The 57,671-nt window shown below is 71.1% G+C and carries 29 protein-coding genes and 5 pseudogenes (2 of these 34 only partly in view); 31 read left to right on the forward strand and 3 right to left on the reverse strand.

Annotation, left to right across the window (positions count from 1 at the left end):
- The 6 genes from LOZ83_RS19550 to LOZ83_RS19575 form a co-directional block, all read left to right on the forward strand.
- Positions 1–266: the 3' end of an ABC transporter substrate-binding protein gene (locus LOZ83_RS19550; protein WP_236792289.1), read on the forward strand. It extends 1,003 nt beyond the left edge of the window; only the last 266 of its 1,269 coding nucleotides appear in the window; its start codon lies off the left edge, out of view; it ends in the stop codon at positions 264–266.
- Between the two features lie 32 nt (positions 267–298).
- Positions 299–3,118: a branched-chain amino acid ABC transporter permease/ATP-binding protein gene (locus LOZ83_RS19555; protein ID WP_236792290.1), complete on the forward strand. Its 2,820-nt coding sequence runs from the start codon at positions 299–301 to the stop codon at positions 3,116–3,118.
- On the forward strand, positions 3,115–3,858 hold the full coding sequence (locus LOZ83_RS19560) for an ABC transporter ATP-binding protein (RefSeq protein WP_236792291.1): 744 nt from the start codon (positions 3,115–3,117) through the stop codon (positions 3,856–3,858). The genes LOZ83_RS19555 and LOZ83_RS19560 overlap by 4 nt, the downstream gene beginning before the upstream one ends.
- Positions 3,859–4,097: 239 nt before the next feature.
- Entirely contained in the window at positions 4,098–4,511 is a 414-nt protein-coding gene (locus tag LOZ83_RS19565) for a nuclear transport factor 2 family protein (RefSeq protein ID WP_236792292.1), read from the forward strand.
- A gap of 23 nt (positions 4,512–4,534) precedes the next feature.
- Positions 4,535–5,392, forward strand: coding sequence for an alpha/beta hydrolase (locus LOZ83_RS19570; RefSeq protein ID WP_236792293.1), 858 nt, complete (start codon positions 4,535–4,537; stop codon positions 5,390–5,392).
- A gap of 41 nt (positions 5,393–5,433) precedes the next feature.
- Positions 5,434–6,585: an LLM class flavin-dependent oxidoreductase gene (locus tag LOZ83_RS19575; RefSeq protein WP_236792294.1), complete on the forward strand. Its 1,152-nt coding sequence runs from the start codon at positions 5,434–5,436 to the stop codon at positions 6,583–6,585.
- Here LOZ83_RS19575 and LOZ83_RS19580 read toward each other — a convergent pair.
- Positions 6,582–7,415, reverse strand: a complete 834-nt coding sequence (locus LOZ83_RS19580; RefSeq protein WP_236792295.1) for a helix-turn-helix domain-containing protein — start codon at positions 7,413–7,415, stop codon at positions 6,582–6,584. The genes LOZ83_RS19575 and LOZ83_RS19580 overlap by 4 nt on opposite strands.
- 103 nt (positions 7,416–7,518) lie before the next feature.
- Between LOZ83_RS19580 and LOZ83_RS19585 the strand changes: the two genes are divergently transcribed.
- Entirely contained in the window at positions 7,519–8,280 is a 762-nt protein-coding gene (locus tag LOZ83_RS19585) for an SDR family oxidoreductase (RefSeq protein WP_236792296.1), read from the forward strand.
- Between the two features lie 56 nt (positions 8,281–8,336).
- Here LOZ83_RS19585 and LOZ83_RS19590 read toward each other — a convergent pair whose 3' ends face one another.
- Positions 8,337–9,290, reverse strand: a complete 954-nt coding sequence (locus LOZ83_RS19590) for a ketopantoate reductase family protein (protein ID WP_236792297.1) — start codon at positions 9,288–9,290, stop codon at positions 8,337–8,339.
- An 89-nt stretch (positions 9,291–9,379) separates the two neighbouring features.
- Between LOZ83_RS19590 and LOZ83_RS19595 the strand changes: the two genes are divergently transcribed.
- Positions 9,380–9,967: a TetR/AcrR family transcriptional regulator gene (locus LOZ83_RS19595; protein ID WP_236792298.1), complete on the forward strand. Its 588-nt coding sequence runs from the start codon at positions 9,380–9,382 to the stop codon at positions 9,965–9,967.
- Positions 9,968–10,015: 48 nt separating this feature from the next.
- Here the strand turns inward: LOZ83_RS19595 and LOZ83_RS19600 are convergent, their stop codons facing one another.
- A complete protein-coding gene (locus LOZ83_RS19600) occupies positions 10,016–10,570 on the reverse strand; it encodes a hypothetical protein (protein WP_236792299.1) in 555 nt (184 codons plus the stop codon).
- 130 nt (positions 10,571–10,700) lie between these two features.
- Between LOZ83_RS19600 and LOZ83_RS19605 the strand changes: the two genes are divergently transcribed.
- From LOZ83_RS19605 to LOZ83_RS19695, 23 genes and pseudogenes are all read left to right on the forward strand, one after another.
- A complete protein-coding gene (locus LOZ83_RS19605) occupies positions 10,701–11,495 on the forward strand; it encodes a hypothetical protein (RefSeq protein ID WP_236793554.1) in 795 nt (264 codons plus the stop codon).
- A complete protein-coding gene (locus LOZ83_RS19610) occupies positions 11,416–11,838 on the forward strand; it encodes an ester cyclase (protein WP_236793487.1) in 423 nt (140 codons plus the stop codon). The genes LOZ83_RS19605 and LOZ83_RS19610 overlap by 80 nt, the downstream gene beginning before the upstream one ends.
- Before the next feature lie 42 nt (positions 11,839–11,880).
- Positions 11,881–12,924 carry a 3-oxoacyl-ACP synthase III family protein gene (locus LOZ83_RS19615; RefSeq protein ID WP_236792300.1) on the forward strand — a complete coding sequence of 348 codons (1,044 nt, stop codon included), beginning with the start codon at positions 11,881–11,883 and terminating at the stop codon, positions 12,922–12,924.
- A complete protein-coding gene (locus LOZ83_RS19620) occupies positions 12,921–13,142 on the forward strand; it encodes an acyl carrier protein (RefSeq protein WP_236792301.1) in 222 nt (73 codons plus the stop codon). The genes LOZ83_RS19615 and LOZ83_RS19620 overlap by 4 nt, the downstream gene beginning before the upstream one ends.
- Positions 13,139–13,894, forward strand: a complete 756-nt coding sequence (locus LOZ83_RS19625; protein WP_236792302.1) for a 2-oxo acid dehydrogenase subunit E2 — start codon at positions 13,139–13,141, stop codon at positions 13,892–13,894. Before LOZ83_RS19620 ends, LOZ83_RS19625 begins: the two co-directional genes overlap by 4 nt.
- Positions 13,891–14,970 carry an alpha/beta fold hydrolase gene (locus tag LOZ83_RS19630; RefSeq protein ID WP_236792303.1) on the forward strand — a complete coding sequence of 360 codons (1,080 nt, stop codon included), beginning with the start codon at positions 13,891–13,893 and terminating at the stop codon, positions 14,968–14,970. The genes LOZ83_RS19625 and LOZ83_RS19630 overlap by 4 nt, the downstream gene beginning before the upstream one ends.
- Positions 14,970–15,701 carry a thioesterase II family protein gene (locus LOZ83_RS19635; RefSeq protein WP_236792304.1) on the forward strand — a complete coding sequence of 244 codons (732 nt, stop codon included), beginning with the start codon at positions 14,970–14,972 and terminating at the stop codon, positions 15,699–15,701. Before LOZ83_RS19630 ends, LOZ83_RS19635 begins: the two co-directional genes overlap by 1 nt.
- Before the next feature lie 48 nt (positions 15,702–15,749).
- Positions 15,750–21,665: pseudogene (locus tag LOZ83_RS40765) on the forward strand (type I polyketide synthase); the annotation flags it as partial.
- Positions 21,666–21,758: 93 nt separating this feature from the next.
- Positions 21,759–22,175 (forward strand): annotated as a pseudogene (locus LOZ83_RS40770) (polyketide synthase dehydratase domain-containing protein); the annotation flags it as partial.
- Between the two features lie 141 nt (positions 22,176–22,316).
- Positions 22,317–23,261 (forward strand): annotated as a pseudogene (locus LOZ83_RS40775) (beta-ketoacyl reductase); the annotation flags it as partial.
- A 228-nt stretch (positions 23,262–23,489) separates the two neighbouring features.
- On the forward strand, positions 23,490–34,142 hold the full coding sequence (locus tag LOZ83_RS40780) for an SDR family NAD(P)-dependent oxidoreductase (RefSeq protein WP_374202691.1): 10,653 nt from the start codon (positions 23,490–23,492) through the stop codon (positions 34,140–34,142).
- A 25-nt stretch (positions 34,143–34,167) separates the two neighbouring features.
- The gene (locus LOZ83_RS19645; RefSeq protein WP_236792306.1) at positions 34,168–44,241 is read left to right on the forward strand and encodes a type I polyketide synthase; all 10,074 of its coding nucleotides are present in this window, start codon (positions 34,168–34,170) and stop codon (positions 44,239–44,241) included.
- A gap of 6 nt (positions 44,242–44,247) precedes the next feature.
- Positions 44,248–45,822: pseudogene (locus LOZ83_RS40785) on the forward strand (type I polyketide synthase); the annotation flags it as partial.
- 69 nt (positions 45,823–45,891) lie between these two features.
- Positions 45,892–47,283: pseudogene (locus LOZ83_RS40790) on the forward strand (acyltransferase domain-containing protein); the annotation flags it as partial.
- Positions 47,280–49,181: an HAD family hydrolase gene (locus LOZ83_RS19655; RefSeq protein ID WP_236792308.1), complete on the forward strand. Its 1,902-nt coding sequence runs from the start codon at positions 47,280–47,282 to the stop codon at positions 49,179–49,181. The pseudogene LOZ83_RS40790 and the gene LOZ83_RS19655, both read left to right, overlap by 4 nt.
- Positions 49,172–50,221 carry an LLM class flavin-dependent oxidoreductase gene (locus LOZ83_RS19660; protein WP_236792309.1) on the forward strand — a complete coding sequence of 350 codons (1,050 nt, stop codon included), beginning with the start codon at positions 49,172–49,174 and terminating at the stop codon, positions 50,219–50,221. Before LOZ83_RS19655 ends, LOZ83_RS19660 begins: the two co-directional genes overlap by 10 nt.
- The gene (locus tag LOZ83_RS19665) at positions 50,218–51,129 is read left to right on the forward strand and encodes a TIGR03621 family F420-dependent LLM class oxidoreductase (RefSeq protein ID WP_308190246.1); all 912 of its coding nucleotides are present in this window, start codon (positions 50,218–50,220) and stop codon (positions 51,127–51,129) included. Before LOZ83_RS19660 ends, LOZ83_RS19665 begins: the two co-directional genes overlap by 4 nt.
- A gap of 94 nt (positions 51,130–51,223) precedes the next feature.
- On the forward strand, positions 51,224–52,225 hold the full coding sequence (locus LOZ83_RS19670) for an MsnO8 family LLM class oxidoreductase (RefSeq protein WP_236792311.1): 1,002 nt from the start codon (positions 51,224–51,226) through the stop codon (positions 52,223–52,225).
- 86 nt (positions 52,226–52,311) lie between these two features.
- Entirely contained in the window at positions 52,312–53,934 is a 1,623-nt protein-coding gene (locus LOZ83_RS19675; protein ID WP_236792312.1) for an ABC transporter substrate-binding protein, read from the forward strand.
- Positions 53,919–54,887 carry an ABC transporter permease gene (locus LOZ83_RS19680; RefSeq protein ID WP_236792313.1) on the forward strand — a complete coding sequence of 323 codons (969 nt, stop codon included), beginning with the start codon at positions 53,919–53,921 and terminating at the stop codon, positions 54,885–54,887. The genes LOZ83_RS19675 and LOZ83_RS19680 overlap by 16 nt, the downstream gene beginning before the upstream one ends.
- 3 nt (positions 54,888–54,890) lie before the next feature.
- The gene (locus LOZ83_RS19685) at positions 54,891–55,736 is read left to right on the forward strand and encodes an ABC transporter permease (RefSeq protein ID WP_236792314.1); all 846 of its coding nucleotides are present in this window, start codon (positions 54,891–54,893) and stop codon (positions 55,734–55,736) included.
- Entirely contained in the window at positions 55,733–57,352 is a 1,620-nt protein-coding gene (locus LOZ83_RS19690) for an ABC transporter ATP-binding protein (protein WP_236792315.1), read from the forward strand. The genes LOZ83_RS19685 and LOZ83_RS19690 overlap by 4 nt, the downstream gene beginning before the upstream one ends.
- Positions 57,353–57,442: 90 nt before the next feature.
- Positions 57,443–57,671 carry the beginning of a cytochrome P450 gene (locus LOZ83_RS19695; RefSeq protein ID WP_236792316.1) on the forward strand. It continues 959 nt past the right edge of the window, so only the first 229 of its 1,188 coding nucleotides appear in the window; its start codon is at positions 57,443–57,445; its stop codon lies beyond the right edge, outside the window.

Consider the following 57,671-nt stretch of genomic DNA (forward strand, 5'->3'; position numbering starts at 1 on the left):
GCTTCTACGTCGCGGTGCAGGCCGCCGACATGCTGCGCCAGATCAAGACCGACCCGCTGACCGCGAAGGCCGTGCACGACGGGATGGGCGCGACCAAGGGCGGCGAGATCTTCCGCACCACCGGCTACGACTGCTCGAAGCCGACGTGGCCGAACTCCACCGCCTGCGCCAGCGGACTCCTCTTCGCGAAGGTCAACGGCGACAAGAAACTCGAGACCCTGCCCGACCAGCCGGTGGACGTCACCGCCGTGCGCCCGGCGTCCTGACGCACTGCCCGCGAACGAAGGGAACGACGATCTTGAGTCAGTATCTGTTGTTCTTGGTGCTCGGCCTCGGCGTCGGGGCGGTGTATGCCGCCCTGACGCTGGGGATCGTCGTGACGTACCAGGGCACCGGCGTGATCAACTTCGCCGCCGCGGCGATGGCCGCGGTGCCGCTGTACGTCTACGACGACCTCCGGCACGGAAAGCTGACCCTGCCGGTTCCCTGGCTGCCGTCGTTCGAGGTCGGGGTGCCTCCGGTGTGGGCCTCGGTGATCATCGCCGTCGCCGTCGGAGCCCTGCTCGGCGCGCTCGTCGAGGTGGCCGTCTCGCATCCGCTGCGCAAGGCCCCGCCGCTGGCGAAGGTCGTCGCCGCGGTCGGGATCATGCTGACCCTGCAGGCGGCGGTCGCGCTCACGTACAGCACCGACGCGCGGCTCCGCACGGTGTTGCTGCCCGCGGGCACGGTCAAGATCGCCGGCGCGACCGTCGCCACCGACCGGCTCTGGCTGATCGCGATCGTCGTCGTCCTCGGTTCCGCGCTGGCGGTGTGGTTCCGCTGGTCGCGCACCGGTCTCGCGGTGCGTGCGGCGGCGGAGAACGAGCGGGCCGCGGCGTTCGCCCGGCTCTCCCCGCGCACGCTCGGCATGGTCACGTGGGTACTGGCATCCACGTTCAGCAGCCTCGTCCTGGTGCTGGCCGGCCCGGCCACCGGCGTGCTGTCGCCGTCGACGATGACGCTGCTGGTGGTGCCCGCGCTGGCGGGCGCGCTGCTGGCCCGGCTGAGTTCGCTGTGGGTCGGCCTCGCCGGCGCGCTCCTGCTCGGTGTGGTGCAGTCGGAACTGCAGTTCGTTTCCCTGGCGAAGTCGTGGTGGCCGGAGTGGGCGAAGCAGGGGCTGACCGACGCCATCCCGTTCGTCGTCATCGTCATCGCGCTGTACCTGCTCGGGCGGACGATCCCGACCCGCGGGGACGACACGACCACCAGGCTGCCGCCGGTGATCCTGCCGCGCAACCGGCCACTCGTGATCGGGCTGCTGGTGGCCGGCGGTGTCGCGGTGCTGGCGGCCACCAGCGGCACCTACCGGTTCGGTGTCATCACCAGCCTCGCAATCGCGCTCATCGCGCTCTCGCTCGTCGTGCTGACCGGCTTCGTCGGCCAGATTTCGTTGGCACAGGCCGCTTTCGCCGGGGTCGCGGGCCTCGTCCTGTCCAAGTTCGGGACGGGCGTGCCGTTCCCGTTCTCGATGATCCTGGCCGCGCTCATCGCCGGTGCGGCCGGTGTCGTCGTCGGTCTTCCCGCGCTGCGAATACGTGGCGCGCAACTGGCCGTCGTCACCCTCGCCGCCGCGCTCACCCTCCAGCGTTTCGTGTTCGCCAACCCGGCGATCGTGTCGGCGACGACGGACGTCATCCCCAGCCCGAGCCTGTTCGGCTGGAACCTCTCGGTCCGCGACGGCCAGGACGTCGCCCGGCTGCCTTTCGGGCTGCTGGTCCTTGCCGTGGTCGCGATCGCGTTCGTCCTGGTCACCAACCTCCTGCGGGCCGGCACCGGGCGCAAGATGCTCGCGGTCCGCTCGAACGAACGAGCCGCGGCCGCCATGGGCATCGGGGTGTCCTCGGTGAAGCTGATGGCGTTCGCGCTGTCCTCGTTCCTCGCCGGGCTGGGCGGCACGCTGATCGGCTACAGCCGCGGCCAGCTGTCGGCCGACTCCTTCGGTGTGTTCGTCGGCCTCGCCTTCCTGGCCACCGCGTATGTCGCCGGGATCACCAGCGCGAGCGGCGCGCTGATCGCGGGGGCGGGAGCCGTGCTCGGCATCGTTTACGTCTTCCTCGACAGCAATCTCGACCTCGGCCAGTACTACGCGCTGATCACCGGTCTGTCGCTGATCCTGACGGTGCTGTTCAACCCGATGGGGATCGCCGGCAAGACGCGCGCCGACTTCGATCGCCTTGCCGGCCGGTTCCGGCGCCGCAAGCCCGCGACCGCCCCGGCCGTCACGATCGCACCGGTCCCGGCCGCGCCGCCCGCGCGCGCGGTGGGCGACGTCCTGCTGCGGACTCACGGCATCACGGTCTCCTACGGTGGCGTGACCGCGGTGGACGATCTCGGCATCGAGGTGCGCGCCGGCGAGATCGTCGGGCTGATCGGTCCCAACGGCGCGGGCAAGACGAGTTTCATCGATGCCATCACCGGGTTCACCCCGTGCGCCGGTGAGGTGACGCTCGGCGGGCGGGTGCTGAGCAAGGCGCCGCCGCACCGCCGCGCGCGGGCGGGGCTGGTCCGCACCTGGCAGGCCGCCGAACTGTTCGACGACCTGTCGGTCGAGAACAACCTGCGCGTCGCCGACGACGTCGGCCGCGACGGCGTGAAGTTGTTGCGCGACACGGTAATGCCGAACCCGGCACCGTCCCCGGCGATCCGGAACGCACTCGAGCTGATGTCACTGACCGATGTCGTGGACAGCAGACCGGGTGAGCTCTCCCTCGGCCGGCAGAAGGCGCTCGGTGTGGCCAGGGCATTGGCGCTGCGACCCGAGGTGCTGCTGCTGGACGAGCCGGCCGCGGGCCTGGACACGGCGGAGAGCCTCGCGTTCGGTGTCCATCTCCGGCAGATCGCCGCCACCGGTGTGGGATGCCTGCTCATCGATCACGACATGCATCTCGTGCTCGGGGTGTGCGATCGCGTCTACGTGATCGAGTTCGGCAAGCTCATCGCCGTGGGACCGCCCGACGTGGTGCGGCGCGATCCACGGGTGCTCGCCTCCTATCTCGGTGCGGACAGCGTCGGCGAGGACGGCTACGAACCCGATCTGGACGACGATGTGGAAGCGGCGTTCCCGGGCGGGCGATCATGAGCACACTCATCGAGACGAACGAGCTGACCTGCGGTTATGGCCGGCTGCCGGTCGTGCGTGGGCTCGACCTGACGGTCGGCGCCGGCGAGGTGGTGTGCCTGCTCGGTGCCAACGGCGCGGGCAAGACGACCTCGCTGCTCACGATCGCCGGGGCGCTGCCGAAGCTCGGCGGGACGGTGCACGTCGCCGGTCGGAAGGTGACGGCGGCGCGCCCGCACGAGGTCGCCCGCCGCGGGGTGAGCATCGTGCCGGAGGGCCGCGGCCTGTTCTACAAGCTGACCGTCGCGGAAAACCTGCGGCTGCGGCGGCATCGCAGGTCGACCGTCTCGGTGGCCGAAGTCCTCGGCCACTTCCCGGCGCTGTCGAAGCTGATGTCGCGGCGAGCGGGCCTGCTCTCCGGCGGCGAGCAGCAGATGCTGGCCCTCGCGGGCGCGCTGGTCGCGGACCCGCGGGTGATCATGCTCGACGAGATGAGCCTCGGGCTGGCACCGAGCATCGTCGAGCAGCTCCTGCCGATGGTGCGGGAGATCGCGGACAGCCGGGGGATGGGTGTCCTGCTCGTCGAGCAGCACGTGCTGGCCGCGCTGAAGATCGCCGACCGTGGATACGTTCTCGCGCAAGGCAATGTCGTCGCGGAAGGGACCGCGGCCGAACTGCGCCGGGACGCCGAACTGATCGAGGCGAGCTACCTCGGCGACGGCAAGGCGGTCACCGAAGCCGAAGCGATCGGTCTGATCTGACCATGCTGGGGGATCAGGTCGGGTTCCTCGGATGCCCCGCTCCGCCGAGGTGGGGTGGCTTGTCCGTGACCGCACGCCGTGATATTTTCAAACACGTATTGAAAATTGGCTGGTCGGGCCGGTTTTTTCCGGCAGGCGGAACCGGAATCGAGGCGCGGTGGCGCGGCTCGGTTAGGGTTGGTGATCACCAGGCCGCACGAGTTTCAAGCCGGACTCGAATACTTCGAAGGAGGTGTGAATTGCCGGATGCCATCGACGGGGCCGATACCTTGCTCGCGAGTGTCCCGGCGATGAGCGAGGGCGAGATCGACGAGCTCTTCCAGGCTTTCGTTCATGCCTTCGGCCAACGTGACCTGGCGGTCCTGGCCTCGCTCTGGACGCCGGACATCCGCGCTTGGCACAGCGTCGACTGCCACGCCAAGGATCGCGACGAGTATCTGGCGTTCATCGCCAACCTGCCGAAACGCGAGACTCGATTCGTGGATCCCCGCCGGACCTATTTCCACAACGGTTTCGTCCAGCAGCACATCGTGGAGATCATCCCGCCGGACGGTCCGGTCGACCGGAACTACATTTGCCTGGTGATGAGGATGGAGAATGGTCTTATCTCGCGCATTGACGAATATATCACTTTCGGCCCGGTCATGCCCTGAACTTCGAGGTTCGGTGGCCGCCCGTGGCTGAGCACGCCGTCGTGAGCCCAGCTCTGCGAAAACGGCGCGCGGCCGCGGAAGCTTTCGTCGAGCTGGCCAGCGAACCGGAAGGGGTGCGCTGGACCGAGGTGAACGCCGGTGGCATCACAGGGTTGTGGGCGGAAGCCATTGATGGCAGCGCGGACCGGGTGGTGCAGTACCTGCACGGCGGTGGTTATCTGAGCGGCTCGGCGGCCTCGCATCGCCGGCTCGGCGGCCACCTGGCCAAGGCGGTCGGTGGTCGCGTGTTCCTGCTGGATTACGGGCGGGCGCCCGAAAATCCGCACCCCGGCCCGGTCAACGACAGTGTGGCGGCCTATCGCTGGTTGCTCGATGACGGTGTGCGCCCGGATCGGCTGGCCGTGGCCGGGGATTCGTCCGGCGGCGGGCTCGCGCTGGCCACGTTGCTGAAGCTGCGCGACGACGGGTTGCCCCAGCCCGCGGCCGCCGTGGCCCTCTCGCCGTGGACCGATCTCGAGGTCACCGGCGAGACCGTGACGAGCAACGCCGATCAGGATCTCATCGTCACCCCCGGCAGATTACGGGAGCTGGCCGAGGTTTTCCTGGCGGGCGGGGACGTTCGCGATCCGCTGGCCGCACCGCTGCACGGGGACTATCGCGGGGTGTGCCCGATCTACCTTCAGGTCGGGGGCGCCGAGATTCTCCTCGACGACAGCAACCGGGTCGCCGAGGTCGCCCGGCGAGCGGGGGTCGACGTCACGGTCGACGTATTCGCCGGGATGCAACACGTGTTCCAGATGAAGGTCGGGAAACTGCCGGCAGCCGACGAAGCGATCGCGCGCATGGGTGACTGGCTGAGCACACGACTCGGCGGGAACTGAGCGGAACGTTTCCGAAACAAGATGTGAAAGGTTGAACTCCAGTGAAGATCGGCGTTTTTTTCAATTGGCAGAACACCACCGACTGGGATCGTTACCTGGCCAAGGATTCGTCCCCGCAGGTGATCACCGACCAGCAGATCTACGATGAGGAGATCTACCTCGGAGACCTGGTCGAGCCGCTGGGATTCGACTCGTACTGGGCGATCGACCACTACTTCACGCCCTACGGAATGACCGGCGGCGCGCTGCAGAACCTCACCCGTTTCGCGGGGCGGACCAACCGGATCGACGTCGGCACCATGGTCGTCGTCCTCCCGTGGTACAACCCGCTGCTGGTGGCCCACCAGATCAGTGTGCTCGACAACATGCTGCAGGGACGCCAGTTGACCCTCGGCCTCGGCCGGGGAGCCTCGTTCCGTGAGTTCGACCCGCTCGGGATTCCGATGGGCGACGCGCGGGGACGATTCATGGAATCACTCGACGTCCTCAAGCTGGCGCTCACCAAGGAGTTCTTCTCCTTCGAAGGTGAGTACTTCCAGATTCCCGAGACGAGTATCCGGCCGAAGTTCCGCAACCCCGAGCGCCTTCTGGATCGCATGCGGATCGCGTGGAACAGCCCCGAGACGTTGCCGATCGCGGCGAAAGCCGGGGTGGGTATTTTCATGACCGGGCAGAAGAGCTTCGCGGACTACCGGAAGGATGTCGGCAAGTTCAACGGCCTGCGGGCGGAGAGTGGCTGGGCGCCCGTGCAGCCGACCGTCACCGTGCGGATTTCGTGTTTCGAATCCGAGACCGAGGCCTGGGACGTCATCTCCGCGCACATGGTCGAGGCGCAGCGCAACGCGCACACGCATTACGGATTCGGCGGCGTCTCGAAAATGGGGGACAAGAAGGGTTACGAGCAGTACGCCGCGCTCGACAACTTCAAGATCACCGACGAGCAGATCATCGAGAAGGAGGCGCTGCCGCAGGCTTGGGGGACCCCCGACCAGGTTTTCGAGAAGCTGCAGTCCATTCAGCAGGTGACCGGCGCCGAGGAATTCGTCTGCAACTTCCGGTACGGCAGCATGCCCGCGGAGACCGCCGAGCGATCGATGCGGTTGTTCGCCGAGAAGGTGCTGCCGCGCCTGCACAAGATGGACACGCCGCTCGACCCCAGCCTCACCGGCGCCGCCAGCGCGACCTCGGCCTAGTCCACCCCGATGGCGGCATCCTGGACCATGGAGGCGAGGAGCCGGAGTTTCTCGTCGCTCTCACTACAGTGATCCGCGTAATAGAGCACCAGCAGCAGATCGTCGACGGGCAGCTTGTCCCGGTGCAGGTGCAGCTCGCCCACGACGGGATGGTGCACGGTGGTGGTGCCGCCATCGAGGCCGCGCACGTCGTGGCGCGCCCAGAGAGTCCGGAACCGTTCGCTCGAAAGGGCCAGTTCACCCACCAGTTCCACGAATCGCGGGTTGTCGATGTCGTCGCCGATGGACTTTCTGAAGGCGGCGATGAACCCTTCCGCGGAACGCGTCCAGTCCTGCTGGAACGCCTGTTCTTCGGGATCGAGGAGCAGCGAACGGAGACGGTTGTACCCGGGCTGCAGGCGCGGCGAGAGCGCGACGGCGAGTTGGTTGGAGGCGAGCACGTCGAACGCGCGCCCTTCCACGAACGCGGGAACCTGCACGCTCGCCAGCAGCTGGAGCAACCGTGCCAGCACACGTTCGGGCTTCGCGCGCCGCTTCGGCCTGGGGCGTGGGGCGGCCAGGCTCAGCAGGTATTCCTGTTCGAACTCGTCGAGGTGCAGCACCCGGCCGAGCGACGCGAGGACCTGCGGTGAGGGGTTCTTGTCGCGGCCGCGCTCGAGCCGCAGGTAGTAGTCGGCGCTGATGCCCGCGAGCAGCGCCACTTCTTCCCGGCGGAGCCCGGGAACGCGGCGATTGACACCGGCCGGCAACCCGGCCTGTTCCGGGGTCACCAGCGCCCGCCGGGCACGGAGGTACGCGCCGAGCAGGTTGGCGTGATCGTCGCCGCTCATGTCCACCATCGTAAAACGGGCTGCCCGGATGAAAGGGGTCCTGCCAGGACCCTGGAAGAAGGGGACACTGCCTGCTTCCGGGAAACAGTTCGACACTGAAGCCATGGACATCACCAACCGCACAGTTTTCATCTCCGGCGCCACCTCGGGAATCGGTCTCGAACTCGCCCGGCGCTTCGACGCCGCCGGCAGCACGGTCATCGTCGGTGGCCGGCGAACCGACCTGCTGGACAAGATCGCCGCCGAAGGGTTCGCGACCGTTCCCATCGACGTGACCGATTCCAGCAGCGTTGACCGTGCCCGCGACACGATCCTTCAGAGCCACCCCAGCCTCGACACCATCGTGACGATGGCCGGCGTGGGGTTCCCCGAGGACCTGCGCGATCCCGCACATTTCGGCGACGCCGAGAAAACCATCGACACCAACCTGCTCGGCACGATCCGCGTCATCGACGCGTTCACCCCGCACCTGATCGGGCGCGGCGGCGGCACGATCATCACGGTCTCGTCGGGGATCGGGTTCCTGCCGTTCCCGGTCATGCCCACCTACGCCGCGTCGAAGGCCGGCGTGCACGCCTACACCGAGGCGTTGCGCGCGCAACTGGACGGCACCGGTGTCGAGGTCGCCGAACTCGTTCCCCCGGCCGTCGCCACCAGGCTCGGACAAGCCCCGCGCAACCCCCACGCACTCGACCTGACCGAGTTCGCCACCGAGGTGATGGACCTGGTCCAGGCCAATCCGACGCCACACGAGATCCTCGTCAAGGGCGTGCTCATGCATCGCTGGGCCGAACGTGACGGCACCTACCACGATTTGGTGGCACAGCGGTCGCAGGCGCTCGCGATGCTCCCGAGTCGCCAGTAGCCGTCCGCTACCGGGTGACCGGGAACTGCTACAGACCATCCATCCGGGCCGTGCCGTCAGGTAGCCGCACGGGCGAACTTCGGTTCCGCCGCTGCCAATCGCGGTACCGCGACGCCCAATCGCCGCGCCTCGGCCAGGGTGTCGCGGCAGATCTCACGTGGCTCCTCGGCCTCGGGGTCGGAGTGCGCCTCGAAAGTCACGCGCACAGCCGCGACATGAGCGGTCAGCCAGGCGAGGACGGGGGCCACCAGCCGGGGCGCACGGAACAGCAGCCCGCCGCCCCGGTGACGTCGCAGGTCGACGCCGCGCGCTTCGAGGAGCGGCAGCAGTTCGCGGCCGGCCAGCAGCGCCTCGCGCAGGTCGCCCGTCGCCCCGGCCAGCTTGGCCAGTGACCCCCGCCGCAGGCCCTGCGAATGCAGGGCGGCGTCCGACACGAAATGGATCCACAGCCAGCCGCGGAAGTCGGGCTGCTCCGTGAGCCGGAACCCTGCCTCGCGAAATGTTTGGCGCACCGCCCGCTCGCGATCGGTCGGCGGCCGGCCGAGGGTGCCGAAGACGACCGACGGCAACAGTGCCGCGTGGAGTACGCCGTCCTCGCCGAAGCCGCCACCGGCCTGAGGAAAGCCCCAGGCGACCTGGTCGACGGAAAGCGCGCCGATCGCGGCCGGCGGCTCGGCCCAGATGTTGCCGAAGACCAGCACCGTGGCGTGGCCGGCGCGCGGTGCCAGGAAGGCGGCCGCCGCGGCGAGGCGGTGGTGCGGCACGCTGAGCACGATCAGGTCGAAATCGTGGTCCGGCTCCAGCGCCTCGCGGTAGCGCACCGGCCATTTCTCGACGACTCGCTGCCCCCACACCCGGCGCCGCGTGTCGAGGAGATCGAGATCGATCGCCTCCCCGTACGTCGCCGCGCGGCCCGGGCGGACGTAGAACTCGACGTCATGCCCGGCCCGTTCCAGGGCCCAGCCGTACACGGTGGCGATCACGCCTCGGCCGAACATCAGGATCTTCATGCTGCACCTCGTGGGGTACGATCGATTTGGAGGTCATCTCCACTTTCAAAATATGGAGATCATCTCCAGTTGTCAACGCGAGGGGGCGCATGACCGCCGACAAGCCACTGCGGGCCGACGCGCAACGCAAGCGTGACGCCCTGCTGGCGACAGCCCGGGAGGTCTTCGACGCCGGCGGCTTTTTCGACCTGCGCTTCGATGACTTCGCCCGCTTGGCCGGGGTGGGCACGGGCACGCTGTACCGCCACTTCCCGACCCGGGAGGCACTAGCGGAGGCGGTCTACCACGGGGAAGTCGCGGCGCTGTGCGTCCGTGCCCGCGAGCTACAGGCCACCCTGCCCGCGGCGGAGGCGTTGGCGACTTTCCTGCGTGGCATGGTCGACCACATGCACGCCCATCAGGGCCTCGCCCGGACATTGGCGACGCTCATGGCCGCCGGCTCGGGTGCCCTCGCCGAGGGCGGTCAGGCATTGGAGGAGGCGGTCACCGACCTGGTGGCCGCCGCGGTGAAGGACGGCACCGCCCGCGACGACGTGGATGCCGGTGCCATCATGATGGCCCTGCACGGCATCGGCGCGGCCCACGACCGCCCGAATTGGCGCACCGAGGCGGACGGCGTCATCACCCTGGTCCTGGACGGGCTGCGCCGCCCGCCCGCGCGTGAGGGATCCGGCTAGCGGGCCGGGGCGGACAAGCAATGGAACAGCGACCCAGGGCCGCATTGTTCACGCCGTGTTGTCACGATCGCGGATCGGGCCGTGGACCTCGCAGTCGGGGTTCGGGCAGTTGGCGGCGCTCCGCTCGTTCCAGGCCGCGCCCATCTTCTCGGACCGCGCTTCGGCCCGGGCGTCGCGCCGGGCACGCCAGGGGGACTGGGCCAGGCGGCGAGTGATCAGAAGCTCGTGGGGCGCGTAGTCGTTGTCGGTCCGGGCGACTTCCAGCCCGGCGGCTACGAGGATTGCCTGCATCGCCTTCGCCATCGCTTCGCCGATCGCGGACGTCAACCGCGAGAACGCGGCGCACTCCTCGCCCTCGTGGTGTGGGTCGTCGCCCCACGCGTCCTGCGCCGCGTCGAGGAGGAGGTTGTGTTCTCGCCAGTCGACCAGCACACCGCGCAGGTAGGGCATGTCCACGGCAACGACCGCGCCGGCCGTTTCGGCCAGACTCTCTCCGGGCACTACCGGTAGTCCGGCCGCGACGAGTTCGGACTGTACGACGCCTGCCAGCAGTTCGAGACGACGGCGCTGCACCGGGTCCACGCCGAATGGGGTCTCCGTCATACTCGGATCTTCGCAGCTCGTCGCCTCAGAGTCTCCGGCGCCCACAAGCGCTTGCGGCAGCGGCGGTGCGGCCAAGCTGGTCGAATCCTGGGGTGCGCAAGAGAGTTGGACCGCGTCCTCGTTCGACCAGATGTGGCTGCTGACCGGCCGGGGACTGCTGCGCGCCGAGCTCGGCGACCTGCGCGGAGCGCTGGCTGACCAACTGGAGACGGGCCGCCTGGCCGAGCGGCACGGCGTGGTCAATCCCGCGATGATGCCGTGGCGTTCCCGTGCCGCGATCGCGGCCGCCCGGCTCGGCGAGACAGCTGAGGCCCAGCGGCTGGCGGCGGAAGAGGTCGATCTGGCAAGGCAATGGGGAACGCGCCGCGTCGTGGGATGCGCGCTCGCCGCACTGGGCCGAGTCAACCGGGACGCGGAACTCCTGGCCGAGGCCGCGGATCTGCTCGCGCAGTCGTCAGACCGGCTAGCTTTCGCCGAGGCCAACTTTCACCTCGGCGTCGCTCTGCGCAGCGCCCGCCGATCCGGCGAAGCCCGCACCGCGTTGACCCGTGCCCATCGCCTCGCGACCGATATCGGCGCCACCCAGCTGGCCCGGCAAGCGAAGGACCTTCTCGACCGGATCGCCGCTCGCCGCCCGGCAGGAACGCCGGCGACCAGCCTGACCACGCAAGAACGGCACATCGCGGAACGAGCCGCGGCCGGCGCGACCTCGGTAACGCACTCCAAGACAACCGATAGCGGCGGCTTCAGAGTGAGACAAGGGCACGTCCCTATCGTCGTTTTCCGTGAGCAGCGAATCCGACGTGCGGCAGAACATCGACGTGGTGCGGCGGCTCGTGGAAGACGTGCTGCCCCACGGCCGGTTCGAGCTCCTGGACGGCCTTGTGACGCCGGGCTGTGTCACGCACCGAGCCGGCTTCGCTGATCTCGTTGCCGCACGTGGTGGTGTGATCCCGAGTGACGGCAGCTTTCGCGAACGCGTCGAAGCGGGCTGGCTGCCGATGTCGCGGGTTCTGCGCGACCAGCAGGTCGCCATCGACGAGATCAGCGGCGCCGGTGACACGGTGTGGATGCGTTCGCGGGTGAGCTTCACGCATGCCGGCGAGTTCCTCGGTGCGCCGGCGACCAATCGCCGGATCGAATTCCGTGAGGTCGGCCTGCTGCGTTTCGGCGATGACCGCAAGATCGCGGACGTCTGGTTCCTGTGCGAGGAACTCAACGCGGCCCGCCAGCTCGGATTCGCGTTACAGGCACCGACTTCTCACTGATCTCGTCCGCGAATCGGTCCCAGGGTTCGAAGGAGCTTCATCGTGTCGCAGGTTCACATACGCGTCCTCTCGGCGGGAACCGCGCTTCCCGGTCCGCCGATCGACACCGCCGCGCTGGCGGAGTGCTTCGGGATGGACACGCTCTGGCAACAGTGGGTCGACACCTTCGTCGGCACCAGGACCCGGCACCTCTCGGTGGATCTGAAGACGGGCAAACCCGGGCAGTCCCTCGCCGACCTCGGCGCGCTCGCGGGCGCGAAAGCGCTTACCGCCGCGGGGATCTCGCCCGAGGACATCGACGTGGTGGTGCTCGGCACGGCCACCCCGGACGAGCTGATGCCCGCGACCGTCAACGTCATCGCCGACCGGCTGCGCATAGACGGCGTGCCGACGTTCCAGCTCCAGTCCGGCTGCTCCGGCGCGGTCCAGACCTTTGACGTCGCCACCGGATTGCTGCAGGCGGGCCGGCACCGCACGGCGCTGGTCCTCGGCGGTGACGTCATCGCGAAACACTACGACGTGCACGCCGACCTGCGCTCGGTGCCACCCGCCGAGCTGGTGAACTTCGTCCTGTTCGGCGACGGCGCCGGTGCGGCGGTGCTCACCACGGAGGAACGCGCCGGCGCCCCACTGGTCCGGACCGTGCGCACCCGGCTGATCGGGCTGGACCGCAAGCCCGGCCAGGTGCTGCGGTGGTTCGGTTCGGCGGACGCGGATTCCGGCCGGATTCCGGCCGAAGAGGACTACAAGGCGATCGAGGAGCTCGTCCCCGTGCTGGCCGCGGACGTGGCCGGGGAGATCCTCGACGACATCGGCTGGGAACCCGGGGACGTCGACTACCTGCTGCCGCCCCAGCTGTCCGTCGCGATGACCGCCAAGATCACCGAACAGCTCGGTTTCCCGCTGGCGAAGGAGATCTCCTGCGTCGCGGACACCGGCAACAACGGGAACGCGCTGCTGTTCTTCCAGCTCGAGCAGCTGCTCGCGGTGATGTCCGCGCCGGCGAAGGCGCTCGCCGTGGCGATCGAGTCGAGCAAGTGGATCCAGTCCGGACTGGCCCTCGAATCCCTGCAAGGAGCGGCATGACGAAATCGGCCTTCGCCACCCTCATCTCCGACGAGATGGGCCTCGACATCGTGGAGGACGACCTCGCGCTGAGCTTCGACGAACTCCCCGGCTGGGACTCGGTCCACCTGCTGTCGATGCTCACGCTGCTGGAGAAACACGTGACGAAATCCTTGTCCCTGCCCGATTTCCTTGAGGCGCGCAGCCTCGGGTCGATCTACGAGCTGGTGACGCGGTGAGTGAGGAGACCTTCCCCGTCCAGCGCCGGCACACGCTGTTCTTCCTGGAGCAGATCAAGGATTTCGCACCCGTCTTCCTGGACACCGAGGTGGACATGACGGCCGTGGTGGAAAGCCGCGGTCGCGCGAAGGCGGCCGGTGAGCCCCGTTCGGTCGCCGGTTTCGTGGTGCACGCCGCCGCAGGCGTGCTGGCGCGCCATCCCGACGCCAACTCCGCCATCGGAGGCGGTCCCGAGCCGAAGGTCATGCGGTTCGGCACGATCAGCGCCAAGGTGACCCTCGACAAGGTCCTGGACGGGCGCCGGGTCGTGCTCGCCACCGTCGTCCCTCAGCTGGAGACCGCGAGCCTCACGGACATCCAGAAGCACATCCGGCACGCGGCGGAGCTGGACCCCGACACCGCGGAGGAGTTCGCGCAGGTCCGTGCGCTCGACGCGCTGCCGTTCGCGGAAGGCGGCGCGAGGTTCCGCGACGCGGCGAGCGAGCTCGCCCTGCGCCCCGTCCTCACCGGGACCTTCGCGGTGACCTCGCTCGGGCACAGCGCGGTCGACGGTTTCCACTCGGTCGGCGGCACGACGATCACCCTCGGCGTCGGCCGGATCGCCGACCGGCCGGTGGTGCGGGACGCGCGGATCGTGAGCGCACCGGTCATGCGGCTGTCCCTGACGTTCGACCACCGGGTGATCGACGGCGCCGAGGCGGCCGACGTGCTCACCGAGATCAAGGCCGCGCTGGAGGGTTTCGAGGAATGAACGATCTCGCCGAGCTGAAACAGTTCGTCGTCGCGCACGCCATTTCGCAGAGTCTGCCCGCCGACCACTACTCCGCCGTCCTCGACCGGATCGAGTCCGACCCGGGGGATGAGCCGGGTTCGTGGCCATGGGAATGGATCCGGGCCGGAGAGGAGCTCGACGCGGCGGGTGACACGCTGGCTGCCTGCCAGTACTTCAACCTCGGCCGCTTCCCCTTCGTGGACGGGCCGGGGCGGCAACGGGCGCAGGACCGGTGCGTCGAGACCTTCGACCGCTGGCGCTCGGCCGTACCGGTGATCCAGCCCGAGACGGTCACCGTGGACGGGGTGCCGACGAAGATCTGGACCGCGGGACTGTCCGCGGATCACCCGCGCCCGCTGCTGGTGATGACCGGCGGCATCGTCAGCACCAAGGAGCAGTGGGCGCCCGTGCTGACCCAGATCGCGGAGTTCGGGATGGCCGGCGTGGTGGCCGAACTGCCGGGTGTCGGGGAGAACCGGGCTCGCTACGACGCGGATAGCTGGCGGCTGTTCCCGGCGGTGCTGGACGCGCTGGCGGACCGGGCGGAGGTCGGCCGGACGTACCTGCTCGCGCTGAGCTTCAGCGGGCACCTGGCCATCACCGCGGCCGGTGCGGACGAACGCATCCGCGGCATCGTCTCGAGTGGACCGCCGATCGCGGACTTCTTCACCGACCCCGCGTGGCAGGACGTCCTCCCGCGGGTCACCCGCGATACCTTCGCGCACCTGGTGCGGGTACCGCCCGCGGAGGTCCACTCGCACACTTCGGGATGGGCGCTGACGGACGAGCGGTTGCGGGAACTGGACATCCCGCTCGCCGTCGTGACCGCGTCGCGGGACGAGATCATCCCGCCCGGCGACCCGGCGCGCCTCAAGGAGTGCGTCAAGGACCTGCGGCTGCTGGAATACGACGACGTGCACGGCGCTCCGTCCCATCTGGCCGAGGTCCGGCTGTGGAGCCTGCTTTCGGTGCTGGAGATGCGCGAGGACTCCGACGCGAACGTCCGCTCGCGACTCGCCGCCGCGTTGGCGTCCCTGCGCGCCGAGGCGTCCTGATGAACTCGAAGTGGTTGCGTCAGTTCGGCCGGGCGCCGGCGGGTGCGCCGACGGTCGTCTGCTTCCCGCACGCCGGTGGGGCGGCGAGCTTCTTCCGGGTGCTGGGCAAGGTGCTGGAGGGACAGGTCCGGGTGCTCGCGGTGCAGTACCCGGGCCGGCACGACCGTGGGCAGGAGCCGCCGGTCGCCGACCTCCGGGAGCTGGCGGCGAGGATCGTGCCGGCCGTGTCGGGCGCCCGGCAGGACGGTCCGCTGGCCTTTTTCGGGCACAGCATGGGATCGATCGTGGCTTTCGAGACCGCATTGCGCTGTCTGCATGAGCCCGACGTGCTGTTCGCGTCCGGCGGGCGCGCGCCCGCCCTGCCGCGAGTCGGCCGAGCAGTGCTCGAGAGCGACCGGTCGCTTCTGGACGAGGTGCTCGCGCTCGGCGGCACCTCGCCGGAGGTGCTGGCGGACGACGATCTGCGGGCGATGCTGCTCCCGGTGATCCGCGCGGACTACCGGGCCATCCAGTCCTATGTGTACACGCCGGGCGACCGGCTCGGCTGTGCCGTGACGGCCATGGTCGGGGACTCCGATCCCCGGGTCGAGGTCGGCCAGGCGGGCCGGTGGCGTGACTACACCACAGGCCGGTTCGAGCTCGAGGTGTTCCCCGGTGATCACTTCTATCTGGCCCCTCTGGTCCACGACGTGGCTTCGGTGATCAGGGAAGAACTGGCCGCCCGCGTCTGACGGTGCGGGCGACGGCAAGTGGGGAGCGGGTTTTCGGTGAGCAATGACGTGACGTCCGAGCCGGTCGCGGTCGTCGGGATGGCCTGCCGCCTGCCCGGCGCGCCGACCCCGGCGGCCTTCTGGGAACTGCTGCGGGACGGGCGTAGCGCGGTGCGTGAGGTACCCGCCGATCGTGGCGGTTCCGCACTTCTGGACGAGCTCGCCCACGCGGCTCCCGGCATTCGCTACGGGGGATACCTCGACGGCATCGACCGGTTCGACGCCGAATTCTTCGGGATCTCCCCGCGCGAGGCGGCGGCGATGGATCCGCAGCAGCGGCTGGTTCTGGAGCTGAGCTGGGAGGCGCTCGAGGACGCGGGGATGCTGCCCGCCGCACTGGCCGGCAGCCGGACCGGGGTGTTCATCGGCGCGATCGGCGACGACTACGCCACGCTCTCCACCGCGGGCGGCGGCACGGCCATCACCCGGCACACGCTGACCGGTACGACCAGGGGCATCATCGCCAACCGCGTGTCGTACACGCTGGGCGTGCGCGGGCCGAGCATGGCCGTCGACACCGCGCAGTCCTCGTCACTGGTGGCGGTGCACCTGGCGGCCGAGAGCCTGCGCAGCGGCGAATCCACCGTGGCACTGGTGGGTGGCGTCAACCTCATCGCCGGTCCGGAAAGCACCGTGGCCGTGACCCGGTTCGGCGGGCTCTCGCCGGACGGCCGCTGCTACACCTTCGACAGCAGGGCGAACGGCTACGTTCGCGGCGAGGGCGCGGCGCTGCTCGTCCTCAAACCACTCAGCATCGCCGTCGAGGACGGCGATCACATCTACTCGGTGATCCTGGGCAGCGCGGTCAACAACGACGGTGCGACCGACGGGCTCACCGTGCCCAGTGCGCGGGCGCAGGCCGAGCTCATCGCCCGGGCCCACGCGATGGCCGGGACGTCACCGGCCGACGTGCAATACGTCGAACTGCACGGAACCGGGACCCGCGTGGGAGATCCGCTCGAAGCGCTCGGCCTGGGCACCGCCCTCGGGCAGGCACGCGACGCCGCGCTGCGAGTCGGTTCGGTCAAGACGAACATCGGGCACCTGGAAGGCGCGGCGGGCATTGCCGGTCTCCTGAAGACCACGCTCGGTATCGACCGTCGCTACCTGCCCGCCAGCCTCAATTTCGCCGAGTCGAACGCGGAAATCGACCTGGACCGGCTCAACCTCCAGGTCCAGGCGGACGGCGGGCAGTGGCCGCACCCCCAGCGGCGTCTCGTGGCCGGGGTGAGTTCGTTCGGCATGGGTGGGACGAACTGTCACGTCGTGCTCGCCGAGCCGCCCGCCGCCGAGCCGCCCGCCGCACTACCGGCCGGCGGGCCCGGAACCCTGGTGCTCAGCGCGAAAACGGCGCCCGCCTTGCGGGAGCAGGCCCGCAACATCCGGGAGTTGCTGGCCGGAAGCGAAATCCCGCGGGCGGACGTGACACGTGCGCTCGCCACGAGCCGCACCGCGTTCCCAGAGCGGGCCGCGGTCACCGGCCGGGAGCGAGCCGATCTCCTCGCCGGGCTCGATCTGGTCGCAAGTGGACGGTCGGCCGCCGGGGTGCTGACGGGCACCCCGGTCACCGGCGATGTCGCGGTGCTCTTCCCCGGACAGGGCGCCCAGCTGATCGGCATGGGGCGCCTCGCACACCGGGAGTTCGCCGCCTGGCGGACGGCATTCGACGAAGTCGCCGCCGAGCTCGACGCACGCCTACCGCGGCCCGTCGAGGACGTGATCTGGGCTGCCGAGGGCGAGTTGCTGGACCGGACCGCCAACACCCAGCCGGCTCTGTTCGCGGTCGAGGTCGCCACGTTCCGGCTGCTGCAATCGTGGGGCGTCAACGCCTCCTTCGTGAGCGGCCATTCGATCGGTGAGATCGCCGCCGCGCATTGCGCCGGTGTGCTCAGCCTCGCGGACGCGGCGCACCTCGTCGTCGCGCGCGGGAGCCTGATGCAGGAACTGCCCGAAGGCGGCGCGATGCTCGCGGTGGCCGCGGACGAGCCCGCGGTGACGGAGCTGCTCGGCCCCCACACTCCCGTTGCGGGAATCGCCGCGGTGAACGGTCCTGCCGCGACTGTGCTGTCGGGTGCGCGGGACGCGGTGGAGCAGATGGCCGCGCGCGCCGGGGAACTCGGGTACCGCACGCGGTGGTTGCGGGTCAGCCATGCGTTCCACTCGCCGCTGATGGAGCCGATGCTGGACACGTTCGCGGACGAGATCGCGGGCCTGACGTTCGGCGTGCCACGGATCCCGTTCGTGTCCACAGTAGACGGACGACTGGTGGACGAGGAGTTGCGCGATCCGGTCTACTGGGTGCGGCACGCCCGGCAGCCTGTCCGCTTCGCCGACGGATTGCGGGCGCTCGATCAGGCCGGTGCCTGCGTGTTCGTCGAAGCCGGGCCTTCGGCCACGCTGAGCGCGCTCGGCCGGGAGACACTGCCGGGGACGGCGCGCGTCTTCATCCCCACACTGGGCAAAGGCGATGAGCTCGCGTCGATCGACGCCGCGGTGGGCCGGTTGTTCACCAGCGGAGCGGTGGTGGACTGGGGCGCGGTGTTCGGCCGGGCCGGTGCGCGCGTGCCACTGCCGACCTACCCGTTCCAGCGGGACAGGCATTGGCTGACCCCCGTCCCTGCCGGGACTTCTCCCTCCGCGCGGCCGGAACCGGAACCGGAGCCCGCTGAGCGCGACGACGTGCCGAGCCCGGCCGGTGCCGACCTCGACGGCAGGATCCGGGCCGAGGTCGCCGCTGTGCTGGGGTACACCGACCCCGCGCTGGTCGATGCCGGTACGTCCTTTAAGGACCTGGGACTGGATTCGCTCGGCCTGGTCGAGTTGCGGGACCGGATCAACGAGACGATCGGCGCGAAGCTGGATACCGCGGCGCTGTTCAGCTACCCGACCGCAGCCGCTCTTTCCGAACACCTCCGTGGCGAGCAGGCGGATCCGGTCGCCATTCCGCCGGTGGCCAAGGCGCCAGGGCAGCCGGATCCGGTCGTGATCGTGGGTATGGGCTGCCGGTATCCGGGCGGGGTGCGGTCGCCCGGGGATCTGTGGCGCCTGGTCGAATCCGGCGCGGACGCGATCGGCGAGTTCCCGGAGGATCGCGGCTGGGACCTGGACGGGCTCTTCGATCCCGAAGGGGAGCGGACGGGCACCTCCATCACCCGGCACGGTGGTTTCGTCTCCGGCGTCGCGGAGTTCGACGCCAAGTTCTTCGGGATCTCGCCGCGTGAGGCGGCGGCGATGGATCCGCAGCAGCGCCTGCTGCTGGAGGTGTCGTGGGAGGCGCTGGAGCGCGCGGGGGTCGATCCGTTGTCACTCAAGGGATCCGACACGGGCGTGTTCATCGGCGCCACCACGGCGGACTACGCGCCGAAACTGCACGAGGGCGGCGCGGGTATCGCCGACGGGTATCTGCTCACCGGCAACACGACCAGTGTGGCGTCGGGCCGGATCGCGTACGTGCTGGGCTTGCAGGGGCCCGCGCTGACGGTGGACACGGCGTGTTCGTCGTCGTTGGTGGCGTTGGATCTGGCCGTTCGATCGGTGAGGTCGGGGGAGTGTTCCCTGGCTTTGGCCGGTGGGGTGGCGGTGATGGCGTCGCCGGGGATGTTCGTGGAGTTCTCACGGCAGCGCGGGTTGTCCGCGGACGGCCGATGCCGCGCGTTCGGCGCGGGCGCGGACGGTACGGGCTGGGCCGAGGGTGTGGGTGTGCTGGTGGTGGAGCGCCTGTCGGAGGCGCGTCGTCGTGGTCATCCGGTGCTGGCGGTGGTGGCCGGTTCCGCGGTGAACCAGGACGGTGCCTCGAACGGGCTGACGGCGCCCAGTGGGCGCGCGCAGGAACGGGTGATCCGGCAGGCGCTGGCGGGTGCCGGCTGGACCGGGGCCGACGTGGACGTGGTGGAGGCGCACGGGACCGGGACGAAGCTCGGTGACCCGATCGAGGCCGGCGCGTTGAGCGCGACCTACGGGGTGGACCGCGCGGCGGGGTCTCCGCTGTGGCTGGGCTCGCTGAAGTCGAACATCGGGCACGCCCAGGCCGCGGCCGGTGTCGGTGGCGTGATCAAGACGGTGATGGCGCTGCGTCACGGTGTGCTGCCGCGGACGTTGCACGCGGACGAGCCGAGTGAGCACGTGGCGTGGGAAAACTCGGGGCTGGCGCTGCTGACCCGGCCGGTGCCGTGGCCGGAGCACGACAGGCTCCGCCGCGCCGGCGTCTCGTCGTTCGGGATCAGTGGCACCAACGCCCACGTGTTGCTGGAGGAGGCCCCCAGGCAACCAGCGACGGGACCCGGAGCATCCGGCGAGACCGGCCCACTGCCCGTGCCGATCCTGTTGTCCGCCAAGGATTCCGCCGCCGTGCGCCGGCAGGCCGAGGCGCTCGTGACCCACCTGCGTGAGAACGGCACGAGCGCTCCCGCGCAGATCGCCTCCGCCTTGCTGGGGCGCGCGCGGCTGGAGCACGGGGCAGCGGTCTTCGCGGACGATCCCGGAGAGTTGCGTGCCGGACTGACCGCGATCGCCGAAGCGGACGACGGCGCGCTCACCGGGCGCCGGGTCAGCGGGCGCACGGTGTTCGTGTTTCCCGGACAGGGCTCGCAGTGGCCCGGGATGGCGCGAGAGCTGCTCGCGGCCTCGCCTGCCTTCGCACGTGAGATCGAGGCGTGCGAGGCCGAGTTCGCCCGGCACACCGACTGGTCGCTGCTCGCGGTCCTGCGCGGGGACGCGGGAGCGCCTGAGCTCGACCGGGTCGACGTGGTCCAGCCCGTGCTGTTCGCAGTGATGGTCTCGCTCGCCGCGCTCTGGCGGTCCGTGGGCGTGCTCCCCGACGCCGTCGTCGGTCACTCCCAGGGCGAGATCGCCGCCGCGTACGTCGCGGGCGCGCTGACCCTGGCCGAGGCGGCCGAGGTGGTCACGTTGCGGAGCAAGGCTTTGGTGGACATCGCCGGCGACGGCGGGATGATGTCGGTCACCCTGCCGGTCGGCGAGGTGCGGCGGATTCTGGCTGACCGCAACGGTTCCATCGAGGTCGCGGCCGTGAACGGGCCGCGGGCCACGGTGGTTGCCGGTGACGGCGGCGAGCTGGACGAGCTGCTCGCGTGGTGCGAGGAGAACGACATCCGCGCGAGGCGCGTCCCGGTGGACTACGCGTCGCACACCCGGTACGTGGAACCGTTGCGCGAGAGGCTGCTGGACACCTTCCGATCGCTGGAGCCCCGCGGTTCCGGCATCGCGTTCTACTCCTCAGTGACCGGCGAGGCGATCGACACCCGCGCCCTCGACGGGGCGTACTGGTTCCGCAACCTGCGCGAAACCGTCCGGTTCGACCTCGCCGTGCGAGCGCTGCTCGACGCGGGTCACAGCCGGTTCGTCGAGGTGAGTCCGCACCCTGTGCTGACGTTCGGACTCGACGGCCTCCTCGGCGAGCGGGATGCCGACGCCGCCGTCATCCCGACCCTCCGCCGTGACGAGCCCACCCTGCGCGCTTTCGCCCGCTCCGCCGCGTTGGCGGACCTCGCGGGCGCGGGCGTCCGCTGGCCCGCCACCACACCGTCGCACGACATCCGCGGGGAACTGCCCACCTACCCGTTCGAACGCGACCGCTACTGGTTGCCTTCCGTGCTGCCGCGGGTGGTTCCCGGCGAGACCGGCCACCCCCTCGTCACTTCCGCGGTGACACTGGCCGACGGCGGCGTCGTGCTGACCGGGCAACTGGACCTCGGCGCCATCCCCTGGCTCGCCGACCACAGCGTGCTCGGAACCGTCTTGGTACCGGGCACCGCGATCGCGGAGCTGGCCGTGCACGCCGGTGGGATCGCAGGTGCCCCGGGCCTGGCCGAGCTCACCCTGCGCGCACCGCTGGTGCTGAAACGAGGGCGGCCCACGCCGATCCAGGTCCGCGTCGCGACCGACGAGCACGGGCGGCGGACGGTGCGCGTGCACTCCAGGGACGGCGCCGATGGGGAGTGGACCACTCACGCCGAAGGCACGCTGGCCGCGGCCCCGTCGGCGAGCGGTCGCGACCTCACCGCGTGGCCGCCGCCCGGCGGTGAACCGCTTGAGCTGGCTGGGACGTACGAGCGCCTGTACGCGCTGGGGTACGACTACGGCCCGCGCTTCCAGGGACTGACCGCCGCCTGGCGGGTGGGCGAGACCGTGTACGCCGAGATCGCGGCGACCGGGGACGACGACGGGTTCGCGGTGCATCCGGCGATGCTGGACGCGGCGCTGCACCCGGTGGTCGCCGGACTGGCGGCAATGCGCACCGGGAACGCCGGCGAGCCGCTGCTTCCGTTCGCCGTCGAGGGGATGCGGCTGACCGGTCGCGTGGCGCGAACGCTCCGGGTCCGGATCGAGCCGGTCAGGGAGTCCCGGGTGCGGCTGGAGTTCGCCGACGGCGACGGTGCCGCGATCGGCGAGGTGGACTCGCTCGCCTTCCGGCCGGTGGCGCGTGGTGATCTGGCGCCGCTCCCGGAACCCACGGCCTACGGCGTGACGTGGATCCCCCGGACCGGCGGTGCTCCGGTGACCGGCGAAATCCTCGAACTCGAGTCGGTGGAGGCCCTCGGCCCCTTCGTCGACGCTGTCGCCACCGGACAGGCCGCTCCCAGCGTGGTCCTGGCCCGCGTGCGGGGCGACAACCATGATGCGGCAACGGAAACCCACGCGCGCACGGGAGCCGTGCTCGGCGCCATGCAGCGCTGGCTCGCCGAGCCGAAGCTGGCCGACAGCCGGCTCGTCCTGGTCACGACCGGTGCGGTCGCGTTGGAGGAGAACGAAGACGTCACTGACCTCGCCGGCGCCGCGGTCCGGGGGCTCGTGCGCACCGCGATCACCGAGCACCCCGGTCGTTTCGGTCTCGTCGACGTGGACTCGCCCGAGCCGGTTCCGGCCGCCGCGACAGCCGAGCCGGACACCTCCGTGCGCTCGGGAACCGTGCTCGTGCCACGCCTCACCCCGCTGGCGCTGCCCCCGGGACCCGGCCGGCCTCTTACCGGGGACGCCGGAACGGTGCTGATCACCGGCGGCACGGGGGCGCTCGGCGCGGTGATCGCGCGGCGCTTCGCGGCCGCGGACCGGCCACCGCATCTGCTCCTGGTCAGCCGCTCCGGGCAGCACGCCGACGGCGCGCCGGAACTGGTGGCGCAGTTGCGCGCGACCGGCGCCGAAGTCACCGTCGTCGCCTGCGACGTGGCCGACCGGGAGGCGGTCGCGGCGGTGCTGGGAGCCGTTCCCGAAGATCAGCCCCTGCGCGCGGTCGTGCACACCGCCGGTCTGCTGGACGACGCGACCGTCGCGGCGATGAACCCGGACCAGCTCGCGCACGCGCTGCGGCCGAAGGTGGACGGAGCCTGGAACCTGCACGAGCTGACCCAGGACGTGCGGCTGGACGAGTTCGTGCTGTTCTCCTCGGCGGTCGCCACGGTCGGCGGCCCCGGACAGGCGAACTACGCCGCGGGCAACGCTTTCCTCGACGCGCTGGCGGCGCACCGCCGTTCCCGCGGGCTGGCTGCGCAGTCGGTCGCCTGGGGTCTGTGGCGGGAAGACAGTGCCATGACGGGACACCTCGACGACGCCGATCGGGCGCGGCTCGCGCGCTACGGGATCGGTGACATCGCCACCGGCGACGCGCTCGGGTTCCTCGACCGCATCAGGACGGACGCACGGCCGCACGCCGTCGTGACGACCTTGCACGAGATGGTGCTGCGCCGCGAAGCGGTAGCGGGCAGGCTCTCCCCACTGTTCTCCGGACTCGTGCGGATGCCCGTCACCGCGCCGTCGCCCGGGACATGGGCCGGCCGGTTGCGTACGGAGCGATCGGCGGATCGGCCGCGCGCGCTGACCGCGCTCCTCCGTTCGCAGGTCGCCTCGGTGCTCGGGCACGACGACGTGGCCGGGGTGGCCGCGGACAAGACGTTCAAGGATCTCGGTTTCGACTCCCTCACCGCGGTCGAGCTGCGCAACCGGATCGCCGCCCGCACCGAGCTGAGCCTGCCCGCGACGCTCGTCTTCGAGTTCCCGAGCATCGCCTCGTTGTCCGGGTACCTGCTAGAATCCCTGTTCCCCGTGGGAAAAACCACGACCGCGCCCACTGAGCTCCCGGTCGGCCCGGTGGCGGGCGACGCGGATCCGGTCGTGATCGTCGGGATGGGGTGCCGATACCCGGGCGGGGTACGTTCGCCCGAGGACCTGTGGTCGGTCGTGTCGGGTGGGGTGGACGCCATCGGCGAGTTCCCCGGGGACCGCGGCTGGGACGTGGACCGGTTGTTCGACCCCGATCCCGATCACCACGGGACCTCGTACACCCGTCGCGGCGGATTCCTCTACGACGCGGGCGAGTTCGACGCGGCGTTCTTCGGGATGAGCCCACGGGAGGCGCTGGCCACCGATCCGCAGCAGCGCCTGCTGCTGCAGGTGTCGTGGGAGGCGCTGGAGCGCGCGGGAGTCGATCCGTTGTCGCTCAAGGGATCCGACACCGCCGTGTTCATCGGGGCGATGTACGACGACTACGCCGCCCGGTTGCGGACCGCGCCGCGAGAACTGGAAGGCCTGCTGCTGGCCGGAAACCAGTCCAGCGTGGCGTCGGGGCGCATCGCGTACTCACTTGGCTTGCACGGGCGCGCGCTGACGGTGGACACGGCGTGTTCGTCGTCGCTCGTGGCGTTGGATCTGGCGGTGCGCGCGGTCGCGTCGGGGGAGTGTTCCCTGGCGTTGGCCGGCGGGGTGGCGGTGATGGCGTCGCCGGGGATGTTCGTGGAGTTCTCGCGCCAGCGCGGGCTGTCGGCCGACGGCCGATGCCGGGCTTTCGGTGCCGGCGCCGCGGGAACGGGCTGGGCCGAGGGCGTCGGCATGCTGGTGGTGGAGCGTTTGTCGGAGGCGCGCCGTCGTGGTCATCCGGTGCTGGCGGTGGTGGCCGGTTCCGCGGTGAACCAGGACGGTGCCTCGAACGGGCTGACCGCACCGAGCGGGCGAGCGCAGGAAAAGGTGATCCGCCAAGCCCTGACAGGGGCCGGTCTGTCCTTTTCGGACGTCGACGCGGTGGAGGCACACGGGACCGGGACGAAACTGGGCGACCCGATCGAGGCTCGGGCGCTGATCGCCACGTACGGCCGGGACCGTGGCGAGGACCGGCCGTTGTGGGTCGGTTCGCTGAAATCGAACATCGGGCACGCGCAGGCCGCGGCCGGCGTGGGTGGCGTCATCAAGATGGTGCTGGCATTGCGGCACGAGGTGCTGCCCAGGACGTTGCACGCGGATCAGCCGAGCGAGCACGTGGCGTGGGAGGGTTCCGGGCTGGCGCTGCTGACCGAGCCCGTGCCCTGGCCGCACACCGGCCGGCCGCGCCGCGCCGGGATCTCGTCGTTCGGGATCAGTGGCACCAACACCCACGTCGTGCTCGAAGAACCACCCGCACCGCCGGAGACACCGCATACGGCCGAACCGCCGGCCGTGACGCCCCTTGTCCTCTCGGCGAAGGCCGGTAGCGCTGTCAAGGCGCAGGCGGCGTTGCTTGCCGACGCGCTCGACCGCAGCGGCGCCGGCCTCGCCGACGCGGGACTGACCCTCGCCAGGCGCCCGCGGTTCGCCCACCGCGCGGTGGTGACCGGCGCCGATCGCGCGGATCTGGTGGCGGGCCTGCGCGCGCTGCACGAGGGGCGGCGCCACCACGGCGTGGTCAGCGGCCGGGCCGGATCCGAGCCTGCGGTCGCGTTCCTGTTCGGCGGGCAAGGCAGCCAGCGGCCGGGCATGGGCGCGGAGCTGTTCGGCGCCGCACCGGCCTACTCCTCGGCCTTCGACGAGATCTGCGCGCTGCTGGACCCGCTGCTCGGTTTGTCCCTGCGGGACTTGACCGGCCCGGACGGCGACGAAGATCTGCTCCGCCAGACTCGGTACGCGCAACCGGCGCTGTTCGCCGTGGAGGTCGCGCTCTACCGGCTGGCCGAAAGTCTCGGCCTGAAACCGGATCTGCTCATCGGGCACTCCGTCGGCGAGCTCGCGGCGGCCCACGTGGCGGGCGTGTTCAGCCTGCCGGACGCGTGCGAGCTGGTCGCCGCTCGGGGGCGCCTCATGCAGTCGGCGCGCGAAGGTGGCGCGATGGCGGCCTTCGCCGCGAGCGAGGAGGAGGCCGCCGGTCTCGTCGCGGCGACGGACGGCCGGGTGGAGGTCGCGGCCGTGAACGGTCCCTCGTCGATAGTGCTGGCCGGCGACTCCGACGTCGTCGAGGAACTGGCCGGGCGATGGCGCGCCAGCGGGCGCAAGGCCAGCCGGCTGCGGGTCAGCCACGCGTTCCACTCCCACCACATGGCCGACGTGCTCGCGCCGTACCGCGAGGTCCTCGACGCGCTGAGCTTCGCGCCGCCCGCGATCCCGATCGTTTCGACGGTGACCGGTCAGGTGGCCGAGGACGACGAGCTCACCCGCCCCGGCTACTGGGTCGGCCAGCTACGGCAGCAAGTGCGGTTCGCCGACGCGGTGCGCACGGCCGCCGGCTCGGGCGCGGAGATCTTCGTCGAACTCGGGGGAGACGGCTCGCTCAGCGGAATGACGCAGGAGACTCTCGACGGTGGCGTGACCGCCGTGCCGTTGCTGCGCCCCAAACTGCCCGCGACGACCACCGTGCCGGAAGCACTCGGCACCGCGCATGTCGCCGGGGCGGAGGTCGATTTCGAGCCGCTGTTCCCGGGCGGACGGATCACCGATCTGCCCACTTATCCCTTCGAGACCAAGCGCTATTGGCTCGACGCGCCGGCCGAACCGGTACGCCCGGACGAACTGGGAGTGGGACCGTCCGCGCACCCTTTGCTGGCCGCCGTCGTCGAACTCCCCGGCGAGAAGGGCGAACTGTTCACCGGCGTGCTCTCCCCGCGCACCCAGCCGTGGCTCGCCGATCACCGGATCGGCTCGGCGGTGCTGGTGCCCGCGGCGGTGCTGCTCGAGATGGCACTCGCGATGGGTACCCGCGCCGGGTACACCCGCGTCGACGGTTTCGCCGTGCACAGCCCGCTCGTCCTGGACGAGTCGGCAGAGCTGCAGATCCAGGTGATCTCCTCCGATGGCGAGTTCACCGTGCGGGCCCGGGCCGGCGAGAACTGGACTACGCACGCCACCGCGGTGTTCGCCCACGCCGCCGAGCCTGTCGAGGACCGGCCGTGGGTGGCCGAGCAGTCCGGATCGTTGGGCACCAAGGAGATCTACCGCCTCCTGGCCGAGCTCGGTTACGAGTACGGCCCGGCTTTCCAGGGACTGCGCTGGATCCGGCAGGAGGGCGACGACATCTACGCGGGCGTCGAACTCCCGCCGCGTGTCCTGCAGGAGTCGGCGAGGTACGAGATCCACCCGGCCCTGCTGGATGCCGCCATGCAGGCGCTTTCGCTGGACTCGGCGGCGGGGCCGCGGCGCGTTCCGCACACGCTCGACGGGGTCCGGCTGGCGGCTGCCGGCGCGGTGCGCGGGACCGTGCGACTGTCCCGTGTGGACACCGACACGTACCGGCTGGACATGGTCGATCCCACGGGCCGGACGGTGCTCGTCATCGAGCGGCTCGGCGTTCGTGCGCTGCCCAGCACCGAATCAGGCGTGTCCACTCGGTTGTACGACACGGTTTGGGAAGCTGTCGAAGCGGATTCGGCTGGTCACGATTTCGTGCTGGTCCACCAACTGAGCGAACTCCTGCACGAGCCGCCCGCCACCGTCCTGCTCGCGCAGCCGGACCGGACGCCGGACGCCGGACTGACCGACGACGCCGACACGGCCCGGCTCGCCATCCAGCACTGGCTCGCGGACGAACGGTACGCACACTCGCGTCTGGTGTTCGTCACGCACGGCCTGCCGGTCACCGACGACGAGCCGGCCGATCCGCGGACCGCGGCGGTGTGGGGACTCGTGCGCTGCGCGCAGATCGAGCACCCGGGACGGTTCGCGCTGGTGGACACCGACACGCCCGAGCCCGCGCGCCTGGCGGCAGCGGTGCGGGCGGGTCACGGGCAGGTGGCCGTGCGCGGGGAGTCGGTGCTGATCCCGCGGTTGCGGGCGCGGCCCGATCAGGAGGACACGGTCGTTCTCCCACGGAGCGCCCGCGGCGGCACGGTTCTGGTCACCGGCGGAACCGGCGCACTGGGCCGGCTGATCGCGCGCCACCTGGTGACCGCGCACGGTGCGCGGGAGCTGGTCCTGGTGAGCCGGCGAGGTGAGGCCCATCCCGATGCGGCGGTCATCGAAGCCGAGCTCGCCGAACTCGGGGCGCGCACGCGGATCCTGGCCTGCGACCTGACGAACCGAGACGCCGTCGTTGGGCTGATCACCGGCCTGGGCACGTCGCTGACCGCTGTCGTGCACGCGGCCGGTAGCGCCGAGGACGCCGTGGTCGAGCGATTGTCCGCAGCCGATCTGCGCGCGGCGTCCGGGGTCAAGGTGGCCGGTGCCCGGCATCTGGACGAGCTGACCCGTGACCTCGAACTGGACGCGTTCGTGGCGTTCGGCTCGGTGGCCGGTGTCGTCGGCACCGCGGGCCAGAGCGCTTACGCCGCGGCGAACGCGGCGCTCGAGGCCGTCACGCGCATCAGGCGCCGGGCGGGCGCCGGTGGGGTCACGATCCATTGGGGACTGTGGGATGTGGCTTCCGGGATGGCGGGCTCGCTCGGGGAGCGGGACGTCGCCCGGCTCGCCTCGGTGGGCATCAAGGCCATGCCTGTCGCCAACGCGCTGGCGTCCTTCGACCAGGCGCTCGGCGTGACCGCACCCGCGGTCGTCGCCGCCGACCTGGACCTGCGAGCCGTCAATCGCTCACGCGTAACCGAACTGACTCGGGCGCGCGTGGCCGGTCCGGACCTCGGCAGCGTGGAGGCGCGGCCCGTGCCGGAACTGGTGCTCGACGCCGTGGCGTCGGTGCTCGGGCACGCCGGCCGTGCCGAGATCGACCCGGAACTGGCTTTCGCCGAACTCGGCTTCGACTCGTTGATGGCGGTGGAGCTGCGCAACCGCCTGACGGCCGACCTCGGGATCCGCCTGCGGCCCACCATCGTCTTCGACCACCCGACCCCGGCCGCACTCATCCGGTTCGTCACTGCGGAGGCCGGTGGAGCCGCGAGCGCCGGCACCGAGCCCCCGTCCGTCCACAGTGGACCAGCTGACGACGAGATCGCGATCGTCGGGATGGCCTGCCGGTTCCCCGGCGGGGCCGCGAACCCGCGGCAGCTGTGGGATCTGCTCGAATCGGGCACGGACTCGATCTCCGAGTTCCCGGCCGACCGGGGGTGGGATCCCGGGCTGTTCGACCCGGACCCCGAGCACGCCGGGACCTCCTACACCCGCTACGGCGGGTTCCTCCACGACGCGGCGGACTTCGACCCGGAGTTCTTCGGGATCAGCCCGCGCGAGGCGCTGGCCGTCGACCCACAGCAGCGGCTTCTGCTGCAGACGGCTTGGGAAGCCGTCGAGGACGCGGGCATCGACCCCGCATCGCTGCGCGGCAGTCGGACCGGCGTGTTCGCCGGCGTCATGTACTCCGACTACGGCGCCCGGGTGCACCAGCGCCGCGGGGCCGCGGGAGAGCTGGAGGGGTACCTGGTCAGCGGCAGCGCGGGCAGCGTCGCGTCCGGCCGGGTGTCCTACACGCTCGGGCTCGAAGGCCCGGCGGTCACCATCGACACGGCGTGCTCCTCGTCGCTGGTCGCGGTCCACAACGCGGCGCGGTCGCTGCAGGGCCACGAGTGCGACCTGGCGCTGGCGGGTGGCGCGACGGTGATGGCGAGCCCGGCCACGTTCGTCGAGTTCAGCAGGCAGCGTGGGCTGGCTCCGGACGGCCGCTGCAAGCCCTTCTCCGTGCACGCCGACGGTACGGCGTGGGCTGAGGGCGCGGGCCTGCTCCTGCTGGAACGGCTGTCCGACGCCCGGCGCAACGGCCACCGCGTCCTGGCCGTGGTCAAGGGATCGGCGGTGAACCAGGACGGCGCGAGCAACGGGCTGACCGCGCCGAGCGGGCCCGCCCAGGAACGCGTGATCCGCGCGGCCCTGCGCTCGGCGGGCTTGCGCTCCGCGGACGTCGACGTGCTGGAGGCGCACGGGACCGGCACTCGTCTCGGTGACCCGATCGAGGCCGAGGCCGTGCTGGCGACCTACGGCCGGGACCGGGGCGATCGGCCCCCGCTGGTGCTGGGTTCGGTCAAGTCGAACCTCGGGCACACGCAGGCGGCCGCGGGTGTCGCGGGCATCATGAAGATGGTTCTGGCCATGCGGGCGGGGGTCGTGCCGGGCACCCTCCACGTCGACCGGCCCACCGGGGAGGTCGACTGGTCGGGTGGCACGGTGTCGGTCGCCGCTGAGCGGACCGGCTGGCCGGTGACCACCGGACCCCGGCGCGCCGCGGTTTCCGCGTTCGGGATCAGTGGCACGAACGCGCACGTGATTCTCGAACAGGGGGCGGACCCCGGACCGGAACCCGCCCCGGCGCCCACCGGGAAGATCCTGCCGTGGGTCCTGAGTTCCCGTACCAGGCAAGGTCTTCGCGCGCAGGCCGCCCGGCTGCGTGCCCATGTGCTCGACGATCCGGGCCTGCGTGCGGAGGACGTCGCCTTCTCCCTCGCGACCACCCGGACCGCGTTCGCGGAGCGGGCGGTCGTACTCGGGCGTGACCGGGAGGAACTGCTGGCCGGGCTCGAAAGCCTGATCTCGGGAGAGCCGGTGCCCTCCGGCGGGTTCCCGGCAGTGATCACCGGGGCCGTCTCGCGCGGTGGCACAGCGGTCATGTTCACCGGCCAGGGCAGCCAGCGTCCCGGAATGGGCACAGCACTCCACCGCGAATTCCCCGTCTACGCGGAAACGTTCGACGCGATCTGTGCCGCGTTTCAGCACGAAGACGGCCTCGACTTGAGAGCGGTCATCGACCCGGGCGCCGGCGACGACGAGGACCTCGTCCACCAGACCCGCTACACCCAGCCGGCCCTGTTCGCCCTGGAAGTCGCGCTCTACCGGCTGCTCGAATCCTGGGGCCTGTCCTCGGCGAGGCTGACCGGGCATTCCATCGGGGAGGTGGCGGCGGCACACGTCAGTGGCGCGCTCAGCCTGCCCGACGCGGTGAAGCTGGTCGCCGCGCGCGGCCGGCTCATGCAGCAGCTTCCGGCTGGCGGCGCGATGTTCTCGGTGCGAGCCTCCCAGGCGGTGGTGGAGTGGCTGATCGGTGAATCGAAGTCCACTGTGGACATCGCCGCCGTGAACGGGCCGAACTCGGTCGTGATCTCCGGCGCCGAGGCCGTGGTCACCCAACTGGCCGGGGTACTCGCGGATCTCGGCCACCGGGTGAAGCGACTCGTGGTCAGCCACGCGTTCCACTCGGCTCTGATGGAACCCATGCTCGACGACTTCCGCGCTGCCGCAGGCGATCTGCGCCCCGGACCGATGACAGGCGAGGTGGTGTCGACGCTCACCGGTGTCACGGCGGACGCCACCACCCTCGGTTCAGCCGAGCATTGGGCCGACCACGCGCGGCACGCCGTGCGGTTCGCCGACGCGCTGGCGTGGCTGCGTTCGCACGACACGACCGTGTTCCTCGAACTGGGCCCCGACGCGGCGCTGACCGCGATGGCAGAGGACTGCGACCTCGGGGAGGGGACCGCCACGGCCGCCGTGCTGAACCGCAAACAGGACGACTTGCCGGCGCTGTGGGGTTTTGTCGCGCGCGCGTTCGTCGCCGGAGTCACCTGGGACTGGCCGGCCATGCTCAGCGGCACCCGGGTTTCCCTGCCCACGTATGCCTTTTCGCAGAAGCGGCTGTGGCTCGACGCGCCGGGTGCCGAGCCGGCCACCGCGGCCGGTCTCGGGTTCGACGATTCGGATCACCCGCTGATCGCGGCGGCGGTGAGCATTCCGGGCGGGCAGCAGGATGTCTACACCTCGGTGCTTTCCCTCGCCCGCCAGCCGTGGCTCGCCGACCACGCGCTGCGCGGCACACCGCTCGTGCCGGCCGCGGCGACGGTGGAGCTGGCCGGCTGGATCGCGCGGCAGCATTCGTTCGATCAGCTCGAAGAGCTGACGCTGGCCGAGCCGCTGCCTGTCACCGGTGACGACTTGCGCCTGCGGATCAGCGTCGACCGCTCCGGGCCAGAGGCCGTGATCACGGTCCACTCCCAGCGAGAAGGTCCGGAATGGACACTCAACGCGGAGGCGCGCACCGGCACGCAGGACGCTGCGCGCGAAGAGCCGGAGTGGGCATCGCAGTGGCCACCACGAGCACCACGAACCGGCCTCGACGGGATCTACGAACGGCTGGCCGCGCACGGCTACGACTACGGCCCGGCCTTCCAGGGCCTGCGCGCGTTGTGGCGGTCGGAAGGCGTGGTGTTCGCCGAGGTCGAGTTGCCGGACGGGGTCCGCCGTGACGGGGAAGCCGCCTGCCTTTTCGACGCCGCGCTGCACGCCCGGATCGTCGACACGCTCGAAGACGGGCGGCCGTCCGGTGATCGGCTCGACGTGCCGCACAGCTGGCGCCATGTCCGTGTGCATGCCACGCCGAGTGGCAGGTTACGCGTCCGGATCACCTCCTCCGGGGAGGGTGCGTTCGCGCTCGACGTGGCCGACGAGCAGGCACGCCCGGTGCTCTCGGTGGGGGAGATCCTGACTCGGCCGATCGACCCGCACTCGCTGACGGCGAAGACCCACCGGCCCCACGAGGTCGCGTGGGTCCCCGGCAGCCTCGTGGCCGCGGACAGCGGCATCGGCACCTCTGTGCTGGACCTGCGTGGTTCCTCGGCCGGTGGCGAGGTGGCCGAAGACGCGCGCGCGGCCCTCCACCAGGTTCTCGGCCGGATCCGGGAGACCGTCGGCAGTCCACAAGGGACGGATGACGCACTCGTGGTCATCACCGGCAACGCGGTCGCGGCCGGTGCCGCGGACAGGATCGAGGGGCTGGCGCAAGCAGCGGTCTGGGGACTGGTGCGCACCGCGCAGAACGAGTATCCGGGCCGGGTGCGCGTCATCGACGCCGACGAGCACGAGTCGTCGTTGTCGTTGCTGCCCCAGGTGATCGCCGCAGGACAGCCGCAGGTGGCGCTGCGCAGGGGCGAGATCCTGCTGCCACGGCTGCGCCCCGTGTCCGGCAGCCCCGCGGGCGCACCCGGCTTCGGTAACGGAACCGTGTTGCTCACCGGTGCGGGCGGCGGCCTGGGCGGGATTCTCGCGCGCCACCTGCTGACCCGGCACGGCGCGCGTCACCTACTGCTGGCGAGCAGGCGCGGTGATCGCGATCCGGCGCTGCGCGCACTGGTGTCCGAAATGGACACTGCCGGGGCCACCGTGACCGTCGCGGCCTGCGACATCGCCGACCCGGAGGCCCTGGCCGCGTTGCTCGCCGGAATCCCGGCCGAGCACCCGCTCACGGCAGTGGTGCACGCGGCGGGCGTGCTCGACGACGCGGTGCTCGAAACCTTGACCGCCGAACAGCTGGACCGGGTCCTGCGCCCGAAGATCGACGCCGCGTGGAACCTGCACACCCTCACCGCGGGTCTGCCGCTGGAGGCCTTCGTGCTGCTCTCCTCGGTGGCCGGGGTCGTCGGCGCGACGGGACAAGCGGCTTATGCCGCGGGCAACACGTTCCTCGATGCCTTCGCCCAGCATCGTCGTGCGACGGGGTTGCCCGGCACTTCACTGGCGCTGGGCCTGTGGGACGGCGAATCGGGCGGCGGCATGGCCTCCGAGCTGCGAGCCTCGGATCGGGCCCGGATCGGCAGGCTCGGGATTCGCTCCACCCCGGCCACCACCGGCCTCGAACTGTTCGACCGCTCGGTGGCCGACACCCGCGCCCTCCTGGTCCCGGTGCTGTTCGACACGCGGGCGATGAACAACCGGAACGGCGAACTGCCGGACATCCTGGCCGATCTCGTGCCCGCGAAACCGAAGCGGGAACACCGCGCCGGTCCTGCCCTGCCCGAGCGAATCGCCGGATTGGCCGAGGACTCGGCCAGGGATCTGGTCGCCGATACGGTCCGGGCGAGGATCGCCGAAGTGCTCGGACTGGATCCCGCCGCCCGCGTGCCGGACGATCGCGGGCTCTTCGACCTCGGTCTCGATTCGCTGACAGCCGTGGAACTGCGGAACAAACTCGGTGCGGACATGGGACTCCGGCTGCCCGCCACACTCCTGTTCGACCAGCCGGCCGCGCGCGATCTGGTGGATTTCCTGTTGGCGCGGTGCGGTCCCGGTCCGGTCGAAGTGTTCGACGCGCCCGCGCTCGACGGGTGGGTGGCGTCCGCGGCCGGGAAGCCGGACGGCGACGAGCGGCGGGCGGAGTTCGTGCGGGCGCTCAAGACCGCGCTCGGCACGCTCGAGCGCCCCGCGGACGCCGGTGGCGAACCGTTCTTTGGGATGGATTCAGCGTCGGATGATGAGATTTTCGGGTTGCTGGATCGCGAGTTGAACGACTGACGGCACGGGGGAGAGCGGCTCATCGATGGTGAACGAGGACAAGCTCCGGGACTACCTGAAGCGCACCACCAGCGACCTGCTCCGGACGCGGGCGAAACTGGACGAGGCCGAGTACGCGGCACGTGAACCGCTCGCGATCGTGAGCATGGCCTGCCGCTACCCCGGCGGGGTGCGCACCCCGGACCAGCTCTGGGAACTCGTCCGGTCCGGCACCGACGCGGTCGGGCCGTTCCCGTCCGACCGCGGCTGGCCGCTGGACGACCTGATCGACCCGGATCCCGACGCGGCGGGGACCAGCTACGCGAGCGAGGGCGGATTCCTTTACGACGCCGCCGATTTCGACGCCGAGCTGTTCGGGGTCAGCCCGCGCGAGGCGCTGTCGCTGGACCCGCAGCAGCGGCTGCTCCTGCAGACGGCCTGGGAGGTCTTCGAGCGCGCCGGGATCAACCCCCGTTCGGTCAGTGGCCTCGACGCCGGGGTGTTCGTCGGCCTGATGTACAACGACTACGGCTCGCGGCACGTGCGGGCGCCCGAAGGCTTCGAAGGGTTCATCGGCACCGGCAGCGCGGGGAGTATCGCGTCCGGCCGGATCTCCTACACCTTCGGCCTCACCGGTCCGGCGCTCACGGTCGATACGGCCTGTTCCTCGTCGCTGGTAGCGCTGCACTACGGCGCGCAGGCCGTGCGCCGGGGAGATTGTGAACTCGCCCTGGTCGGCGGGGCGACGGTGATGGCGACGCCGGCCACCTTCATCGAGTTCAGCCGTCAGCGGGGACTCTCCCAGGACGGCCGGTGCAAGGCATACGCCGCGGCGGCCGATGGCACGGGCTGGGCGGAAGGCGTGGGCCTGGTTCTCATCGAGCGGTTGTCCGAGGCGCGGCGGAAGGGACATCCGGTCGTCGCCGTGCTGCGGGGCAGCGCCGTGAACCAGGACGGGACGAGCACGCAGCTGTCCGCGCCCAGCGGGACAGCCCAGCAGCGCGTGATCCGGGCGGCACTGGCGGACGCCCGGCTGGGACCGTCCGATGTGGACGCGATCGAGGGGCACGGCACCGGCACCGGCCTCGGCGACCCGATCGAGGCTCGCGCACTGCTGGAGACCTACGGGCGGGCACGCACCGCGGACGACCCGGTGCTGCTCGGCTCGTTGAAGTCCAACATCGGGCACACCCAGACCGCGGCCGGCATCGGCGGGGTCATCAAGATGGCGCTCGCGATGCGGCACGGGCTGCTGCCGCGGAGCCTGCACATCGACCGGCCCTCGGCGCACGTGGATTGGGACAGCGGCGCGGTTTCCCTGTTGACCGGACCGGCGCTGTGGCCCGAACGGAACCGGCCGCGCCGGGCCGCGGTGTCCTCGTTCGGCATCAGCGGCACCAACGCGCACGTCATCCTCGAACAGGCACCCGCCGAAGAGGCACCGGAACGCGACGCGCTGGATGCCCGGCCGGTGGCGTGGGTGCTGTCCGGCCACACCGAGAAAGCCTTGCAGGGTCAGCTCACCCGGCTCCGGCAGCACATCGCGGACCACCCCGAACTCGATCCCGCGGATGTCGCGAGCACGCTGGTGCGCTCGCGCGCGACGCTGGCCCATCGCGCGGTCGCGGTCGGCACCGGCCTCGACGAACTGGCCTTGGCACTAGAGGCGCTGGAACTCGGCCAGCCGTCGCCGCGCGCGGTCAGCGGCGAGGCGGTCGCGCCGGAACGAACCGTCTTCGTCTTTCCAGGACAAGGCTCGCAGTGGCTGGGGATGGCGACCGCGCTGCTGGACGATTGTGAACCGTTCCGGACCGAGATCCACCGGTGCGCCGGCGCGCTGGCCGCGCACGTGGACTGGGATCTCCTCGAAGTGCTCGGCAGCGACGACCCGGCACTGCTGGAGCGCGTGGACGTGGTGCAGCCCGCGCTGTTCGCCGTGATGGTCTCGCTCGCCGCGGCGTGGCGTTCGATCGGTGTCACGCCGGCGGCGGTGGTGGGACACTCACAGGGCGAGATCGCCGCGGCCTGTGTCGCGGGCCTGCTCACCCTCGATGACGCGGCGGCACTGGTCGCCTTGCGCAGCAAGGAACTCGTGACCCTGGCCGGCACCGGGGGGATGGCGTCGATCGAGGCTTCCGCGGACGAGGTCACCCGGCTCGCCGGCGACTCCGCGATCGAGATCGCCGCGTTCAACGGCCCCAGGGCCACGGTCGTCTCCGGGCCTGCGAGCGCGGTGGCGGCCCTCGTCGCCCGGTGCGAGTCGAGCGGGGTGCGCGCCCGGCTCGTCCCGGTGGACTACGCGTCTCACTCCGCCGCGGTGGAGACAGTGCGCGAGCGGCTGCTGAGCGCACTCGGCCGGGTGCGCCCCCGCGACGGCGAGGTCGAGTTCTTCTCCACGGTCACGGCGGGCCGGGTCGCGGGTGGCTCCCTCACCTCCGAGTACTGGTACGAGAATCTCCGGCGGCCGGTTCGCCTCACGGACACGATCACGACCCTCGCCGAGGCGGGCTACCACGCGTTCGTCGAGGTGAGTCCGCACCCCTTGCTGGTCCCGGCGTTGCGGGACACCTTCGAGGACGCGTCGCTCCCGGCGAGCGCGGTCGGCACGCTGCGGCGCGACCACGGTGGGCTCGACCAGCTGCTGACCTCGGCCGGCGGGCTGTTCGCCAATGGCGGCGCCGTCGACTGGGAGTCCACAGTGGAGGGTCGAACGGTGGACCTGCCCACCTACGCGTTCGACGAGCAGCGGTTCTGGCTGGAGGCGGGCACCGCGAGTGCCGGCACCGGGCACCCGTTGCTGGGGACGGCCGTCGAGCAGGCCGGTACGGGCGGCGCGGTGTTCGACGGGGTGCTGGCGGACAGGGCGGGCAACTGGGTGCGCGAGCACTGGCTCGGTGATCGCACGGTCCTGACAGGAAGCGCGATCCTGGAACTCGCGCTGTCCGCCGGGGCCGAGACCGGGATGCCTTTCGTCGAGGAGCTGACCCTGCTCGCGCCGCTGGAGGTGCCCGCGGGGCCGGTCCGGATCCAGGTCGGTGTCGGCGCCCCGGAAGACGGACGTGCGCCGCTCACTGTCCACAGCAGACACTCGGAGGACGGTCCCTGGCTGCTGCACGCGTCGGGCCGGCTCGCCGAGGACCGGCAGGATGCCACCCGGGCGCGGGTCGCCGGGTGGCGGCCGCCTTCGGATGCTGAGCCGTTCGACGTGGCGGCCGGTTACGCCGCGCTGGAGGAGCTGGGCGTCGGGTACGGGCCCGCGTTCCGGGCCGTGCGCAAGGCCTGGCGGGCCGGCACCGAGCTGTACGCGGAGATCGAGCTGGATGAAGAGTCGCCGGGTTCCTTCGCGTTGCACCCGGTGCTGATCGACGCCGCGACCCACGTGTGGGCGTTCGACCGCGTGCGCGACGCCGCGGGCTCCAGCGGGACGGCACCGATCGCGGTTCCCTTCAGCTTCAGCGGTGTGCGGCTGCTGGCCGGCGGCGCGCGGCTCCTGCACGTCCGGCTTGCCCGCGGGGACAGCGGGATCTCCCTCACCGCGGTGGATCCCGCCGGTGCGCCGGTGCTGATCGTGGACGAACTGGTCACCCGCGAGGCGGGGGAGCTCGGCGCGGCCACGGGCACCGCCCCCGTCCGGCGGCGCAAAACCGTCCGGCCGCTTGCTGCCTCGAACGGTCTCGGGAAGCAGTCGGAGGAGGAAGTCCTGTCACTGGTCACGGCCGCGGTCGCCGGTGTGCTCGGGCACTCGTCACCGCGCGCCGTCCGCGCGGACCGGCCGTTCCGCGACCTCGGCCTCGACTCGCTCACCGCGGTGCAGCTGCGCGACCACCTGGGCAAGGCGCTGGGCCGGAAGCTGTCGGCGACCGTCGTCTTCGACCACCCGACACCGCGCGAGCTCGCCCGTTACCTGGCCGTCGATCCGGGCACGCCCGCGGCGAGTTCCGCGGCGTCCCGGACGGACGAACCCATCGCGATCGTCTCCATGGGGTGCCGCTACCCGGGTGGCGTCCGTTCGCCGGAAGACCTGTGGCGGCTGGTCGAATCGGGTGGCGACGCCATCGGCGAGTTCCCGGACGACCGCGGCTGGCCGCTGGAGTCGTTGTTCGACGACGATCCGGACACCCCGGGCACCTCGTACGCGCGGCACGGGGGTTTCCTCCACGACGCGGCGCAGTTCGACGCCGGGTTCTTCGAGATGAACCCGCGCGAGGCCCGCGCGGCCGATCCGCAGCAACGGCTGCTGCTCGAAACGGCGTGGGAGACCGTTCAGCGGGCCGGGATCGACCCGTCGAGCCTGGCGGGCTCTCGCACCGGTGTCTACACCGGACTGATCTACACGGAGTACGGCGGCCGTGTGCAGGCCGACCCCGCCGAGCACGGCGGCTACCTCGGCACCGGAAGCGCGGGCAGTGTCGCGTCCGGACGGATCTCTTACACGTTCGGGCTGCGCGGCCCGGCCATCACCGTGGACACCGCCTGCTCCTCGTCGCTGGTGGCGCTGCATCTGGCGGCGCAGGCCCTGCGGGCGGGGGAGTGCGACCTGGCGCTCGTCGGTGGTGCGACGGTGATGGCGACGCCCGCGACCTTCGTCGAGTTCAGCCGCCAGCGCGGGTTGTCCCCGGACGGGCGTTGCCGCGCGTTCGCCGACGCCGCGAACGGGACTGGGTTCGGCGAGGGCGTCGGGCTGATCCTGGTGGAGCGGCTGTCCGACGCCACCCGGAACGGGCACCCGGTACTGGCGATCGTCAAGGGCTCCGCGGTGAACCAGGACGGTGCCAGCAACGGCCTCACCGCACCGAACGGACCGTCCCAGGAACGGGTCATCGCCGACGCCCTGGCGTCGGCCGGGCTGGTGCCCGCGGATGTGGACGCCGTCGAGGCGCACGGGACCGGGACCACTTTGGGGGATCCGGTGGAGGCGCAGGCGCTGCTCGCGACCTACGGCGCGGACCGGGCGGAGGATTCCCCGCTGTGGCTGGGTTCGCTGAAGTCGAACATCGGGCACACCCAGGCGGCGGCGGGCGTCGGCGGCCTCATCAAGATGGTGCTGGCGCTGGACCGGCAGACGCTCCCGCGCACCCTGCACGCCGAAACGGCGAGCAAGCACGTCGACTGGTCGCGGGGCGGGGTGGCCCTGCTGACCGAGAACACCCCGTGGCCGAGGACGGAGCGGCCGCGCCGGTTCGGGGTTTCCGCGTTCGGCATGAGCGGGACCAACGCGCACATCATCGTCGAGGAGGCGGGGCCGCCGGCAACGCCCGCGGCCCGCCCGGCGGCCGTGGTCGTCCCACTCCTGCTCTCGGCGAAAACGGAAGCCTCGCTGCGAGGTGAAGCCCGGCGCCTTCGCGAGTTCCTCGAACAGGACGGCGAATTCGGCCTCGCGGAGATCGCCGGAACGCTGGTGCACGGCAGACCCGGGTTCGCCCACCGCGCCGTGGTCGTCGCCCGCGACCGCGGCGAGGCGATCGCGGGACTCTCCGCGGTGGAGACCGGCGCACCAGCGGCGAACGTGGTGACCGGCCACGCGACAGCCGAGCACGCACCGGTTTTCCTTTATCCAGGCCAGGGATCGCAGTGGGCGGGCATGGCCCGGGAGTTGCTGGAGGCGTCCCCGGAATTCGCCGCGCGGGTCGGGGAGTGCGCGGCAGCGCTGTCGGAGCACACCGAGTGGTCCCTGCGGGAGGCGCTGGACTCGCCGGCCGGGGACGCCGAAGTCATCCAGCCGTCGTTGTGGGCGATGATGTCCGGACTCACCGAGGTCTGGGCCTCGTTCGGGGTCGAGCCTGCGGCCGTCATCGGTCACTCCCAGGGTGAGATCTCGGCGGCGTTGGCCGCAGGAGCGCTTTCCCTTGAGGACGCGGCCGCCGTGGTGGCCCTGCGGGCGAAAGAACTGTCCGCGATCGCGGGCCGCGGGGCGATGCTGTCCGTCGCCGCGCCGGCCGAGGTGCTCAGCGCCCGCCTGCCCGCGGGGATCGTCGTCGCCGCGCACAACGGTCCACAATCGACAGTGCTGGCCGGGGACCGGGAAGCGGTGCTGCGGCTGAAGGAGTCGTTGGTGGCGGACGGCATTCGCGCCCGGCTGGTCGAGGTCGACTACGCCTCGCACTCGTCGCACGTCGAGGCGCTCGAAGCACGGCTCCTGCGGAACCTGCCCGACGTCGAGACACCCGGAATCCCTGCCGCGGACCTCTACTCGACGGTGACGGGAACCCGCGTCGATCCCCGGGCCGAACCGCTGGGACCCGCGTACTGGTACCGCAACCTGAGGCAGCCGGTGCTGCTGCAGCAGGCCGTCGAGGCGGCCATCGGGGACGGGCACCGGGTGTTCGTCGAGATCAGCCCGCATCCCGTGGTGTCCACCGGGGTCCAGGAGATCCTGGAGGACGCCCAGGTCGAGGACGCCGCCGAACTCGCCGTCATCGGCACGCTCCGCCGGGACGAGGGCGGCCCGGGCCGGATGCTGCTGTCGGTCGCCGAAGCATGGGTACGGGGAGTGCCGGTGGACTGGGCACGGCAGATCCCGCGGCCTGGCCAGGTCCCGCCGCTGCCGACCTACGCCTTCGACCGGCGGCGCCACTGGCTCGACCCCGCGCGGTCCGGGGCCGCGCCGGGCGGCGCGCGTTCCCTGCCCCACCCCGTGCTCACGGCCGGAATCCGGCAGGCGGATGGCGATCGGGCGCTGCTGTCCGGCCGGGTTTCCCTGGCGACCCATCCCTGGCTGGGCGACCACCGCGTCGCGGGCCGTGTGCTCGTCCCCGGCGCGGCGCTGGCCGAACTGGCCTCGTACGCGGGTGAGCTGGCGGGGACGCCGCGCGTCGGTGAGCTGATCCTGTCGAAACCGCTGGTGCTGGGCGAGAGCGGCGTGACCGAGATCCAGGTGGAGATCGGCGCGCCCGGGGAAAACGGCACCCGGTCGATCGGCGTCCACTCGCGACAGGCGGACGACGCCTCTGCCGGCGGCGTGCTGGGTGGCGAGTGGACGACACACGCCGTCGGTTCCCTGGAGCGCGCGGCCGAGCCCGAGCAGGACCCGTCCGGCGGCACGTGGCCGCCACCCGGCGCCCGCGAGATCGGCGTCGCCGGGGTCTACGACGAGCTCGCGGCGGCGGGATACCACTACGGGCCCTCGTTCCGCTGCCTGCACGCGTTGTGGCGCCGGGAAACCGACGTCTACGCGGAAGTCCGTGTCCCGGCGGAGGCGGCGGACCTCAGCGGCTTCGGCATCTCACCCGCGTTGCTCGACTCGACCTTGCACGCCATCGGCGCCGCGGGCCTGTTCCCCGGTACCGGCGGGGTGCGGCTGCCGTTCGAGTGGCGGGGCTTCACGCGGTACGCGGCCCCGACGCCGGTGCTGCGTGTGCGGCTCCGCCGGGACGGCGACAACGGCGTCACCGTGCGAATGTCCACATCGGACGGAGTGCTCGTGGCCGACATCGAAGCGATCTCCTTCCGCGAAGCCGATCCAGCCGAACTCGCACGTCTGGGCGCCGACCCCGATCTTCTCTACCACCTCGTGTGGGAACCGGTGGAAACCGCTGACACGGCGACACCCTGCTCGGTGGTGACCGTGCCCGGCGGGGACGAGGGCGACGCACCGGGCGCGGCTCGCGCCATGCTGACTGCGGTGCTGGAGGAGACCCTGCGGGCACTGGCCGAAGTCCCGCCGGAGGAAACCGTGGTGGTCCTGACCTGGTCCGCGATCGTGGCCGCGCCGGGCGAACGAGTGGCGGCACTGGGCGCTGCCGCGGTGTGGGGTGCCATTCGCAGCCTCCAGGCGGAGGAACCGGGACGCGTCGTCCTGGTGGACACCGACACCGAACGGGATCCGGACGAGCTGGTGCGCGCCGCGGTGGCCACCGGCGAACCGCAGGTGGCGGTCCGCGACGGCCAGTTCCTCGTGCCGCGGCTGCGGCACTGGGCACCGCAACTCGTCCTGCCGTCGCGGCAGCAGCCCGGCTGGCACCTGGAGGCCGGCGACTCGGGTTCGCCGGACGACCTGATTTTCGCGCCCCGCCCGGACGGCGGCGTGCCGGAGCCCGGTCAGGTCCTGGTGTCCGTGCGGGCTTCCGGCTTGAACTTCCGGGACGCGATGGCCGCACTCGGCATGGTCTACTCCACTTCCGCCGGCCTCGGTGTGGAAGGCGCCGGGGTGGTGCTGGCGGTAGGCGACGGAGTGCACGGGTTCCGGCCCGGCGACCGGGTGATGGGCCTGATCGCCAGTGGTATCGGCCCCACCGCGACCACGGATCACCGGCTGCTGGCCCCGATCCCGGCCGGCTGGTCGTTCGCGCAGGCGGCCTCGATCCCGGCGGTCTACCTCACCGCGTACTACGCGCTGCGCGATCTCGCCGGCGCGGTGCGGGGGGAGACCCTCCTCGTGCACTCCGCCGCGGGCGGGGTCGGTGGCGCCGCCATCCAGCTCGCCCGGCACTGGGGTCTCGTCGTGTTCGGCACCACGAGCGAAGGCAAGCGGCAGGCGGTCCAGGACAGCGGAGTGCCTCCGGAGCGCATCGCCTCCTCCCGTGATCTGTCCTTTGCGGACAGTGTGCGTTCGGTCGCCGGGGAACACGGGATCGACATCGTGCTGAACTCGCTGAGCGGTGACTTCGTCGATGTGTCACTGGGACTGCTCGGCCAAGGCGGCCGGTTCCTGGAGATGGGGAAGACCGATATTCGGGACCCGGATTCCGTCGCGCGTGCGCACAACGGAGTCCGGTACCAGGCTTTCGACTTGTTCGAGGCCGGGCCGGACCGGATCGCCGAGATGCTGGCCGAACTCGTCGTTCTGTTCGAGTCGGGCGTCCTGACGCCACCACCCGTGACCGCGTGGCCCGTCGGGCAGGCGCCGACCGCGCTGAAATACCTCAGCCAGGCGCGGCACATCGGCAAGGTGGTGCTGCGGATCCCGCGGCCTCTCGACCCGGACGGCACGGTGCTGATCACCGGCGGCACCGGCGGCGTCGGGCGCCTCGTGGCCGCGCATTTCGCCCGGGAGCACGGGGCTCATCACCTGCTGCTGGTCAGCCGGCAGGGCGAGCGCGCCGAATCCGTTGCCGAGCTGACGGCGGAACTCCGCGCCCTCGGCGCCGAGGTGAGCTTCGCTGCGGCGGACGTCGCGGACGGCGACGCGCTCGCCGCCGTGCTGGACGCGATCCCGCCCGAGCGACCGCTGACAGCGGTGGTGCACGCGGCAGGAGTTCTCGCCGACGCCACCGCCGCCACGCTCACCCCGGCGCTGCTCGACACCGTGCTGCGGCCCAAGGTCGACGGGGCGTGGCACCTCCACCGGCTGACGAGAGACGCCGATCTCGCTGCCTTCGTGCTCTTCTCGTCGGCGGCCGGTGTGGTCGGCAACCCCGGACAGGCCGCCTACGCGGCGGCGAACGTGTGGCTCGACGCGCTGGCCGAGCGGCGAGAACGGCAGGGGCTGCCCGCGACGTCGATCGCCTGGGGGCTCTGGCAGTCCGACAGCGCGATGACCGGCACGATGTCGGCCACCGACCGGGCCAGGATGGCGGGCTCAGGCGTCCTTCCCCTTTCGGCGCCGGAAAGCTTGGCCCTTCTCGACACGGCGATGACCGCCGACGTCCCGGCGCCGGCCGCGATCCGGCTCGACCTCGCCAGGCTCGCCGCGCGCGGAAGTGCCGAGCTGCCCGCCGTGCTGCGCTCACTGGTGCGGCCGTCACCGGCCGGCACACCCGAGGGCCCCGGGATGGCCGACCTGCCCGGCCTGCTGGCCCGCTCCGACGAACCGAGGAGACGAGAACTCGTGAGCGACGCCGTCGGGCGCACCGTGACCGCGGTACTCGGGCAGGGGCCGATCGACGGTGAACACCGCACGTTCAAGGAGCTGGGTTTCGACTCGCTCACCTCGGTGGAACTGCGCAACCGCTTGATGCGGATCACCGGGCTGCGGATGCCGGCCACCGTCGTGTTCGACCACCCGACCCCGTCGGCGCTCGTGGGTTTCCTGCTGGGACAGCTCGTTCCCAGCCCGGTCACCAGGACGCCGGAACCCGCGGCGACGCCACCGGTCGAGCTCGGGAACGCGACGGCCGAGGAGCTCTTCCGGTTCATCGACGCCGAGCTGCGTGGCCAGGACACGCCGGAACGAGAGGGGTGAGAGATCGTGAGTGACGAGCAGAAACTGGTCGAGTACCTGAAGTGGACGACCGCCGAGCTCACCAGGACCAGACAACGGCTGGCAGAGCTGGAATCCGCGGCGGACGCGCCGGTCGCCATCGTGTCGGCGGCCTGCCGGTACCCGGGTGGAGTGAACGACCCGGAAGACCTGTGGCGTGCGGTGTCGGGCGGGATCGACGTGGTCTCGGACTTCCCGGCGGACCGAGGTTGGGCCGTCGCGGGTGCGTCGCGGGGCGGTTTCCTCGACGACGCCGCCGGTTTCGACGCCGGGTTCTTCGGCATCGGCCCGCGCGAGGCGCTGGCCATGGACCCGCAGCACCGCCTGCTCCTGGAGACCGCCTGGGAGGCGTTCGAACGAGCGGAAGTCGTGCCGGAGACGTTGCGCGGCAGCCGGACCGGAGTGTTCACCGGGGTGATCTACCAGGACTACGCGCCCCGGACCGGCACGGAGCCCGAAGAGCTCGAGGGTTACTTCATGACGGGCAACGCGGCGAGCATCGCGTCGGGCCGGGTCGCTTTCACCTTCGGGCTCGAGGGCCCGGCGATCACCATCGACACGGCCTGCTCGTCCTCGCTGGTGGCCATCCACCTCGCGGCGGACTCCCTGCGCCGCGCGGAGTGCGATCTCGCGCTGGCGGGCGGCGTGACGGTGATGGCCACGCCCCGCGTCTTCACCGACTTCGCCCGCCAGCGCGGTCTGGCCGCGGACGGCCGGTGCAAGGCGTTCGGGAAGGGCGCCGACGGCACCGGATTCGGTGAGGGCGCGGGCATCCTGCTGCTGGAACGGCTTCCTGACGCCGTCCGCAACGGACACGAGGTGCTGGGCCTGATCCGCGGCTCCGCGGTGAACCAGGACGGCGCGAGCAACGGCCTCACCGCACCGAACGGCACGGCGCAGCGGAAGGTCATCGCGGCCGCGCTCGCCGCCGGCGGCGTGAGCGCGGACCAGATCGACGCGGTGGAGGCGCACGGAACCGGCACCGCACTCGGCGATCCCATCGAAGCCGGCGCCCTGATCGAGACCTACGGCGCGCACCCCGATCGCGAACAGCCGGTGCTGGTGGGCTCGATCAAATCGAACATCGGTCACACGCAGGCCGCGGCCGGCGTGGCCGGGGTGATCAAAATGCTGCAGGCGCTGCGGAACGAACAGCTACCGCCGACCCTGCACGCGAGCGAGCGCAACGAGCTCGTCGACTGGACCGCCGGGAAGGTGGAGGTGCTCACGGAGGCGGTGCCGTGGCCACGCGGTGAGCGCGTTCGCCGTGCCGGCGTGTCCTCCTTCGGGATCAGCGGCACCAATGCCCACCTGATCATCGAGGAGGCCGCCGCGCCCGAGCCCGCGGACCCGCTTCCGCCATCGCCGGGGGACGCCGTGCCGTGGGTGCTCTCCGGCAAGAGCGAGAACGCCGTCCGCGCGCAGGCGACCGCGCTGGCCGACCTGCTCCGCTCCGCCGGAGACATCGATCTCGCCGCGGTCGGCAGGACACTGGCGACCGGCCGGATGCACTTTTCCCATCGTGCGGCGGTAATCGGGGAGACTTCCGCGGAGCTCCAGCGGGCGCTGAGCGCACCGTTCGCGATCAGCAAAGTCCGCAAGGCAGCGGTGGTCGCGGTGGTGTTCAGCGGCCAGGGAACGCAGCGGGCACGGATGGGCCATCCGCTTTTCGAGCGATACCCGGTCTATGCCAAGGCTTTCGACGCCGCGTGCGCGGCGCTCGACTCCGCCCGGGAGCGCTCGGCGGAAAGCGTTCCGTTGCGGGACGTCGTGTTCGCCCCGCCTGGAACCGAACTCGCCGAAGCGTTGCACCGCACGGAGTTCACACAGCCCGCCCTGTTCGCCACTCAGCTGGCGCTCTACCGGCTCGCGGAGGACTGGGGAGTGGTGCCCGCCGCGGTCATGGGGCACTCGATCGGTGAGCTCACCGCGGCGCACGTGGCGGGCGCGCTGGCGCTGGAAGACGCCGCGAGCCTGGTGGTCGAGCGAGCACTGGCCATGCAGGACGCCCCGGCGGGCGGGAGCATGCTCGCCATCCGCGCCTCGGAGCAGGACGTCGCGAAGTCCCTGGAGACCACCGCCGGGCAGGTGTGCCTGGCCGCGGTGAACGGCCCGCGCTCGACCGTCGTCTCCGGCGACGGCGACGCGGTGCGGCGGCTGGCCGCCGCGTGGCGGGCGAAGGGCGTCCGGACGAAGGCCCTCAAGGTCAGTCACGCGTTCCACTCCCACCACATGGACCCGGTGCTGGCCCGGCTGACGCGGGCGGCGACCGGGCTCGCCGTCGGCGAACCGCGGATCCCGCTGATCTCCAACCGGACCGGCCGTGCCGCGACCGCCGCCGAGTTGCGCGAGCCGGGGTACTGGGCGGGCCACGTACGCGGCACCGTCCGGTTCCACGACGGTGTGCGGACGCTGCACGAGCTCGGTTGCACCGTCTACCTCGAAGCCGGACCGGACGCCACGACGACCGGCATGGTGGCCGACTGTGTCGCCGGGACGGAGAACGCCGGGACCGCGATCGCACTCGTGCGCGAGCCCGCTTCGGAGGTGCGTTCCGTTCGCTCCGCGATCGCCCAGGTACACACCGCCGGTGCCACGGTGGAGTGGACCAAAGTGCTCGGCAGTGGCCGCGGCGCGGCCGTCCCGACCTATCCCTTCCAGCGCGAGCACTACTGGTTCTCGGCACCGGCCGTCGCACCGCCTGCGAGCGCGGTTCCCCCATCCCGGGCGTCGTCCGCCGTCCAGGCGTTCGACGGGGTGCCCGAGGCCGAGCGGCACGATGTCCTGCTCGCGCTGGTGGTGGACGCGGTGAACCGGGCGCTCGGACACGACGGCGCGGTCGTGGCACCGGACGACAACCTGCTGGACGCCGGGATCACTTCCTTCGCGGCGCTCGAGGTGACCAACCGGCTCGCCGAGATCGCGGGTATCGCCGTGCCGCCCAGCACCATGTTCGACCACAGCACGGCACGGGAACTCGTCGGTGCCCTGGCGCCCGGCGTGAGCACGGGGGAGCGGTCGTGACCGGGCCGTCGGCGGAAGCCAGGGAGAAACTCCTGGCACTGCACCGCGATCGCCTGCTGGTGGACCGCTACGACGAGGCGGGGCGGCTGCTGGCCGCCATGACGCCGGCCGACCGGGCGCGGTCGGCGCGGCTGCTGGAGCGGGTGGACACCGCCGCGGTGGCCGACAAGCACCCGCGGCTCCCATCGGTCACCGTCGCGGTGACGGGGCACGGCACGCTCAGCGCGTTGCGGACGGCGCTGACCGGCGAACTGTGCGCCCACGGCTTCCTGCCACGGGTGCGCCTGTCGGATTTCGACTCGTACGTGTTCGATCTCGGCGACCGGAACAGCGGTCTCTACGCCGCACGGCCCGACGTCACCGTGTGCGTGCTGGACCACTCCACGGTCTTCGACGAGGTGCCGGTTCCGTTCACCCCCGAGGACGTCGCGCACGCCTTCGAACGTAAACTCGAGCTGTGGCGCGGACTGGTCGGCACATTCCGCTCCGCTGGCACGGGCACCCTCGTGCTCAACACGATCCCACTGCCACGGCACTTTCCCGCCCAGCTGCTCGACTACCCGGCCAAGGCGCGCCTGGGTGCCGTGTGGCGAGCGGCGAACGCGGAGCTGCTCGGGCTGGCCGACGCGGCCGGCTCGATCGTGGTGCTCGATCTCGACCCGCTGCTGACGACCGGTGTCGAGCTGGTCGAGCCCCGGTTCGAGGTCTATACCAGTGCGCATCTGTCCGAGTCGCTGCTCACGGCGTACGCGGGCGAACTGGGACACCTCGTGCGCGCGCGGTCCGGCCGCACGAAGAAGGTGCTCGCGCTCGATCTGGACCAGACCTTGTGGGGTGGGGTACTCGGTGACGACGGCGTCGAAGGTATCGAGGTGGCGCACGGCCATCGCGGCGAGGCCTTCCACGGTTTCCAGCGGGTGGTCAAACAGTTGCAGTCGCAGGGTGTGCTGCTGGCCGCGGTGAGCAAGAACGACCACGACGCCGTGGACGGCGCGTTGCGTGAGCACCCGGACATGCTGCTGCGCAACGAGGACTTCGTCCGGGTGCTCGCGAACTGGCGGCCCAAGCCGGACAACCTGCGTGAACTGGTGGGCTCACTGAACCTCGGCGCGGACAGCGTCGTCTTCGCCGACGACAGCGCCCACGAATGCGCCGCCGTCGCGGGCGACCTGCCCGAGGTGACCGTCGTCGAGCTCGACGCGGAGCCCGCCCTGCACGCGCGGAAACTCCTTGCCCAGGCGTGGTTCTCCCGGATGGAGACCACCGCGGAGGACCGGGCGAGGACCCGGCTCTACCACGAGGAGACCGCACGGTCGGATTTCCTGTCCGCGGCCGCGACACCCGAGGACTTCTTGGCGGGGCTGGGGGTGTCGGTCACACTGGGACCCGTCGCCGCGGCCGATGTGCCGCGGGTTTCCCAGTTGACGTTGCGCACCAACCAGTTCAACCTCACGACCGAACGCCTGAGTCAGGCGGACGTGCGGGCACTGGCGGCCGGGCCGGCGGCGCGGGTGCTCACCATCTCCGCGCGCGACCGCTTCGGGGACAACGGGATCGTCGGTGTGCTCACCCTGCGGGCCGAGGAAGGCGAACTCCACATCGGCAACTTCCTGCTCAGTTGCCGGGTGTTCGCCCGCGGCATCGAGCAGGCTTGCCTGTCGTCCGTCCTCGGCGCCGCACGACGGCACGGCTACCGCGTCGTGCGCGGCAGCTACCGGCCGACAGCGAAGAACGCGAAAGTCGAAAAGCTCTACCCGCACTACGGATTCACCGGCGGTGACGGGGAGTACGCCCACGACCTCAGTCACATCTTGGACGTCCCGGCACACCTGACGATCGAGATCACCGGGGGTCTCGTGCCCGAAACGCGACCGGAAGGGGCGGAACCGTGCGCATAGGGATCGCGTACCTGAGCATGTCGGAGTCGACCGGCCGGAGCGCGTCGGCGGACAAGCTCGCGGAATTCTTCACCGAGGTGGAATGGGCCAACGACAAGGGGTTCTCCGGGATCTGGATCACCGAGCACCATTTCTCCACCTACAGCGTCAGCTCGTCCCCGCTCGTTCTGCTCGCCAAGGCCGCACAGGTGGCACCCGATCTGCGCGTCGGCACGGCGCTGCTGGTCCTCCCGCTGTGGGACCCCGTGCGGCTGGCCGCCGATGTGGCCACTTTGGACGTTCTCTCCGGCGGGCGGTTCGACTTCGGCGTCGGCCGGGGCTACCAGCCGCACGAATTCCTCGGCCTGGACCGCGACTTCGGTCGCAACCGGGAGATGTTCGAAGAGGCGATCGGGCTCATCCGGCGGCTGTTCACCGAGGACGAACTGATGCACGACGGCCCGCACTACTCGATCCGGGCGCCCGTGACGTTGCTGCCCCGGCCCGTGCAGCGGCCGCACCCGCCGATCTGGATGAGCGCGACCAGCCCGGAATCGCTGAGGTTCGCCGCGCGCAACGGCTTCAACTTCCTGACCGGTGCGGGGATCTCGCCCGGCGAGGTGCTCCGGCGGCGCGCGGCGGCCGACGCGGAGCTGGGCGGCGCCGTGCCGGCAGGACGGGAGTTCTCGACCAGCCGCTACGTCTACTGTGGACAGAGCACCGAGGGCCGCGAGCTGGCTGTCCGTGAGGTGTGCCGCCAGCTGCAGGTCTCCCGGTCGCTCGCCCGGGGGGCCGTCCCGCGGTACGGGTGCCATCCCGACCCCGGCGCCCAGCTCGACCGCGGGCTGCTGGACGCGGCTGCCGGCGCCCTCATCGCCGGCGGCCCGGACGAGGTGGCGGAGCAGATCGAGGCGCTCGGCCGCAGCGGCGTCACCCAGGTCATCGGCGCGTTCCGGTACGGGGCCCTGCCGCGGACGGTCGCGTCCGACTCCATTCGCCTGTTCGCCGCGGAAGTACTGCCGCGGCTGGCCGAGACGACCGCCGTCGGGGCCGCACTGTGAGCCCGCGCTTCCGGTTCGGAGTCAGCATGGTCACCGTCGAATCCCGTGAGGACTGGGTCGGGAAGTGCCGCCGTGCCGAAGCACTCGGGTACGACATCATCCAGATCGGCGACCACATCGGTATGCCGGCGCCGTTCCCGTCGATCATGCTGGCCGCCGAGGTGACCAGCAGGCCGCGAGTGGGTGCCATGGTGATCAACGCGGGCTTCGTCAACCCGGCCCTGCTGGCCCGGGAGGTCTTCACCGTCGACCGGTGGACCGGCGGCAGGCTCGACATCGGGCTCGGCGCCGGTTACGCGCGGGAGGAGTTCAAGAGCGCGGGACTGGACTGGGAGCCCGCGGGCGCGCGGGTCGACCGGCTGGCGGCGCTGGTGGCCGAACTCGACCGGCTCGCGGCCGACGAGGAGTTCCAGCCGCGCCCGCTCCAGTCCCCGCGACCACCGCTGACGATCGCGGCCGGCGGGGACCGGATGCTGCGGTTCGCCGCCCGGCACGCGGACACCGTGGCGCTGGTGGCGATCAAACCGGCACCGCTGGACACGCCCAATCCACACGTCCTCGTCGACGCGGCGGGTGAGTACGTGCAGATGAGCCGCGCGGAAACGGAGGAGCGGATCGCCTTCCTACGGGCCAGTACGTCCGCCCGCGCGGCGGAACCGGAACTCAACACCGTGGCGATGACCGTGGTGCTGACCCGTGACCGCCGGGCCGCGGCCGAGCACTACCGCGCGCTCGCCCCCGCCCTCACGATCGACGAACTCCTGGACCAGCCGTCGGTGCTCATCGGTACGCCACAGCAGATCGCGGAGCAGCTGGTGGCGGATCGCGAACGGCTCGGGATCTCCTACATCACGGTCCTCGAGCCGTACCTGGACGCCTTCGGAGAGGTCATCGAGCTGCTCAAGTGAGTTGACAACCTGAGGAATCCTCGACTTAATGAGCGGGAGAACCTGAGACAGCCTCACCCTAGTGCACGGCCCCTGCCGAGGAGTTGGAAACACCATGTCCGATGCGATCTCCGTTGCCGTCCACGACACCGTCCCGGTCTGGCGCACCGACGCACCGGGGGACGCGTTGCGCCGCACGATCGACCTCGCGACCGCCGTCGAGGAACTCGGGTACCGGCGGTACTGGGTGGCCGAGCACCACAGCACACCCGCGCTGGCCACGTCCGTCCCCGCTGTCCTCGCGGGCCAGATCCTCGCCGCGACCCGGACGATGCGCGTGGGATCCGGCGCGGTGCTGCTTCCCAACCACCCCGCGCTGACCGTCGCGGAAGAGTTCGGGCTGCTCGAGAGCCTCTACCCCGGCCGCGTCGACCTCGGTCTGGGGCGTGCGTCCGGCGGGGCGCCGGCGGCCGCGGCCCGGCTCGGCGATCCTCGCCGGCTCGACTTCGACGCCCAGCTCACCGAGCTGTCCGGATACTTCTTCAACCGGGGCAACGACATCGAGGGTGTCCGGGCCGTGCCCGAACCGGCGTCCGCGCCCCATTTCTGGATGGTCGGCTCGAGCACCGGCAGCGCCGCCTACGCCGGCCGGCACGGCCTGCCCTACGTCTACGCCCACAGCATCGTGCCCGGACCGGCCCCGGCGGCGCTGGCCGCCTACAGGGACGCGTTCGAGCCCTCGTCGCACCTGAGCGAGCCTTACGCCGGTGTGGCCGCCGTGGTCGTGCTGGCCGACACCGACGAGCAGGCGCGCGCCCAGGCCGAGCCGTTCGTGCTCGGGCAGATCCTGATGCGCACCGTCGACCACGACACGGTCCTGCCCACCGAGCAGGAGACCGCCGCGCACCGCTACACCGCGGAAGAGGAACTCTTCCGCCGCGGCCGGCTCGATCCGCAGTTCATCGGTTCGCCGGCCACCGTCGCGCCGGGCCTGCAGTCGCTGCTGGCCGAAACCGGGGCCGACGAGTTGTTCGCACTGACCCAGGTGCCCAGCCACGACGCGCGGATCCGTTCCTACGAACTGCTGGCGAAGGTCATCGCCTCGATGAACGTATGACCAGCGCGCCGGTTCTCTCACCGGATGGCCGCCTTCAGTTTCCCTTTAGCCGTGAACTGCACCGTGGCGATGGAGGTGATCGATTCATGAGAGTTCCGGCCATCGCGTGCGTAGTCCTCGCACTCACCGCACTGGTGTCGTCCTGTGCCCCCGGGCAGGCGGGCTCCGCCGACCACGGTCCGCCCCGTCCCGGTGGGACGCTGCGGCTGGCGATCCAGAAAGAACCCGAGTGCCTGGATCCGCACCAGAGCCCGACCGAGGCGGCGGGCACGCTGGCCCGGCCGATCGTCGACTCCCTGGTCTCCCAGGACGCGACCGGTGGGATCCACCCGTGGCTGGCCATCGGCTGGACCATCTCGCCGGATCAGCTGACCTATACCTTCGCGTTGCGCCAGGGCGTCCGGTTCTCCGACGGGACGCCGTTCGACTCGGCCGCCGTCGTCGCGAACCTGGAGCATGTCGTCGCCCCGGCGACCAAGTCGTTGCTCGCGGCGAACCTCATCGCCGCTTTCTCCTCCGCCGCCGCGATCGACCCGCTGACCGTCGAGGTCCGGCTCTCCCGGCGCGCGTCCTCACTGCTGGGCGCGCTGGCCACGCCCTACCTGGGCATGGAGTCGCCGCGCACACTCGGCGGGTCCGCGAGTGACCTGTGCACCAGGATCGTGGGCACCGGTCCGTTCATCAGTGACGGCGGCTACGCCCAGCAGTCCGGGATCAATTACCGCCGCAACCCCGACTACGCCTGGCCGCCGTACGGGGCCGGGCACGACGGGCCGGCCCGGCTGGACGGCATCACCGTGCAGGTGGCGCCGGACAACGCGGCGAGGTTCGGCGCGCTGAGCAGCGGCCAGGTCGACGCGATCACGGCCATCTCGCCGGTCAACGCCAGGGTGCTCAAATCCACCCCGGGCTTCGTGCTGTACTCGAAGCAGATGCCGGGCAGCAACTACAGCTACTGGCCGAACACCGAGCGCGGTCCGCTCTCGGATCCCTTGGTGCGCAAGGCTTTCCGCAGCGGGGTCGACTGGGCACAGATCGTCCGGAACGTCTACTTCGGAGTCTACGAGCCCGCGCACGGAGTCCTGTCGCCGACGACCCCGGGCTACGACGCGTCCCTGGAAGCGGGCACCGCCTACGATCCCGCCGAGGCCGCCCGCCTCCTCGACCAGGCGGGCTGGACAGGGCGGGACGCCGAGGGCTACCGGACGAAGAACGGGCAGCGGCTCACGCTCCGCCACATGTGGTCCGACGCGGGGATCACCGACGTGGCCGTCCAGGTCCAGGCCGCGGCACGGCAGCTCGGCATCCAGACGGTCGAGGAGAACCTCGACGGCGGCACCTACGTCGACCGCATCCTCAAGGGCGACTACGAGCTCACCGACACCAACTTCTCCGCGCCCGGACCGGAAGTACTGCAGGTGCTGTACGCGTCCGCCAACATCCCCAACCCGGAACGGGGGCTGAACAACAACATGGCCCGCTACGACAATCCCGCGGTGGACGCCGATTTCGACCAGGCGATGCAGACCACCGACCAGGCCGCGCGGCTCGCGCACTACGACGACGCGCAGCGGCAGCTCACCGAGGACGCGGCCGTGTTCCCGCTCTACACGACCGTGGACACCGTCGCCGCCCGAGACGGCGTTCAGGATGTCGAGTTCGACGCGGGCGCGCTGCCCGGCTTCTACGACACATGGCTGGCGTCCTGACCGTGCCCGCCCCGCGCGACCGGCGCGCGGGGCGGCTGGCCCGCCTGCTCGGCACCCGCATCGCGGCCTCGGTCGTGGTGTTGTGGGCCGCCGTCACCGCGGTCTTCTTCCTGCTGCGGCTCATGCCGGGCAACACCGTGGACGTGCTGCTCGCCCGGTCGCAGGTGAGCCCGCAGGTGCGGGCCCAGGTCATCGCGGCCTACCGGCTGGACGGCTCGGTCGGCACCCAGTACCTGGCCTATCTGGGCCGGGTACTGACCGGGGACCTCGGCGAGTCCTACGTGCTGCGCGAACCCGTCGCGACGGCGATCGGCCAGCAGCTGCCGGACAGCCTCGCACTGCTCGCGGCGACGATGGTGATCACCGTCGTGGCGTCCGTCGTGCTCGCAATTCTCGGCGCGAGTCGGCGTCCGTGGGTGCGGTCGTCGTTCACGGCCGTGGAATCCCTCGCGTCCTCCGTGCCGCCGTTCTGGCTCGGCCTGCTCCTGCTGACCGTGTTCTCGTTCACGCTGCACTGGTTCCCGGCGATCGGCTCCGGCGGCCTGCCGGGACTCGTGCTGCCGAGCATCGCGCTCGCCGCGAGTGCCGTCGCCGTGGTCACCCGGGTCCTGCGTGAGGGCCTGTTGCACGCCCTGGAGGAACCCTTCGTGGTGACGGCACGGGCCCGGGGCACCGGCGAACTGGCGGTCCGTTTCCGGCACGTGCTGCGCCACGCGCTGCTGCCGGTGACCACGATCCTGGGCTGGATGGCGGGCTCGCTCATCGGCGGCGCGGTCATCGTCGAGATCGTGTTCTCCCGCGCGGGAATCGGGCGCCTCACCCTGTCCGCGGTGCAGAACCGGGACATGCCCGTGGTGACCGGCGTCGTGCTGCTCGCGGCGGTGATCTTCGTAGTGGTCAACATCCTGGTCGACGTCCTCAACTGGATCGTCGACCCCCGGACCAGAGGGTGAGCCATGACCGATACCGAACTCGCCGTCCCGAGGCCGCGCCGCACGACCGGCGGCACCGCGTTCTGGATCGGCGTCGCGTTCCTGGTACTCCTGGCGGCCGCTGTCGTGTTCCCGGCACTGTTCACCCGGATCGATCCGAACGCCGCGGACCTGTTGTCCACCTTGCGCCCGCCGAGTGCCGCGCACTGGCTCGGCACCGACCAGAACGGCCGCGACATCTTCGCCCGGATCGTCTACGGCGCCCGCCCTTCGCTGGTGATCGGGCTGGGAGCGACGGTGCTGGCGCTGGCGGGCGGGATCGTGCTCGGGACGGCCGCGGCCCAGCTGGGCCGGGCCGGTGATCAGGTGATCAGCCGGGTGCTCGACGTGCTGTTGTCGGTGCCAGGGCTGCTGCTCGTGTTCCTCGTCGTCGCGGTGCTCGGGATCGGCAGTGCCAATGCGACGATCGGCCTGGCGCTTGTGGGCCTGCCCGGTTTCGCCCGGGTGGTGCGAGCGGAGGTCATCCGCGTTCGCGGGGCGCACTACGTCGAGGCCGCACTGGGACTCGGGTGGCGCAGGTTCACGGTGATCGTCCGCCATCTCGTGCCGAACGCCGTGGGGCCGATCTTCGCGCTGGCGACCGTCGGCCTGGGCAGCATGATCGTGGCGAGTTCGTCGCTGAGCTTCGTCGGCCTCGGTCCGCAGCCGCCGACCGCGGAATGGGGCGCGATGCTGTCGGGGAGCCGTGACTACCTCGTCCTGGCCTGGTGGCCCGCGGTGTTCCCAGGGCTCGCGATCACCCTCGCGGTGCTGGCCTTCACGGTCGCCGGCCAGCATCTGCAACGCCGAATCGACCGGAGGTCGCGATGAACGCGGACGTCCCCCTGCTCTCCGTCACCGGGCTCGAGGTGTCCTTCGCCTCGCGGCGCGACACCGTGCGCGCCGTGCGGGGGGTGTCCTTCGAAATCGGGCGCGGGCAGATCGTGGCGATCGTCGGCGAGTCGGGATCCGGCAAGAGCGTCACCGCGAGAAGCCTGGTGGGACTCGCGGGTGACAACGCTTCGGTCCGTGCGGACACGCTCACTTTCGACGGGGCCGATCTGCGCGAGTTCTCGGCGGCGCGGTGGCGGGCACTGCGGGGGAGCCGGATCGGGTTCGTCCTGCAGGACGCACTCGGTTCGCTGGATCCGTTGCGGCACATCGGATCCGAGATCGCGGAGCCACTGCGCGAGCACCGCACCGTGCCCGCCCGCTCGGTGCCCGGCGAGGTGCTGCGACTGCTCGCCGAAGTCGGTGTCCCGGAGCCGGACCGGCGGGCGCGCCAGTACTCGCACGAGCTTTCCGGGGGATTGCGGCAGCGGGCGCTCATCGCGTCCGCCATCGCGGCCGGGCCGGAGCTGCTCATCGCCGACGAGCCGACCACGGCGCTCGATGTCACCGTGCAGCGCCATGTGCTGGAGGTGCTGCGCGACCGCACCCGGGACGGCACGGCGATGCTGTTGATCAGCCACGACCTCGCGGTGGTCTCCGAACTGGCCGATCACGTGTACGTCATGAAAGACGGCCGGTTCGTGGAGGACGGGCCGACGAGGATGGTGCTGGACGCGCCCCGGCACCCCTATACCCGCGCGCTGCTCGCCGCGGTCCCGGTTCCCGGAGTGCGCGCTCTGCGCCGGCCGGAGCGGTTGGCGCAGGCGGGCACAGTGCTGGAGGCGAAGGAGCTGCACAAGACCTACCGCCTGCCCGGGCGCGCCCGGCTGACCGCCGCCGATGGCGTCTCCTTCGCGGTGCGCGCGGGCGAAACCCTTGGCATAGTCGGTGAATCGGGATCGGGGAAGACCACGGTCGGGCGCATGCTGATGGGGCTGCTCGAACCGGACTCCGGCAAAGTCGAGGTCGACGGGCGACCGTGGACAGCCTTGCGTGGCGCCGGCCGCCGGGCCGCCCGGCGCCGGATCCAGATGATCTACCAGGATCCGCTGAGCTCCCTCGACCCCCGCTACACCGCGCGGCAACTCCTCGAAGAACCCTTGCAGGTGACCAGAACCCCGGCGGCAGAACGGCGGCGCCGGGTGGCCGAACTGCTCGACTACGTCGGCCTGAGCGCCGACCTACTCGGGCGGCGGGCCCGCGAGCTGTCGGGCGGCCAGCGGCAGCGCCTGGCCATCGCCCGCGCGCTCGCCGGCGAGCCCGACGTGATCGTGTGCGACGAGCCCGTTTCGGCGCTCGACGTGTCGGTCCAGGCGCAGGTTCTCGAAGTGCTCAACCGCGTGCAGGCCCGGCTCGGCGTGGCCTACGTGTTCATCTCCCACCACCTCGGCGTGATCTACCAGATCAGCGATCGGGTGGTGGTGATGAACAAGGGCGAGGTCGTCGAATCCGGCGACGTGGAGAAAGTGTTCACCGCGCCGGAGCACCCGTACACCAAATCCCTGCTGGCAGCGGTTCCGCGCATTTCTCCCGAAGCGGAGACAATTCCAGGCTGAAGGCGTCCTTAACCGTCGTTGCGGGCAGCGCCGGGAAATCGATAATTTCTGGCTCGCAGGAGTGTGCAGAATTCGTCGAAAGGTGTGGAAATGACCATTGCGCCGCCGTATCCGCAGAAACGGACCTGTCCCTACCAGCCGCCGACCGGGTACGCGGCGATCGCCGAATCGGGACCGGTTCTGAAGGTCACCCTCTTCGACGGCAGGGAGGCCTGGATGGTCACCGGCTACCAGGAATCGCGTGACATCCTGACCCACCCGAACCTTTCCTCACAACGGACCCACCCGGCGTTCCCGATCGTCGCGCCCCGGTTCCGTT

Source organism: Amycolatopsis sp. GM8 (assembly GCF_021653975.1).
GTDB lineage: Bacteria > Actinomycetota > Actinomycetes > Mycobacteriales > Pseudonocardiaceae > Amycolatopsis_E.

What these genes read in the sequence shown, in the direction of transcription:
- LOZ83_RS19635 (WP_236792304.1), top strand. Translation starts at nt 14,970, where the DNA reads ATGAACTCGAAGTGGTTGCGTCAGTTCGGCCGGGCGCCGGCGGGTGCG.
- LOZ83_RS40780 (WP_374202691.1), top strand. Translation starts at nt 23,490, where the DNA reads ATGCCCGTCACCGCGCCGTCGCCCGGGACATGGGCCGGCCGGTTGCGT.
- LOZ83_RS19595 (WP_236792298.1), top strand. Translation starts at nt 9,380, where the DNA reads ATGACCGCCGACAAGCCACTGCGGGCCGACGCGCAACGCAAGCGTGAC.
- LOZ83_RS19675 (WP_236792312.1), top strand. Translation starts at nt 52,312, where the DNA reads ATGAGAGTTCCGGCCATCGCGTGCGTAGTCCTCGCACTCACCGCACTG.
- LOZ83_RS19645 (WP_236792306.1), top strand. Translation starts at nt 34,168, where the DNA reads ATGGTGAACGAGGACAAGCTCCGGGACTACCTGAAGCGCACCACCAGC.
- LOZ83_RS19590 (WP_236792297.1), bottom strand. Translation starts at nt 9,290, where the DNA reads ATGAAGATCCTGATGTTCGGCCGAGGCGTGATCGCCACCGTGTACGGC.
- LOZ83_RS19680 (WP_236792313.1), top strand. Translation starts at nt 53,919, where the DNA reads ATGGCTGGCGTCCTGACCGTGCCCGCCCCGCGCGACCGGCGCGCGGGG.
- LOZ83_RS19690 (WP_236792315.1), top strand. Translation starts at nt 55,733, where the DNA reads ATGAACGCGGACGTCCCCCTGCTCTCCGTCACCGGGCTCGAGGTGTCC.
- LOZ83_RS19560 (WP_236792291.1), top strand. Translation starts at nt 3,115, where the DNA reads ATGAGCACACTCATCGAGACGAACGAGCTGACCTGCGGTTATGGCCGG.
- LOZ83_RS19605 (WP_236793554.1), top strand. Translation starts at nt 10,701, where the DNA reads ATGTGGCTGCTGACCGGCCGGGGACTGCTGCGCGCCGAGCTCGGCGAC.
- LOZ83_RS19620 (WP_236792301.1), top strand. Translation starts at nt 12,921, where the DNA reads ATGACGAAATCGGCCTTCGCCACCCTCATCTCCGACGAGATGGGCCTC.
- LOZ83_RS19630 (WP_236792303.1), top strand. Translation starts at nt 13,891, where the DNA reads ATGAACGATCTCGCCGAGCTGAAACAGTTCGTCGTCGCGCACGCCATT.
- LOZ83_RS19670 (WP_236792311.1), top strand. Translation starts at nt 51,224, where the DNA reads ATGTCCGATGCGATCTCCGTTGCCGTCCACGACACCGTCCCGGTCTGG.
- LOZ83_RS19580 (WP_236792295.1), bottom strand. Translation starts at nt 7,415, where the DNA reads ATGAGCGGCGACGATCACGCCAACCTGCTCGGCGCGTACCTCCGTGCC.
- LOZ83_RS19685 (WP_236792314.1), top strand. Translation starts at nt 54,891, where the DNA reads ATGACCGATACCGAACTCGCCGTCCCGAGGCCGCGCCGCACGACCGGC.
- LOZ83_RS19600 (WP_236792299.1), bottom strand. Translation starts at nt 10,570, where the DNA reads ATGACGGAGACCCCATTCGGCGTGGACCCGGTGCAGCGCCGTCGTCTC.
- LOZ83_RS19585 (WP_236792296.1), top strand. Translation starts at nt 7,519, where the DNA reads ATGGACATCACCAACCGCACAGTTTTCATCTCCGGCGCCACCTCGGGA.